A 57,210-nucleotide genomic window follows, 5' to 3' on the forward strand; every position below is an offset into this window, starting at 1 on the left:
GACCGGGACACGCCGGCAGCCTGATCAGTACGGCGGGGCGGCCCCATCAGGTGATCACACCTGATGGCGCCGCCCTTTTCGTACGGACCTGCTGGGAGATGTGTCGCCACGTCACATCGCCGCGTGAAGAGGCCCGTCGCCCGGCTGTGCGGCCGGGCGGCGTCAGCCGGCCGTACGCTCGAGCCAGTGCAGGATGCCCGCGACGTTGGACGGCGCGCCGCTCAGCAGCTCGAACTGCTCGGCGGTCGTCTCGTCACCCTGGAGGGCCACGTACCGCTCACGCGTCCGATCACGGACCATGGCGACCGCGTGGTCAAGATCGAGTCCCTCCGAGTGGGCCTGCCGGGTCAGGTCCACCCAGACGCGCAGCTCCTCGGCGGACCTTTCCAGGGTCTCCGTGACATTCGCGACCGGACCGTAGTGGCTGAACAGCAGCCGCTGCGGACCGAGCGCCTCGAACAGGGCGATCGAGTCGAGCGCCACACCGAGGTCGAAGTCCGGCGGCGGCGTGGCCGGGCGCAGGTCGCCGGTCTCAGGCAGGTAGACGCCGGCGGCGTCACCCACGTACAGGTCTCCGCTCAGCGAGTCGAGCAGCCCGACATGGTGCTTGGCGTGGCCGGGTGAATAGTGGCTCGACAGCGTCCTCCCGTTGCCCAGGTCGATGCTGCCGGTGTCGCCGAGCGCGCGGATCCGGGCGGCGTCGGTGGGGGCCAGCGCACCGAACAGGACGTCGAGCTTGTCACCCCACACCATCTTGGCGCTGGCCATGAGCCGGGACGGGTCGGCGAGGTGCCGGGCGCCCTTCTCGTGGACGACGATCTCGGCCGAGGGGTAGTAGCCCGCGATGTCGCCGACACCGCCGGCATGGTCGAGGTGAATGTGCGTCACGACCACGGTCGCCAGGTCGGCGGGTCCGACGCCGAGCGACGTCAGCGCATCCCTGACGATGGGCGCGGACGTGGACGTCCCGGTCTCGACCAGGCATGGCCGATCACCAAGGATCAGGTAGCCGGCCGTGATGCCGGAGTATCCGGCCATCCTCGTGTCGATCTCGTAGACGTCACCGCCGAGCGGTGTCACGTTGTCCACAGTCACCCCACTATCCCCAGAATCTCGTTCGGGCAAAGCTCCTTCAGCCTAGTGAACGACAGTGGTCTCTCGACGAGAGGGGAGAGACCACATGCATCTGAACTCCGTGGTGCTGCGGGGCCGGCTGTCGATGGAGGCCGAGGACCGGGCGTTGCCCAGCGGCGTCGTGCTCACTCGCTGGCGGCTCGCGGTCCGCAGGCCCGAGGAACGTCCCGGTCACCGGCGTGCCGACGGCATCGAGTGTGCCACGTTCGATGATGACGTTCGCGCGGTTGTGTCCGCCTGGCGGCTCGACGACGTGGTCGAGGTAGAGGGGGCCGTGCGCCGCCGCTGGTGGCGCGGGGGAAGCCGCTATGAGATCGAGGTCCGTACGGCTCGCCGGATCGAGGGCCGCCGATCTTCCCAGAGGTCACGCGCTCCGGCGGTCCGGTCAGCACAGGGCGAGGAGACCGCTGAGATAGATCATCCGTCTGCCGCGTCACCGACCGCCGTGCCTCCGCTCGTCACGACGGCCTCGGCTGTGTTGCCGTCATCCGATTCGACATCGCCGGCCGCGTTTCGGCCCGTGTTCACACCACCGGTGGTGGCCACGACCGCCATGGAGGGCGGTGGCGCTGAGGCCGAGCGGTGCGCCGGCCCATTGGATCAGCCGATCGGGTGAGCCGCGTCGTCGGTGGGATCACTCCGCGGCGAAGATCCGCATCACGAGACCGGTGCGTGGCTTAGGGCTGAACGAGGTCGACTTCCGGGGGACGCGCTCCCCCTGTGCGGCCACGGCCAGTGCGTCCTCGGTCGCCAGCGGGTTGAGCAGGACGGCGGTCCCCGAGAGCTGCCGCGCGAGCCGTACGGCGGCGTAGGGGTCGTGATGCACCACCAGCACCCGGCGCTCGTCGTCCGGGATGCCCCACACCTTCGGCAGCAGGAACTCGGTGAGGATCGAGGTGTCCATGGCCCGCCAGCGGGCGGAGCGATCGGGAGGCATGGCGTGCTCGACCTGGAGCGGATCAGGACTGGTGAGGAGATGCGACGGGCCGTCTCCGGCGAGCACGAACGCGGGTCCCGTGGCGGTGGCGAGCCCGGAGAGCGCGTCCTCGAGCGAGACGAACTCCTGCACCTGCCAGGCCCCCTTCGCTCGTGCCGCGGCCTCCGACAGGGGAAGGTCGGGGATGACCCGGTGAATCGCCTTCAGGTCCGGGGGATATGCCGTGGAGTCGACCAGCAGAGCGAGCCCGTAGTCCCATGGGCCGGACTCCTCACGATCCTCGCGCAGCTTCTGGTACGTGGCATAGCGGTGATGCCCGTCGGCGATGAGCGCCTGCCGGTTCCGCAGGTCCTCGCCGACGGCGGCGATCTCCACCGGGTCGGTGATCCCCCAGAGGCGATGGCGGAAGCCGTCGCCGGTCTGGACGTCGAGGAGCGGGACGCGCAGCGAGGCCACCTCGTCCACCAGCCGGGAGGCCGTTCCCCCGCCTTCGTACAGCAGGAAGATCGGTTCGAGATTGGCCTCCGTCGTCCGCATCAGCGCCAGGCGGTCGGCGACCGGGCCCGGCATGACGTCCTCGTGCGGCAGCACGGCGGGAGAACCGACCTCCACCGCGCCGATCAGGCCCCGCTGCAGGACGCCGGGCGCGCTCTGCTCGTACACGTAGAGCGCGGGCAGGGGGTCCACGGTGAGCACTCCGGACGTCATCCACGCGTTCAGCTCGGCGCGCGCGTCCGTGTAGTGGCTCGCCCCGGGAAGGATCAGGCGCACCACGTTGTTGGGGTGGGAGTCCAGCAGATCCTGGACGTCCTCGGGGGAGACGAGGTCGTACGGCGGCGAGGTCACCGCAGCGAGATCGTCCACCGTGAACCGCACGCCGCGGAACGGACGCAGCACCAGTGCCGGCCGTTCAGAAGTCTCCATACCGGGCATGTTGCCATAAATGCCCGGTCTTCCCGAGGCTGCGGTGGCCGGTTGGTCAGGAAATCGCATTGCAGGAGGCCCCACAGAATGATCCAGGGACGACATGGACCATCGGATTACCAGCAGGACGGCCCAGCCGGGGGTGTTTACGAATGGTTCCAGCGTGGCGTCAAGTTGTTGGAAGAGGGTAGCCCCGCCGCCGCGGCGGCGCTCCTGGAACGGGCGGCTCAGGCGGAACCGGAGTCGCGCAGCATCCGAGAGGCGCTGGCCCGGGCACAGTTCAACTCCCGCAGGTACGCCGACGCGGCGGGTAGCTTCCGCTGGATCGTGGACGCCAACCCCGCCGAGGACTACGCCTACTACGGACTCGGCATGGCGCTGTGGCGCACCGGCGACATCGAGGCCGCCCAGGAGCCGCTGGCCGTGGCCGTGGCCATGCGCCCGGATCTCCGGCACTACGTCTCCGCGCTGACCCAGGTGCGCGCCACCCTCCGGGCGAGGCAGGTATGAGCCCCCACGCGAACGCCGCGGCCCTGATCGAGGGCTATGACACTCTCCTGCTCGACCTGGACGGCGTGGTCTACCTGGGTAGGCACGCCGTCCCTGGTGCTCCCGAAGCCCTGGCCGCGGCGCAGGACCGCGGGGTACGACTCGCCTTCGTCACCAACAACGCCTCTCGAACGCCGGGCGCGATCGCCGCCCATCTGAGCGGCCTGGGCATTCCGGCGGCCCCCGAGGACGTCGTGACCTCCGCCCAGGCGGCCGCCCGGCTGGTGGCCGAGCGGTTCCCACCCGGGTCCCCCGTGCTCGTCGTCGGCGGCATGGGCCTGCGCACGGCGGTGCGGGCGTGCGGCCTGCGTCCCGTGACCACCGCGCTCGACGGTCCCGTCGCCGTCGTGCAGGGCATCTGGGACGCCATGTCGTACGGCCTGCTCTGCGAGGGCACGCTGGCCGTACGCGCTGGAGCCTGGTTCGTCGCGGCCAACGCGGACACCACCATGCCCACGAACCGCGGCGAACTGCCGGGCAACGGCTCGATGAGCAGGGTGATCGCCACCGCCACCGGGGTGGAACCGGTCGTCGCGGGCAAGCCCGAGCCGCCGCTGCACCGCGAGTCGATGATCCGTACGCGGGCGGAGCGGCCGCTGATCGTCGGCGACCGGCTCGACACCGACATCGAGGGCGCGACCCGGGCGGGCGTGGACAGCCTGCTCGTCCTCACCGGGGTGGCCGGGCCGCTGGACCTGCTCACCGCGACGCCGCGGCACCGGCCCACGCACCTGGCGACGGACCTGTCCGGCCTGCTCGAACCCCCCGCGCGCGTACGGCGTGGGCCGGACGGCTGGGAGTGCGGCGGGTGGACGGCCCGCTGGGAGGGCGGCCGGCTCGGCCTGTCCGGCGCCGGGGACCCGATGAGCGGGCTGCGTGCGGCATGCGCGGCGGCATGGGAGGCCGCCGGTGACGGCCGGGCGGACGAGGACGCGGTGAAGCCCGTTCTCGCGGCTCTCGATCTCTAGGGACGCACGCCGTCCGTCACCGCTGCGGATCCGGATGGCGCACCGGGGAAATCAAGGAGGGAGACTCGCGGGGAGATGTCAGAGGAGCTTGCGGAGCCGCAGCAGGTCCCCGAGGCTGGCGTCGATCTTGACCCGGCCGCCGAAGAGAGCACGGCCCATGTCGAGCTCGCCGTTGACCATGGAGATCAGATCCGCGCTGGCGATCGTGATCTTCACTTCGGTGGGCCGGCCGTCCTGAGGAGGAGCGTCCGTGAACGGGTCGAGCCCGGCGCGGTGGATCCGGCCGTAGAAGGTCATGCCGAGGTCGGAGATGTGGCAGGCGAGCCTGCGTTCGACCACATGCCTGGCACGGTCCTCCGCGCTGATCTCGTCGAAATGCTCGACGAGCTTCTCGAGCGCCGCCCGGCATTCCTCGACGGTCGCCATGCGTATGCCTCTCTTCCCGCGGCCGGTCAGATGCCTCTGTACCTACGGACGGTAGCGTTCCTCATGAGTACTGCGCGAAATCTGACACGTACCGGCGTATCAGCGACAAGGGGGGCCGCATGGTGTTCGAGGCCCTGCCAGGGTACGTCCCACGGGAGAATGCCCTGACCACGGCCACCCCGCCGGCACGGCTCGCCGGACGCCGGGTGGAGCCGGTGGCGCCCTCTCCCGGACCACGCTCGACGGCCGGCGCGGTCCGCGCTCCGGAACCGCGCGGTGCGGAACGCCCAACGCGAAGCCGTCCCGTTCCGATTCCGCTACCGTCGAGACGGCGAGCGTCACGTGTGGCCGCCGGCGCGGCGTCGACCCGTGCGGCCGCGATGACGGACGGGGAACCATCCAGCACGACGAGGACCACGGATGCCGGGTCCACCGGAGGGGACGAATGACCGAGAGCGGCGCCGAGCCGGCGGCGGGGCTGCGGTTCCTGCGGGGCGTCTCCGCAGCGCACGAGTCCCGGCAGGAACCTCGGCAGGACGCGCGGCAGGCGGATCGGGACGCGGTGGACGCGGTGGAGTACGTGCCCGGGCCGGACACCCTGCGGGGGATCCGGCAGGAGCCCCGGCCCGTACCGCAGGCGCCACGCGGAGGCGAGGAGGCCGTCCAGGGGGCGCTGTCCGCGCTCCGCAGGCTCGGCGACCTGCCCGTCGCCGCGCACGTCGGCGTGTTCGAGGAGGCGCTGACCTGCCTGGAGAGCGCGCTCGCGTCCGTGGACGAGCCCGCGGGAGAGCCGCGCAGGTGAACCGCCGACCAGAGGGCGCGCTGTCCGCGCCACATGCCATGTCCCGTCCGGCGGCGGACCGCGGGTGGGGCCGATGAAGCGGATACGGCTGGACAGCGAACTCGTCCGCCGCGGGCTGGCCCGGTCCCGGGAGCAGGCGGCGCAGCTCATCGAGGCGGGCCGCGTCACGGTGGGTGGGCGCACCGCGGCCAAGGCGGCGACCCAGGTGGACACCGCCGCCGCGATCGTGGTGGCCGAGGACGCCACGGGGCCCGACTACGTCTCACGCGGCGCGCACAAGCTGCTCGGTGCCCTGAGCGCCTTCGAGGGGCTCAAGGTCGAAGGCCGCCGCTGCCTGGACGCGGGCGCGTCCACCGGCGGATTCACCGACGTGCTGCTCCGGCACGGCGCCGCGCACGTCCTGGCGGTCGACGTCGGGTACGGCCAGCTCGCCTGGTCGCTGCGCACCGATGAACGCGTCACCGTGATGGAACGCGTCAACGTCCGCGATCTGACGCCCGACATGGTGGGAGAGCCGCCGACCCTGATCGTGGGCGACCTGTCGTTCATCTCGCTCCGCCTGGTACTGCCGGCGCTGGCCGCCTGCGCGGCGGAGGTGGCCGAGTTCGCGATGCTGGTCAAGCCGCAGTTCGAGGTGGGGAAGGACCGGGTGGGAGCGGGCGGCGTGGTCCGCGACCCCGCGCTGCGCGCCGGAGCCGTACGCGACGTCGCGACGGCCGCCGGAGGGCTGGGCCTGGTCGTGAAGGGCGTGACCGCGAGCCCCCTGCCGGGCCCGTCGGGCAACGTCGAGTACGTCCTCTGGCTCGGGAAGGGGCCGGGGCACGAGCCGGTCGCCGACCTGGACGAGGCCATCGAGCGGGCAGTGGCGGAAGGGCCGCGGTGACGACACAGAAGCAACCTCCGCGGACCGTCATGGTCACCGCCCACACGGGCAGGGAGGCGGCGGTGGACAGTGCCAGGCTGGTGATCCACCGGCTGCTGAGCGCCGGGCTGCGCGTACGCGTGTTCGACGTCGAGGCCGAGGAGATCGCCTGCCCGGGCGCGGACGTCGCGCCCACGAATCCCGGCTCCCTCCACGAGGCCGAGCTGATGATCGTGCTCGGCGGTGACGGGACGCTGCTTCGCGCGGCCGAGATGGCCCGTCCGGCCGGGGTTCCGCTGCTCGGGGTCAACCTCGGCCACGTGGGTTTCCTCGCCGAGGCGGAGGTGGCGGACCTCGCCGCCGCGGTGGACCGCGTGGTCGACGGCCACTACGAGGTCGAGGAGCGGATGACGGTCGAGGTGGCGATCCGGCTGAACGGCTCGACGCTCGCCGAGACGTGGGCACTCAACGAGGCCACCGTCGAGAAGGTGGACCGCATGCTCGAACTCGTCGCGGAGATCGACGGCCGGCCGTTGTCGCGGTGGGGATGCGACGGGGTGATCTGCGCCACGCCCACGGGATCGACGGCCTACGCGTTCTCCGCCGGAGGGCCGGTCGTCTGGCCGGAGGTGGAGGCGCTGCTGATGGTGCCGATCAGCGCCCACGCCCTGTTCGCCCGGCCGATGGTGGTCTCACCGCGCTCCACGCTCGCCATGGAGATCGTGCCCGAGACCAGCGCGGGCGTGCTGTGGTGCGACGGCAGGCGCCGGTTCGACGTCCCGCCCGGCGCCCGGGTCGAGGTGCGCAGGGGGAGAGTGCCCGTACGGCTGGCCCGGTTGCTGGGTGTGGAGACCACGGGAGCGCCGTTCACCGACCGCCTGGTCGCCAAGTTCGGGCTCCCGGTGGAGGGCTGGCGCGGGCGCGTACGGTCCCCCTGACACCCCCCGTCCTCGAAAATCTTGGCGATTTGTGCGTAGGATCTCTGGCGGGATCTGTCGGCGAAACGGGAGGGGACCAGTGCGGCCACGGGTCGAGGAGGTCCGGATCCAGGGGCTCGGCGTGATCGACGAGGCCGTTCTGGAGCTGTCACCGGGATTCACCGTGGTGACCGGTGAGACCGGCGCGGGCAAGACGATGGTCGTCACCGGACTCGGCCTGCTGTTCGGCGGCCGGGCCGACCCGGCGAGGGTCCGCCCGGGCACGGACAAGGCGACGGTCGAGGGCACCCTGGTCGTCGACCCCGGCGGCAAGGTGGCCCAGCAGGTGTCCGACCTCGGGGGCGAGGTCGAGGACGGCACGCTGATCATCTCGCGGACCGTCTCCTCCGAGGGGCGCTCACGTGCCTGGCTCGGCGGTCGCACCGTCCCGGTCGGGACGCTCACCTACATCGCCGACGATCTCGTCGCCGTGCACGGCCAGATGGACCAGCAGCGCCTCCTTCAGTCGGGCCGCCAGCGCGCCGCGCTCGACCGCTACGCGGGAGACGACCTGGTCAAGCCGCTCCGGGCGTACGAGCAGGCGTACAAGCGCCACCGGCAGATCACCGAGCAGCTCCAGGAGCTGACCACCCGGGCCAGGGAGCGCGCGCAGGAGGCCGACGTGCTGCGCTTCGGCCTGGACGAGATCGAGAAGGCCGACCCCAAGGTGGGAGAGGACGCCGAGCTCAAGGAGGAGGCCGAGCGGCTGGCGCACGCCGACGCGCTCCGCACGGCCGCCACCACGGCGCACACCGCGCTGCTCGGCGACCCCATGTCCGGCCCGCAGCTCGCGCAGGACGCGGTGTCCCTGGTCGGGCAGGCGCGGTCGGCGGTGGAGGCGGTGCGCGACTTCGACCCGACGCTCGGCGGGCTCGCCGATCGGCTGGCCGAGGCCGGATACCTCATCTCCGACGTGGCGACCGAGCTGGCCGCCTACGCCGAGTCGGTGGAGGCCGACCCGGCCCGCCTCGCCGCCGTCCAGGAGCGCAGGTCGCTGTTGACCGGGCTGACCCGCAAGTACGGCGCGGACGCCGCCGCGGTGCTCGACTGGGCGAGGAACGCCGCAGGGCGGCTGGGCGAGCTCGACAGCGACGACGAGCGCATCGACGAGCTCACCCGGGAGCACGCCGAGCTCACCGCCCGACTGGGGGAGCTCGCCGCCGAGTTGACCGGCATACGGGAGGCCGCGGCGGAGCGCTTCGGCGCGGCGGTCACCGCCGAGCTGTCGGCGCTCGCCATGCCGCACGCGCGGGTCGGCGTCGCCCTGACCCGCGGCGACGACTTCGGCCCGCACGGCGTCGACGAGGTGGAGCTGCGGATGGCCTCCCATCCGGGGGCTCCGCCGCTCCCGCTGAACAAGGGCGCGTCCGGCGGCGAGTTGAGCCGCGTCATGCTGGCCATCGAGGTCGTGTTCGCGGGGGCGGACCCCGTGCCCACGTTCGTCTTCGATGAGGTCGACGCGGGAGTCGGCGGCAAGGCCGCGGTCGAGATCGGCAGGCGGCTCGCGCGGCTGGCCAGGAGTGCCCAGGTCATCGTCGTCACCCACCTGCCCCAGGTGGCCGCGTTCGCCGACCAGCATCTGGTCGTGGAGAAGGCGAGCGACGGCAGTGTGGTGCGCAGCGGTGTGGTCGCCCTCACCCAGGAGGGCAGAGCCCGGGAACTCTCCCGGATGCTGGCGGGACTGGAGGACTCGGAGCTGGGTAGAGCGCACGCCGAAGAGCTCCTCACGATCGCATTGGCGGATAAGACCACACCCTGACTGGGTGTGACAAAACCGACACGCTCTGAGCTGCGGGACCATCTAGGTCGCCCACTCTGGCAGGATGGTCACGATGAAGGTCCCGAGCTTGAACGTTCCGGGCCTCCGCCGCAGGAAGGCAGACGACCTTCCCGGGGTGACGGCAGTGGCGAGAATCGACAGGCGGACCAAGAGGCTGACCAAGCGCCTCAAGGCCGGGGAAATCGCGATTATCGATCACGTTGACGTCGACCGAGTGAGCGCGGAGGCCCTTGTCGCGTGTGGCGCGGCCGCGGTGGTCAACGTGGCGGCGGGCATCAGCGGGCGCTACCCCAACCTCGGGCCGCAGATCCTTGTCGACGCGGGCGTCACGGTCGTCGACAACGCCACCCCCGAGCTGTTCGAGCGGATCAAGGACGGCGACGTCGTCCGCGTGCACGAGGGGCTCGTCCACCTCGGCGACGAGCTGGTCGGCAAGGGCGAGGTGCAGACCGTCGAGACGGTCGAGGCGGCCATGACCGAGGCGAGGGCCGGGCTGTCGGTCCAGATCGAGGCGTTCGCCGCCAACACGATGGAGTACGTCCGGCGCGAGCGGGATCTGCTCATCGACGGCATCGGCGTGCCCGACGTCCGCACCTCCATGGAGGGCAGGCACGTCCTCATCGTCGTCAGGGGATACCACTACAAGGAAGACCTGGCGACGCTGCGGCCGTACATCCGGGAGTACCGCCCGGTGCTCATCGGAGTGGACGGCGGGGCGGACGCCCTGGTCGAGGCCGGATACCTGCCCGACATGATCGTCGGTGACTTCGACTCGGTGTCCGAGAAGGCGCTGTGCTGCGGCGCCGAACTCGTGGTGCACGCCTACCGTGACGGCCGCGCGCCGGGGCTGGAGCGCGTGCACCAGCTCGGCCAGCAGGCCGTCCTCTTCCCCGCCACGGGCACCAGCGAGGACATCGCCATGCTGCTCGCCGACGACAAGGGCGCGTCGCTGATCGTCGCCGTCGGCACGCACTGGACGCTCGTCGAGTTCCTCGACAAGGGGCGCTCCGGCATGGCCAGCACGTTCCTCACCCGGCTCCGGGTGGGCAGCAAGCTCGTCGACGCCAAGGGCGTCAGCAGGCTCTATCGCAGTCGTATCTCCACGCCGTCCCTGCTGCTTCTCGTCGCCACCACGCTGATCACGATCGGCGTGGTGCTCTCGGTCTCGCCGGTCGGCCGGGTCTGGCTGAACGGGCTGAGCGACGCCTGGAACGGCTTCACCTTCTGGCTGGTCGGACTCTTCTCGTGATCGATTTCCGCTATCACCTCGTCTCCATCGTGGCGATCTTCCTCGCGCTCACCGTGGGCATCGTGCTCGGCAGCACCGTGCTGGAGACCGCGTTCTACAAGTCGGCTGAGGAGACCACCGCCCAGCTGCGCCAGTGGAACTCGGAGAACCGTGACAAGATCACCGCGCTGCAGGCCAGGGAGGACGGCAACGCCTCCTTCGTGACCGCGCACACGGCCGATCTGGTCCGCGGCCAGCTCCCGGGCGAGCGGTTCGTGCTCATCGAGGCGCCCGGCGCCCCCGCCGGCCGCCGCGACGACATCGTGAAGGTCCTCGGCGACTCCGGCGCGGTGTACACCGGCCGGGTCAGCCTGACGGAGAAGTTCCTCGCCGCGGACCAGACGAACGTCGTCGACCAGCTCGCGAGCACCGTCGCCCCCGCCGGTACGCGGTTCGCCGACGGCGCCTCGCCGTACGAGAAGGCGGCGGCGGTGCTGGCCGGGGCCGTCGTGACCGGCGACCGCGGCCAGGCGGGCCGGGAGGATCCGGCCGCGGTGAGCGTGCTCGAGGCGTTCCAGACCGGCGGCTTCCTGGCCATGGGCGGCTCCCCGGCGCAGCGCGCCACCGTCGCGATCGTGGTGTCCCCCGACCAGGCGTACGAAGGGGAGGACGCCGAGGCGCAGACCGCCGCCATGGTCTCCCTCGCGGCGGGTCTCGACTCGGCCGGCCTCGGCACCGTCATGGTCGGCACCACAGCCGCGTCCGGCACGGGCGGCGTGATCTCGGCGCTGCACGACGCGGGCGAGGCCGCCTCGAACGTCTCGACCGTGGACACCGTCGATATGCCCGCGGGCCGGGTCACCGTCGTCTACGCTCTGCGGGAGCAACTGGCCGGTCGTTCCGGCGCGTACGGTGTAGGAAGCGACATCACGGCGTTCGCCCCGCCCGCCGCGCCGGGCATCAGCCCCAGCCCCAAGCCGATGGCGTCGGGCGGCTGACCGGTCGCATCCCGAGGAAGATCCGAGGAAGAGGAGCCTGCTGTGGCCAGTCGTCCCTGGACCGGTCTGGCGGCGAGCACCCTGCTGCGCCCGTCGTGGGGGAGGCCGTCGCCGGGTGCCGCGCCCGGATCGGTGCTCGGCGTCCTCGCCGCCGTCGCCGGTGCGGCCGCGGGCGCCGTCGCGGCCCGCGCGGCCTACGCCGCCTTCCGGCGCCGTCCCCCGATCGGCGACGAGAAGACGTGGACCAGGACCAACCACAGGGGCGAGCCGATCACGCTGCTGGAGGGCCCGGCCTTCGTCGCCGGAGCCGGTGCGGCGGCGGCGCTCACGCCCGGGCTGTCCCCGCGGCTCCGCTCCGCCGCGCTGCTCGCCGGACTCGGCGGCGGCATCCTCGGCGCGTACGACGACGTCCTCGGCAACGCCTCGTCCAAGGGGTTCAAGGGGCATCTGTCCGCGCTGGCCCGCGGTGAGGTCACCAGCGGGGCCGTGAAGATCCTCGGGATCGGGGCGACCGGCCTCGCCGCCGCGGTGATCGCCCGCGACCCGGCGGCCACCCGCCCGCACGGCGGAGCGGCCGCCGGGGTGCTCGACACGCTCGTGAACGGTGCCGTCATCGCCGGGAGCGCCAACCTGGCGAACCTGTTCGACCTCAGGCCGGGACGAGCGATCAAGGTCGCGCTGCTGGCCGGGACGCCGCTGCTGGCGACGTCCCTTGCGGCCTCGGCGGCCTCTTCGGGGGCGTCGCGTGACGGTTCCCCCGGTACCGCCGTGCTGGCCGCGATCCCGCTCGGCGCCGCCGCGGCGCTGCTGCCGGAGGACCTGGGGGAGCGTGCCATGCTCGGCGACGCCGGCGCGAACGCCCTCGGGGCGCTTCTCGGGCTCGCCGCCACCGTGCGGCTGGGCCGTACCGGCCGGCTGGTCCTGCTCGGCACGGTCGCCGCGCTGACCGCCGCGTCGGAGAAGATCAGCTTCACCAAGGTGATCGCCGCCAACCCCGTGCTCAACCGCATCGACATGCTGGGCCGCCGTCCGGTGCCGCCGCCGCCCGTCGTCGTCTCCCCGACCCCGTGAGATGCGGCTCCGCATGACCGGTCGCCTGAGCGGGCGGATGACCAGGCGCGTCGGCGCCGGCGTCGCCGGAGCGGCCGTGCTCATCGGGGCCATCAGCATCCTCGCCCGTGCCACCGGTTTCGCCAAGCAACTGGTCTTCGCCCGCGCGGTCGGGACGAACTGCCTGTCCACCGCGTACGTCACCGCGAACAACGTGCCGAACATCGTGTTCGAACTCGTCGTCGGCGGAGCGCTCGCCGGGATGGTCGTCCCGGTCCTCGCCGGGGCTGCGGGACGGTACACCGCGGTTCCCGCGCGCTCGGGCGCGACCGTACCCGCGACCGGGCCCGATGGATCCGACCTTGAGGCCCACGAGGGCCGTGTGGCTGACGACGCCGACGAGGCGGGCGCGCGCGAGGAGGTCGGGTGGATCTCCTCGGCGCTGCTCACGTGGGTGATCGTGCTGCTGGTCCCGCTCGGCATTCTGACGGCGCTCCTGGCCCGGCCGCTCGTCGGCCTGGTCGCCTCGACCGTGCCTGGCTGCGACGCGAGCGAGGTGGTGGCGGTCGCGAGCCGCATGCTGGTCGTCTTCGCGCCGCAGATCCCGCTGTACGGCGTGGCCGTCGTGCTCTACGGCGTGCTCCAGGCGCACCGCCGGTTCTCCGCCCCCGCCGTCGCGCCGCTGGTCTCCAGCGTGGTGGTCATCGTCGCGTACCTGGTGTTCGTCCCGCTCGGCGGGACCGCCGACCCGGCCACGCTGCCGCGCCCGGCCGAGCTCGCCCTCTCCGTCGGGACGACGCTGGGTGTTCTCGCGCTGGTCGTCACCGTGCTCGGGCCCGTCTCCCGGCTGGGACTGCGGCTGCGGCCGACCCTGCGCTTCCCTCCCGGTGTCGCGGTCCAGGTACGGCGCCTCGCCCTGGCCGGGCTGAGCGCGCTGGTGGCGCAGCAGGCGGCCATGGCGATCGTCATCCCCGTGGCCAACCGGATCGGCGGGGGCACGCTCGCGGCGTACGGCTACGCGTGGGCGATCTACCAGGTGCCGTACGCCGTGCTCGCGGTGCCGATCGCCACGAGCGCGTTCCCCGTGCTCTCGACCCGGGCGGCGGGAGGTGACCTGGCGGGCTTCGCCGCGCTGTCGGCCCGGACGACGCGTGCCGTGGTGCTGGTCTCCGGCCTCGCCGCCGGGGCGCTCGCCGCCGTCGCCGTGCCCGCCGCGCAGGTCTTCCTGGCGCGGGCGGACACCAGCGTGGATCCGGCCGAGTTCGCCCGGGCGATCGCGCTGTTCGCCCCCGGACTGGTCGGATACGGACTGACGGCCCATCTGAGCCGGGTGCTCTACGCGGACGGCCGGGGAAGGGAGGCCGCACGCGGCATGGTCGCCGGCTGGCTGGTCGTGATCGTCGCTCAGGTGGCCTTCGCGGCCGCCCTCCCCGCCGGGTGGAAGCTCGGCGGGCTGGCACTCGGCCAGGCGGTCGGTATGACGGCCGGTGGGGCGCTCCTGCTCGTCTCCGTGCTCAGGGCCCGTGGCGGCGAGGCGCTCCACGGGATCTTCCGGGCGACGACCGCCGGGCTGCTCGGCGGGGTCGCGGGCTGGCTCGCCGGCACGGGCGTGGTACGGCTCGTGGGCGGGACAGGGCCGTGGGCGAGTGCGGGCGTGGCGGTCCTCGCCGGGCTCGCCGCCGTCGCCGCCGGTGCCCTGATCGCGGCCGCCGTCGATCGAGAGGACCTGCGGGCCGCCAGGCGCCGCGGGAAAGAGGGGGAAGGTGTCTGATCAGGAGGCGCGGCGGGTCGCGCTCGTGCTGGGAACCAGCGCGGGAGGCGTGGGCCGGCACGTGCGGATGCTCGCGGAACGGCTGGCCGGGGACGGCCGCCAGGTGGTGGTCGCGGGACCGCCCGCCACCGAGGAGGCCTTCGACTTCACCGGGGCCGGAGCACGCTTCGCCGCGGTGCCGATCGCGGAGCGGCCGCGCCCCCTCGCCGACCTCGGGGCCGTTCTCCGGCTGCGGACCGCTCTCAGGGGCGCCCAGGCCGTACACGCCCACGGGTTGCGGGCCGGCGCCTTCGCGGTGCTCGCCTTGGCGGGAACACGGCGGCGAGGCCGGAGGACGGGACGACGGAGCGGACGGCACGGCGCGCGGCTTGTGGTCACTCTGCACAACGCCGTCACGGCCGGGGGGATGACGGGCGCGATCTACGGAGTGCTGGAGCGGATCGTCGCGCGCGGGGCCGATCGCGTCCTGGTCGTGTCTCCCGATCTCGGCGACAGGATGCGGGCCAGGGGCGCCCGGCGGATCGACGCCGCCGTCGTGCCCGCGCCGCCCCTGACGCCGCCCGCCCGTTCCCCCGAGGACGTACGGCGGGAGCTCGCCGAGCGGGTCGCCGGGTTCACCGGGGACCGGCCCGTCGTGCTCACGATCGCCCGGCTGGCTCAGCAGAAGGGACTGGAGACGCTGCTGGACGCGGCGGCGGGGCCGTACGCGGCGGCACCGCTCTTCGTCGTCGCCGGAGAGGGTCCGTTGCGCGGGGAGATCCAGCAGCGCGTCGACGCCGAGCGGCTGCCCGTGCTCCTGTACGGCTGGGCCGCCACGGCGGAGTTGCTCCAGGTCGCGGACGTCCTGCTGGTCCCGAGCAGGTGGGAGGGGCAGCCGCTGAACGTCCAGGAGGCGCTCAAGGCGGGCACGCCGATCATCTCCACGCGGGTGGGCGGGATTCCCGACCTCGTCGGCGACGCCGCCGTCCTGGTCCCGGAGGGGAACGCCGCCGCGATGCGGGGAGAGCTTGACCGGCTGCTCGGCGATCAGGGCCTGCGTAAGGCGCTCGCGGAGGCCTCGGCCGTCCGGGGGCGGGAGCTGCCGGGCGAGGCGGAGGCGCTGCGATCGGTGCTGCGGGCGTACGCCGGCACCGACGTCGACGGCTGACGGGCGGACGCTCGCATTCGGTTGCTGACCCGCGGATACACGCGTCTTGAACTTTCGATTAGGCGCGGTGGACCCTGATCCCTATACTGAGCGCGTTGGGGGGGAGTATCCCTTCGCGGCAGTTCCGTCATCACGGTGTCAGCACCCGGGACTGTCGGTCCGGCGTGTCCGGGCGGGAGAGACCTCCGGCAGTGTGTTTCGCGCGCGTGCCGGAGGTTAGTGATCTTGAGCGTTTCCATTTGGGTGTGGGCGGCGGTCGTCGTCGGGCTCCTCCTCGTCCTGGCCTTCGACCTGTGGATCGTGGACCGCGGTGAACCCCGTGAGTTCTCGATGCGCCAGGCGACCTTCTGGGTCGGGTTCTACGTGGCGTTGGCGGTCCTCTTCGGCGTCGGTCTGCTCGTCTTCCGGAGTCCTGAGGCGTCGGGCGAGTTCTTCGCCGGCTATATCACCGAATACAGCCTCAGTGTCGACAACCTGTTCGTCTTCTTCATCATCATGTCGCGGTTCTCGGTGCCGCGGTTCCATCAGCACAAGGTCCTGCTGGTCGGGATCCTGCTCGCCCTGGTCATGCGAGGGGCGTTCATCGCCGTCGGCGCCGCGGCGCTCGCACGGTTCAGCTGGCTCTTCTACGCCTTCGGCCTCTTCCTCATCTACACGGCGTACACGCTGGTCCGCGACCACAACAGGCAGGAGGAGGAGTTCAGCGAGAACCTCCTGCTGCGCACCGCCCGCCGTGTCTTCCGTACCACCCCGGACTACGTCGGCTCCCGGGTGACCGTGAAGGTGAACGGGAAGCGGCTGGTCACCCCGATGCTCATCGTGATGATCGCGATCGGCACCACCGACCTGCTCTTCGCGCTCGACTCGATTCCCGCGATCTTCGGGCTCACCAAGGACCCCTTCATCGTCTTCACCGCCAACGCGTTCGCCCTGATGGGACTGCGCCAGCTGTACTTCCTGCTGGGCGGACTGCTCCAGCGCCTGGTGTACCTGAGCTACGGTCTCGCGTTCGTCCTGGGGTTCATCGGGGTTAAACTCGTTCTCGAGGCGCTGCATGAGAGTGATGTCTCCTGGGCGCCGCAGATCCCGATCTGGGTGTCTCTGGTGGTCATCGGCGTCACCATGACCGTGACGACCGTCGCGAGCCTGATGAAGGCTCGTCGGGATGAGGTCGTCGCCTCCGGCTGAGGCCCTACAGGGCTAGCGCAACGGGAAATGACACTGTTTGCTTGTCTCGTTGTGCCGTACAAATGACCACGGGATCGGTAATATCGAGCGTTCAGGCGCATATCGGTCCCCAGTCGCATAAAGAGTACAAAGGTTCCCTGTGTCCAACGATTCTGAAAATCCCCGCGGTCGGGTTCGGCTCGCGCGTGGGGTGTCCCCGTGGTTGGCTCCGACCGCCGCGGCGGCGGCTGTCACCACGGCACTCGTTCGCAAGTCGCCGAAATGGGCCGTGGCGGCCGTGCCGCTCACGGCGCTCACCGGCGCCATGCTCTGGTTCTTCCGCGACCCCGAGCGCGTCCCCGGCGAGGGACGGATCGTCTCCCCGGCCGACGGCGTCGTGCAGAGCATCGACCCGTGGGCCGACGGCCGCACCCGGGTGGCCATCTTCATGAGCCCTCTGAACGTGCACGTCAACCGCGCCCCCGCGGCCGGTACGGTGACCTCGGTCGAGCACGTGCCCGGCGGGTTCGTGCCCGCCTTCAACAAGGACAGCGACAAGAACGAGCGCGTCGTCTGGCACTTCGACACCGCGCACGGCGATATCGAGATGGTGCAGATCGCGGGAGCGGTGGCACGGCGCATCGTGCCGTACCTCTCCGCGGGCGCCAAGGTGGCGCAGACCGACCGGATCGGCCTGATCCGGTTCGGATCACGGGTGGACGTCTACCTGCCCGAGGGCATCGCCCCGGCGGTGAGCGTCGGCCAGAAGACCGTGGCGGGGGTGACTCGCATTGACAACGCCTGAGCTCGGCGCCGAGAGCTGGCCGGTGGGCGAGCTGGAGGAGGAGCCTCGCGGTCCCGTGGGAAAGGCGTTCCGCCTGTCCGCCGCGGACTCCCTCTCGCTCGGCAACGCGCTCAGCGGCTTCCTCGCCGTGTGCGTCCTGGCCTGGTCGGCGATCTCCGACCTCCAGTCCCATGGCAAGTTCGAGCCCGACCCCCGGTTCTTCGGGACCGCGGTGGTCCTCCTTCTCATCGGCGCGACCTGTGACCTCTTCGACGGTCTGGTGGCCCGCAGGTTCCGCGCGTCCGCGATGGGCGCGGAGCTGGACAACCTGGCGGACGTGATCAGCTTCGGGTTCGCGCCCGCGTTCATGGTCGTGATCTGGGCCGGCTTCTCCGGACGGCTCCCACTGTGGCTGGTGCTGTGCGCGGCGGCCTCCGTCCTGCTCGCCGGTGTCGTACGGCTGGCGCGTTTCGCCTGCGTCAAGACCAAGAGCGGCGACTTCATGGGCCTGCCCATCCCCATGGGCGCCATGACCGTGGTCTCGATCGTGCTGCTCTTCCAGCCGAACTACATCACGATCGCCGGCATCTTCGCGGTCGCCTGGCTCATGGTGAGCCGCATCGAGTACCCCAAGCCCAAGGGCAACGTCGCGGCGGTGGTCCTCGCCTGGATGATGATCAACGTCGCCTGCCTGAGCATCTGGGCGTCCGGCCTGGCCGGGGGCGACCAGCTCATCACCGTGGGCGCGGTCATGCAGATCGCCATCGTCGCCGCGATCCCACTTCGCGTGCTGGTGTTCAAGTGGGAGCGCCGCAGAGCGGGCCGCTCCGAGCACGTCGGCTGACGGCGCGCCTCGACGCGCGCGTCCGAGAGCGCACGACGCGAAGGGCCCGGATGTGCGTCCGGGCCCTTCCGCTTTCGTCTCCGGCTTCCGTGCGTGATTCCCCTGCCGGTAATCCGGCAGCCGGTCGGCCGGCTGGACATAATGAGGCATGACAGCTACGCCGCCTCGTGAGCACACCCGGACGTACTTCCTCGGCAAGCTGGCCGAGGTGCTGGAGATCAGGGGACTCGAGGTCGCGCTCCGGTCCAATCCTCCCTCGCTGAAGGCGACAGATCCGGACGCCGCGATGCTCAGCGAGACCGTCGACTGCGTGGCCACGGCGGACGGCTGGTACTACCGCTGGTCCTGGGGAGAGATCGTTGAGAGCACGAACGACCCGGAGGCGGCTGCCGACCGCATCCTGAAGGTCTTCGCCGGCCGGTCACCGAGCGGGCCCGCGTGACGCGGGCGGCGGCCTGAGAACCGAGTCCCGCACCGATCGACGTCTGACGTTCACCAGCCGCGGGCGCGCCACTCCGGCAGCGAGGGGCGCTCCGCGCCGAGGGTCGTGTCCTTGCCGTGCCCCGGATAGACCCAGGTCTCGTCCGGCAGGCGGTCGAAGATCCGCTCGACGACGTCCGTGTAGAGCTGGTCGAACCTCTTCGCGTCCTTCTGGGTGTTGCCGACCCCGCCGGGGAACAGGGAGTCGCCGGTGAACAGGTGACCGCCGCCGCCCTCGTAGAAGAGGGCGATCGACCCGGGGGTGTGCCCGCGCAGGTGGATGACCTCCAGCGGGACCCGTCCCACGGTGATCCGGTCGCCGTGCTCGACCGTACGCCCGACGGCGACCGGCAGCTCGGGGGCGTCGAGGGGGTGGGCGATCACCCGCGCGCCGGTCGTCCCGGCCACCTCCTCCAGGGCCATCCAGTGGTCCGCGTGCCGGTGCGTGGTGACGATCGTGCCGACGGGCCGGTCCCCGATCAGCCCGAGCAGGCGGCGCGGCTCCGCGGCGGCGTCGATGAGCAGGCCCTCACCCGTCTCCGCGCAGCGGAGCAGATAGGCGTTGTTGCCGAAGTCGCCGACCTCGATCTTGGAGATCGTCAGCTCCGGCAGCTCACGCACGTCCGCGGGACCGCCCTTGGTCACGTCACCGGTGTAGCTCATGCCGCTCCTTCATCTCTGGTCCCGGGCGTGGCCGGGGCGTACACCATCATCTCCGACTCCGGGGACGTACGGTCGATGGAGCCCATACCCTGGACAGACAGGGGCCGCGCCCCCGGAGCGTGCACGCGGACCCGGCGGCGATTCCGGCCCCCACGAAATTGTCAGTGCCTCTGGATAGCCTGCCCGTGCACCTCCTGTTGACTCCAACGACCTATCGGGACCGCTGTGGCTGACCGCCTGATCGTGCGTGGCGCACGTGAGCACAATTTGAAGGACGTCTCGCTCGACCTCCCGCGAGACGCTCTGATCGTCTTCACCGGGCTTTCTGGCTCGGGCAAGTCCAGCCTGGCCTTCGACACCATCTTCGCCGAGGGCCAGCGTCGCTATGTCGAGTCGTTGTCCTCCTACGCCCGGCAGTTCCTCGGCCAGATGGACAAGCCCGACGTCGACTTCATCGAGGGCCTGTCCCCGGCCGTCTCGATCGACCAGAAGTCGACCAGCCGCAACCCGCGCTCCACCGTGGGCACCATCACGGAGGTCTACGACTACCTCCGGTTGCTCTGGGCGCGCATCGGCAAGCCGCACTGCCCCACATGCGGGCGGCCCATCGCCAGGCAGACCCCGCAGCAGATCGTGGACCGCGTCCTCGAGCTGGAGGAGGGCACCAGGTTCCAGGTGCTGGCGCCCGTCGTCCGAGGCCGCAAGGGTGAGTACGCGGAGCTGTTCCGCGAGCTCCAGACCAAGGGTTTCGCCAGGGCCAGGGTGGACGGCACGATCGTCCGGCTCGAGGAGCCGCCCACTCTCAAGAAATACGAGAAGCACGACATCGAGGTGATCGTCGACCGTCTCTCGGTGAAGGACGGCGCGCGCCGCCGGCTGACCGACTCGATCGAGACGGCCCTCCAGCTGTCGGGCGGCACGATCACGCTGGACTTCGTCGACCTGCCCGAGGGCGACCCGAACCGCGAGCGCTTCTACTCCGAGCACCTGTACTGCCCCTACGACGACCTGTCGTTCGAGGAGCTGGAGCCCAGGTCGTTCTCGTTCAACTCGCCCTTCGGCGCCTGCCCGGACTGCACCGGTCTCGGCACCCGGATGGAGGTCGACCCCGATCTCGTGGTGCCAGACCCGGAGCGGACGCTCGGTGACGGGGCGATCAGCCCGTGGTCCGGCGGCCACACCAGCGACTACTTCATCCGGCTGATCGAGGCGCTCGGCCACGCGCTCGGGTTCGACCTCGACACGCCGTGGGAGCGGCTGTCCAAGAAGGCGCAGAAGGCACTGCTGCACGGCTACGACGAGCAGGTGCACATCCGGTACAGCAACAGGTTCGGCCGGGAGCGCTCCTACTACACCTCCTTCGAGGGCGTCATCCCGTGGGTTCAGCGCAGGCACGCCGAGGCGGAGAGCGACGCCATGCGCGAGCGCTTCGAGGGGTTCATGCGGGAGATCCCGTGCCCCTCCTGCAAGGGCTTCCGGCTCAAGCCGGTGTCCCTGGCGGTCACGGTGGGCGACGCCTCGATCGCCAAGGTCTCGGCCATGTCGATCGCCGACTGCGCCGCCTTCCTGTCCTCTTTCGAGCTCTCCGAGCGCGACATGCACATCGCCGAGCGGGTGGTCAAGGAGATCAACGCGAGGCTGGGCTTCCTCCTCGACGTCGGCCTCGACTACCTCACCCTCGACCGTGCCGCGGGCACTCTCGCGGGCGGTGAGGCGCAACGCATCCGCCTGGCCACCCAGATCGGCTCCGGACTCGTCGGCGTGCTGTACGTCCTGGACGAGCCGTCGATCGGCCTGCACCAGCGGGACAACCACCGGCTGCTCGAGACACTGATCAGGCTCCGTGACATGGGCAACACGCTCATCGTCGTCGAGCACGACGAGGACACCATCGCGGCGGCCGACTGGGTCGTGGACATCGGCCCCGGCGCGGGCGAGCACGGCGGCCAGGTCGTCGTGTCGGGCACCGTCCAGGAGCTGCTCGCCAGCGAGCAGTCGCTCACCGGGGCCTACCTGTCCGGCCGCAAGGCGATCGAGGTCCCCGCCAAGCGCCGCAAGCGTGACAGGAAGCGCCAGCTCGTCGTCAAGGGGGCTCGGGAGCACAACCTGGCCGGCGTCGACGTGGAGTTCCCGCTCGCCGTCTTCACCGCGGTCACGGGCGTATCGGGTTCCGGCAAGTCCACGCTGGTGAACGACATCCTCTACAGCGCTCTCGCCAAGGAGTTGAACGGCGCCCGCACGGTACCCGGCCGCCACGCTCGCGTGACCGGCACCGACCTGGTGGACAAGGTCGTGCACGTGGACCAGTCGCCGATCGGCCGCACGCCGCGGTCCAACCCCGCCACCTACACCGGCGTCTTCGACCACGTACGCAAGCTGTTCGCGGCGACCACCGAGGCGAAGATCCGGGGCTACCTGCCGGGCCGCTTCAGCTTCAACGTCAAGGGCGGCCGGTGCGAGGCCTGCGCGGGCGACGGCACCATCAAGATCGAGATGAACTTCCTGCCGGACGTCTACGTCCCGTGCGAGGTCTGCCACGGCGCCCGGTACAACCGGGAGACCCTGGAGGTCCACTACAAGGGCAAGACGATCTCCGAGGTCCTCGACATGCCGATCGAGGAGGCGCTGGAGTTCTTCGACGCCATCCCGGCGATCCGGCGTCACCTGCAGACGCTCCACGACGTCGGTCTCGGTTACGTACGGCTCGGCCAGCCGGCGACCACGCTCTCCGGCGGCGAGGCCCAGCGCGTGAAGCTCGCCTCGGAGCTCCAGCGCCGGTCCACCGGCCGGACGATCTACGTGCTCGACGAGCCGACCACCGGCCTGCACTTCGAGGACATCCGCAGGCTGCTCGGTGTGCTCAACCGGCTCGTCGACAACGGCAACACGGTCATCGTCATCGAGCACAACCTCGATGTGATCAAGACCGCTGACTGGATCATCGACATGGGGCCCGAGGGCGGTTCCCGGGGCGGCAGGGTCGTCGCCACGGGCACCCCGGAAGAGGTCGCGGGAGTCGAGGCGAGCCACACCGGCCTGTTCCTGCGCAAGATCCTCGACGTCTGACCGGCGATTGCGCCGGGCGTGAACGCGGCCGGGCCGGTTTCGGAGGCGGGTGGCTCCGTCCATAGGCTGGAGCCACACCCCGATCCCCGAGAAGGACTCCACGATGACCAGCAGTTCCTCAGGTATGCCCACGCGCCGCCAGGTGCTCGGGACGGCCGGCGCCGCCGCCTGCGGCGTCGCACTGGCCGGATGCGGCGCGGGCGTGCCACCTGAGCCCGTGGTGCCCCCCGGGATCAAGGGGAAGGTCATCGCCAAGGTGGCGGAGGTCCCGGTGGGCGGCGGCACCGTCATCAAGGACTGGAAGATCATCCTCACCCAGCCGTCGGAGGGCGTGTTCAAGGCGTTCACGGCGAACTGCCCGCACAAGGGCTGCCTGGTCGGGCGATTCGAGGGCAAGGCGGTGGAATGCCCGTGTCACGGGAGCACGTTCGCCATCGACACCGGCGCGTGCCTCAGCGGTCCGGCCGGCGCGCCGCTCAAGGAGTTCCCGCTCAAAGTGGAGGGCGACGGCATCGTGATCGTCTGACCGCGCCGCCGGGAGCGGTGGGCGTCAGATCGAGATCGTGGATTGTCGGTAGCTGACAGTAGGCTGGTTTTTGTGGCGGATCCGGCAACTTATCGACCAGCGCCCGGCGCGATTCCCGAGTCACCGGGCGTCTACCGCTTCCGCGACCCCGGCGGCCGGGTGATCTACGTCGGCAAGGCCAAGAGCCTGCGCCAGCGGCTCAACTCCTACTTCGCGGATTTCGCCGGGCTCCATCCGCGGACGCAGACGATGCTGACCAGCGCGGCCGGCGTCGACTGGACGGTGGTCGGCACGGAGGTCGAGGCGCTCCAGCTCGAATACTCCTGGATCAAGGAGTTCGACCCCCGGTTCAACGTCAAGTACCGGGACGACAAGTCCTATCCGTACCTCGCGGTCACGATGGGGGAGGAGTTCCCCCGGGTGCAGGTGCTGCGCGGCGCCAAGCGCAAGGGCACACGCTATTTCGGGCCCTACTCGCACGCGTGGGCCATCAGGGAGACCGTCGACCTGCTGCTGCGGGTCTTCCCCGTACGGACCTGCTCGGCCGGGGTGTTCCGGCGGGCCGGCCAGATCGGGCGGCCCTGCCTGCTCGGATACATCGACAAGTGCTCCGCGCCCTGCGTGGGCCGGGTCACCCCCGAGGAGCACCGCGCGCTGGCCGAGGACTTCTGCGACTTCATGGCCGGGAACACCGGCCGGTTCATCAAGCGGCTGGAGCGCGCCATGCGCGACGCCGCCGCGGTGGAGGAGTACGAGCGGGCGGCCAGGCTGCGCGATGACATCCAGGCGTTGCAGCGGGCGCTGGAGAAGCAGACCGTGGTGCTCGGGGACGACACCGACTGCGACGTGATCGCCCTGGCGGAGGACGCGCTGGAGGCCGCAGTCCAGGTCTTCTACGTGCGCGGGGGCCGCATCCGGGGCCAGCGTGGCTGGGTGGTCGACAAGGTCGAGGACTCCACTCCCGGCGACCTGGTGGAACACTTCCTGCTCCAGATGTACGGCGAGGGCGCGATCCCCCGGGAGATCCTGGTGGCCGCGGAGCCGCCGGACGCGGACGCCCTGGCCGAGCTGCTGACCGAGCAGCGGGGCGCCAGGGTCGACCTGCGCGTGCCGCGGCGCGGCGACAAGAAGAGCCTGATGGAGACCGTCGAGCGCAACGCCAAGGAGTCCCTGGCGCAGCACAAGCTCCGGCGCGCGAGCGACCTCACCACCCGCAGCCGCGCGCTGCAGGAGATCGCCGACGCGCTCGGTCTGGACCAGGCCCCGCTGCGAGTCGAGTGCTACGACGTCTCCCACATCCAGGGCACCGACGTGGTGGCGTCCATGGTCGTGTTCGAGGACGGCCTGGCCCGTAAGAGCGAGTACCGCCGGTTCTCGATCAAAAGCGCCGAGGGCGACGTCGCGTCCATCCACGAGGTGATCTCGCGGAGGTTCAAGCGCTACCTGGAGGAGCGGTCGGCGACCGGCGAGCTGGGCGCCGAGCCCGCCCCCGACGCCACCGACGCCACCGCCTCGGCCGCCGACGGCGCGGAGGGCGAGGGCGCGGATCCGCGCACGGGCATGCCGATCGACCCCGACACCGGCCGCCCGCGCAAGTTCGCCTATCCGCCCAACCTGGTCGTGGTCGACGGCGGGCCCGCGCAGGCGGCGGCCGCGCAGCGCGCGCTCGATGAGCTCGGCGTGGACGACGTCGCGGTCTGCGGCCTCGCCAAGCGGCTGGAGGAGGTGTGGCTGCCGGGCGACGACCAGCCGGTGATCCTTCCGCGCTCCAGCGAGGGCCTTTACCTCCTGCAACGCGTCCGTGACGAGGCGCACCGGTTCGCCATCACCTACCATCGTTCGAAGCGGTCCAGAGCCGTGAAAGAGAGCGCGCTGGACGAGGTTCCCGGCCTCGGGCCGGCCCGCAGGCAGGCGCTTCTGCGGCATTTCGGGTCGCTGAAGCGGTTGCGCGAAGCCGGTGTGGCCGAGATCTGTGAGGTTCCCGGCATCGGGCCCGCGACGGCCGAGGCCATCGTGGCGGCGCTGAGCGGTGCGCGGGACGCCGACCGAGAGAAAGCGGTGAGCGACTGATGTGCGCTGCGAGAGAACCGGCGTTCGTGATCGTCACGGGCATGTCGGGGGCGGGACGCAGCACCGCCGCCAAGGCCCTTGAGGACCTGGGCTGGTTCGTCATCGACAACCTGCCGCCCGGTCTGCTGTTCTCGCTGGCCGAGGAGGCAGGCCGGGTCAAACTGGCCGCGGACAAGGTCGCGGCGGTGGTCGACGTGCGCAGCCTCGCCTTCACCTCCGACCTCAACGCGGCGATCGGCGAGCTGGACGGCCGCGGTATCGGCTTCCGGGTGGTCTTCCTGGAGGCCAGCGACGAGGAGCTGGTGCGCCGGTTCGAGAACGTGCGGCGCCCGCACCCGCTGCAGGGTGACGGGCGGCTGGTCGACGGGATCGCGCGCGAGCGCGGCATCCTCCGCGAGGTCAGGGCCAACGCCGATCTGATCATCGACACCTCGTCGCTGAACGTGCACGAGCTGCGCAACAAGATCGTTTCGTTCTTCGGCGGGGAGGACCGGCCGGGGCTGAAGGTCAACGTGGTCTCCTTCGGCTATAAGTACGGCCTGCCCGTCGACGCGGACCTCGTGGTCGACTGCCGGTTCCTGCCCAATCCGCACTGGGTTCCCGAGCTCCGCCCGATGAGCGGTCTCGACGCCTCCGTCCGCGAGTACGTCCTCGGCCAGATCGGGGCCAAGGAGTTCCTCGACGCGTACGAGGAGGTCTTCGGCGTGGTGGCCGCCGGATACGCCCGTGAGGGCAAGAGCTACGCCACGCTCGCCGTCGGCTGCACCGGAGGCAAGCACCGCAGCGTGGCCATGGCCGAGCAGATCGGCACGCGGCTGCGCGACAGGGGCATGGAGGTGCAGGTCAGCCATCGCGATGTGGGGCGCGAGTGACGACGGTCGGCGAGCGTGACCGTGTCACAGGGCGGGTTCGGCCCGTCAGGCGAGGAGGGACGGCATGAGCGGGCCGGCCGCTGAGGACGAGGGGGCGGAGGACGCCGGTCCGGCCGGCCCGAGAGTGGTCGCCCTCGGCGGAGGGCACGGCCTGTACGCCTCCCTGTCCGCGCTGAGGACGGTGACGCGCGACCTCACGGCCATTGTCACCGTCGCGGACGACGGGGGCTCCAGCGGCCGTCTCAGGCGCGAGCTGGGCGTCATCCCGCCCGGTGACCTGCGGATGGCGCTCGCCGCGCTGTGCGGCGACGACGAGTGGGGCCAGACCTGGAGCCGGGTCGTCCAGCATCGCTTCCTCAGCCAGGGCGAGCTGCACGGGCACGCCGTGGGCAACCTGCTGATCGTGGCGCTGTGGGAGCTGCTCGACGACCCCGTCATGGGCCTCGACTGGGTGGGCCGGCTGCTCGGCGCGCACGGGCGGGTGCTGCCCATGGCGTCGGTCCCGCTGGACATCCAGGCGGAGGTCGAGCTGGACGGCGAGGTCACGACCGTACGCGGGCAGGTGGCCTGCGCGCTGACGCCGGGCCGGGTCCGGGCCATCTCGCTGCTGCCGCCGGATCCTCCCGCGTGCCCGCAGGCGGTGGAGGCCATCCGCGAGGCCGACTGGGTGGTCTTCGGGCCGGGCTCCTGGTTCACCAGCGTCCTGCCGCATCTCAAGGTCCCCGAGTTGGCCCGCGCGCTCCACACGACGAGCGCACGGCGGCTGGTGATCCTCAACCTGGCTCCCCAGCTCGGTGAGACGGACGGCTTCTCGCCGGAGAAGCATCTGGAGGTGCTCAGGGAGCACGCCCCCTCGCTGCCGGTGGACGCGGTGCTCGCCGACCACGGGGTGGTCGACGATCCACGCGAGCTGGAGAAGGCCGCGGTGTCCATGGGGGCACGTCTCGTATTGGCCGATGTGGGTGCCTCTGACGGTTCTCCACGGCACGATGGACCACGTCTTGCCAGGGTCCTGGACGAGATTTTCCGTGAGAAGCGGTGAGACCGGCCCTCTGTGGTGCGAGAGACTGGCTGTCAAAGTCTGTTTGGGGGAGGACACGCGCAGATGGCCATGACGGGTGTGGTGAAAGACGAGCTGAGCCGCCTTGCGGTGCTGAAGCCTTGTTGCCGTAAGGCCGAGGTCTCGACGCTGTTGCGGTTCGCGAGCGGCCTGCACCTGGTCGGCGGGCGGATCGTGATCGAGGCCGAACTCGACACCAACGTCACCGCGCGCCGGCTGATCAGGGACATCGGCGAGGTGTTCGGCCACAAGGCGGAGGTGCTGGTGCTGGCGCCCGCCGGGCTGCGCAAGGGCTCCCGCTACGTCGTACGGGTCTACCGGGACGGCGAGGCGCTGGCCCGCCAGACCGGTCTGATCGACAACCACGGCCGTCCCGTCCGCGGGCTGCCCCGCCAGGTGGTCGCGGGCGCGACCTGCGACGCGGAGGCGGCCTGGCGCGGCGCGTTCCTGGCCCATGGGTCGCTGACCGAGCCCGGCCGCTCCATGTCGCTGGAGGTGACCTGCCCTGGCCCCGAGGCGGCCCTGGCCCTGGTCGGCTCCGCCCGTCGGCTGAAGATCCACGCCAAGGCGCGCGAGGTGCGCGGCGTGGACCGGGTCGTGGTCCGCGACGGCGACGCGATCAGCGCCCTGCTCACCCGGCTCGGCGCGCACGACAGCGTGCTCGCCTGGGAGGAGCGGCGGATGCGCCGGGAGGTCCGGGCCACGGCGAACCGGCTGGCCAACTTCGACGACGCCAACCTGCGCAGGTCGGCGCGGGCCGCCGTCGCCGCCGGCGCCCGGGTGCAGCGCGCCCTGGAGATCCTGGGAGAGGAGGCGCCCGAGCACCTGGTGGTTGCCGGGCGGCTCCGCGTCGAGCACAAGCAGGCGTCGCTGGAGGAGCTCGGCCAGATCGCCGACCCGCCGCTGACCAAGGACGCCATCGCGGGGCGGATCCGCCGGCTGCTCGCCATGGCGGACAAGCGCGCCCAGGACCTCGGGATCGCCAACACCGAGGCCAATCTCACGGCGGACATGCTGGCCACCTGACCTGGTCGTTTTCCCGCGCCGTCTCCGGCGTGCGACATGGCGGCCGGTTTGCGCGGACAAGCCGGCCGCTTTGCCGTGCGCCGCGTCCTGTGACGCCTGCTTTGCCGCTGTCGATCATCGGTGGGGCGCGTTGGTCTAAACCAATTTGAGTCGGATAGGGTCTGTGACTGAGGTTTCAAAGCCAGCCCTGTCGCCGGAGAGACAGCCGGCGCACGACGTACGAGGAGACCGATTCCGTGAGCATCCGCGTAGGCGTCAACGGCTTCGGCCGTATCGGCCGCAATTTCTGGCGCGCTGTGGCAGCCAGCGGTAAGGACATCGAGATCGTCGCGGTCAACGACCTGACCGACAATGCCACTCTTGCCCACCTGCTGAAGTACGACAGCATCCTTGGCCGCCTGCCGTACGAGGTGAAGGCCTCGGCGGACGAGATCACCGTGGACGGCAAGGCCATCAAGGCGTTCGCCGAGCGTGACCCCGCCAAGCTGCCCTGGGGCGACCTGGGCGTCGACGTGGTCGTCGAGTCGACGGGTCTTTTCACCGACGCCACCAAGGCCAAGGTGCACGCCGAGAACGGCGCCAAGAAGGTCATCATCTCCGCTCCGGCGAAGAACGAGGACGTGACGATCGTCATGGGTGTCAACCACGACACCTATGACCCGGCCGCGCACACGATCATCTCCAACGCGTCGTGCACGACCAACTGCCTGGCCCCGATGGCCAAGGTCATCAACGACACCTTCGGTATCGAGAAGGGTCTGATGACCACGATCCACGCGTACACGCAGGACCAGAACCTGCAGGACGGCCCGCACAAGGACCTGCGACGGGCCCGTGCCGCCGCGCTGAACATCGTCCCGACCTCCACCGGTGCCGCCAAGGCGATCGGCCTGGTCCTGCCCGAGCTCAAGGGCAAGCTGGACGGCTTCGCGCTGCGCGTGCCGATCCCCACGGGTTCGGCCACCGACCTGACCGTCGAGGTCCGGCGCGAGGCTTCGGTCGAGGAGGTCAACGCCGCGCTGAAGGCCGCCGCCGAGGGCCCGCTGAAGGGCATCCTCAGCTACACCGAGGACGAGATCGTCTCCTCGGACATCGTGACCGACCCGGCCTCCTGCATCTTCGACGCCGGCCTCACCAAGGTGATCGGCAACCAGGTCAAGGTCATCGGCTGGTACGACAACGAGTGGGGCTACTCCAACCGCCTCGCGGACCTGATCGAGTACGTGGGCGCCTCTCTCTGATGCGAACCATCGACTCGCTCGACGTGAAGGGCCGGCGCGTCCTCGTGCGCGCCGACCTCAACGTCCCTCTCGACGGGGAGACGATCACCGACGACGGGCGGATCCGGGCCTCGGTGCCGACGATCAGGACGCTGCTGGACAGCGGCGCCAAGGTGATCGTCTGCGCCCACCTCGGCCGCCCCAAGGGTTCGCCCACCCCGAAGTACTCGCTGGCCCCCGTCGCCCGGCGGCTCTCCGAGCTGCTCGGCGAGCAGGTCGCCTTCGCCACCGACGTGGTGGGCGAGTCGGCCCGTGCCACCGTGGCCGCCCTGCAGGACGGCCAGGTCGCGCTCCTGGAGAATCTGCGCTTCGAGCCGGGTGAGGAGTCCAAGGACGACGCGGTCCGCGGGGCGTTCGCCGACAAACTGGCCGCCCTCGCCGAACTGTACGTCGGCGACGGCTTCGGCGCGGTGCACCGCAAGCACGCCAGCGTCTACGACGTGCCCAAGCGGCTTCCGCACGCGGCCGGCGGCCTGATCGTGGCCGAGGTCGAGGTGCTCAGGAAGCTCACCGAGGACCCGGCCCGGCCCTACGTCGTCGTGCTGGGCGGCGCGAAGGTCTCCGACAAGCTCGGCGTCATCGCCAACCTGCTGTCGAAGGTCGACCGGCTGCTGATCGGCGGCGGCATGGCCTACACCTTCCTGGCGGCCCAGGGCCACGAGGTCGGCCAGTCCCTGTTGCAGGAGGACCAGCTCGACCAGGTGCGCGGCTTCCTGGAGGAGGCCAAGACCCGCGGCGTCGACCTGGTGCTGCCGGTCGACGTGCTCGCCGCGACCGAGTTCGGGCCGGACGCGCCGCACGAGGTGGTCGACGCCACCGCGATCCCGGCCGACCGGCAGGGGCTCGACATCGGCCCGCGTACGCGTGAGCTGTTCGCGTCCAAGCTGGCCGACGCGCGAACCGTGTTCTGGAACGGCCCGATGGGCGTGTTCGAGTTCGACGCGTTCGCGGGCGGGACCCGCGCCGTGGCCGAGGCGCTGATCGCCTCCGAGGCGTTCACCGTCGTGGGCGGCGGCGACTCCGCCGCGGCCGTGCGCCGGCTGGGCCTGCCGGAGGACGGCTTCTCGCACATTTCCACCGGTGGCGGGGCCAGCCTCGAATACCTCGAGGGCAAGACCCTGCCCGGACTCGCAGCTCTGGAGGACTCGTGAGCCGCACGCCGCTGATCGCCGGCAACTGGAAGATGAACCTCAACCATCTCGAGGCCATCAACCTGGTCCAGAAGCTGGCGTTCTCGCTCACCGCCAAGGACTTCGACGCCGTCGAGGTCGCCGTCCTGCCGCCGTTCACCGATCTGCGCAGCGTGCAGACCCTGGTCGACGGGGACAAGCTCCAGATCGCGTACGGCGCGCAGGACCTGTCCCGCCACGACGCGGGCGCGTACACCGGGGAGATCTCCGGCACGATGCTCGCCAAGCTCGGCTGCACCTATGTGCTGGTCGGCCACTCGGAGCGGCGGCAGTACCACGGCGAGGACGAGGTCGTGTGCAACGCCAAGGTTAAGGCGGCCTACCGGCACTCGATCACGCCGATCCTGTGCGTCGGGGAGGGCCTTCCCGTCCGCCAGGCCGGTGAGCAGGTGGCCCACACCCTGGCCCAGCTCGACGGCGCGCTCGAGGGGATCACCGCCGAGCAGGCGAAGTCCCTCGTGGTCGCGTACGAGCCGGTCTGGGCGATCGGGACCGGCGAGGTCGCCACTCCGGCGGACGCGCAGGAGGTCTGCGGGGCGATCAGGACGCGACTCGCCGAGCTCTACGACGGCGAGGTGGCCGCGGCCGTCCGTATCCTTTACGGAGGATCGGTGAAGTCCGACAACATCGCCGGGATCATGGCGCAGCCCGACGTCGACGGCGCCCTCGTCGGAGGGGCCAGCCTCGACCCGGGTGAGTTCGTGAAGATCTCCCGTTTCGGCGAGATGTCGGCGGGCTGAGCCGTTTGGAGGGTGCGACTTGACAACAGGTCGTACCCTCATAGGGCAAGATTGAATCGTCACACCGCTGGTGCCGCGCGGACGCGCGGGTTATAGGAACAGGTCAACGGTGATTATCGGAATCTCCATCGCCCTCATTCTGTCGAGCGCTCTGATGGTGCTGCTCGTCCTGCTGCACAAGGGCAAGGGTGGTGGTCTCACGGACATGTTCGGCGGCGGGTTCTCGTCGTCGTTCGGCGGGTCGGCGGTGGTCGAGCGCAACCTCGACCGTCTCACGATCATCACGGGCGTGGTGTGGTTCGTCTGCATCATCGCGCTGGGCCTGCTGCTCAAGCCGTAACAACCGGCACACCGAAACCGGTCAGGCTGTAAAAAATCGGGCAGAAATGGCTTATCTGCGGCGACACGTGACATAGATTCATCTTTCCCCCGTGTCCCGCGGGGCGTGAGTGCGAGGAGTTCATTCGTGGGTAGTGGCAACGCGATCCGTGGCAGCCGAGTCGGCGCGGGCCCCATGGGGGAAGCCGAACGCGGCGAGGCGGCCCCCCGAGTGCGGGTCTCGTTCTGGTGCGCGAACATGCACGAGACGCGTCCCAGCTTCGCCAGCGACGCGGCCATCCCTGAGCACTGGGACTGCCCCCGGTGCGGGCTTCCGGCCGGTCAGGACGAGGCTAACCCGCCCGCTCCGCCGCGAAACGAGCCGTACAAGACGCACCTCGCGTACGTGAAGGAGCGTCGCAGCGACAAGGACGGTGCGCAGATCCTGGCCGAGGCCCTGGAGCGGCTGCGGTCCTCGTCGCGCCCGATCTACTAGGCCCGTCTCACGGCATACGGCGAAGGCCCCCGTTCCCCTGCGGAGCGGGGGCTTTGCCGTGCACCCGGACTCCGGTCCCGCATGGATCATCCGTAGGAGCGGCTCCTCCAGATCCGGATCGTGACCGTGATCCGGCCCGCGTTGTCGCCCAGGCAGCGGTCGTCGTCGTTGATCCGCAGCCGGAGCGTTCCCGACCCTTTGGCCCGCAGCTTGCGATAGCTGCCCATGGCGGTGAGCGAGCGGCCCCTCTTGGCGAGGAGGGTGCCGTACGTCTCGTCGTCGTCGATCTTGCAGCCCTGGTAGATGCGGGCGTCCGTGTCCCAGTCGTAGCCGTCGGCGTCCACCCAGCCGAACTTGGCGCGGTCGACGGTCCACTCGCCGCGCACGTACTCGACGCTGTAACGGTCGCCGCGCCGCACGTAGATGCCGGTGCTCTGCCATCCCGAGGTGGCGCTGACCACGTACCGGTAGGAGCGGTAGCTCTGGGAGCCGGCCGTCGCCGCCTCGGCCGCGCCCGCGGGTAAGAGCGCCAGGGTCGTGGTCGCCGCGGCCGCCGCGGCCGCCGAGCGCGCCAACAATCTGCGCATGAGGGGGTTCTCCTGTCGTGGGAGATGATGGCTTTTCTCGAATGTAAGCGCGAACCACCGCGTGATCCAGAGACCCGGATCGAGCACCCGCTCCGGGGTACGGTCAACCGGACCGAAGGGTGACGAGACGGTGGTTGACCAGAGCGAGCCGGCGTTCGATCTCGGGGAGGAACGCGGGATCGAGCAGGTCCCGGTCCGCGGCCAGGCGCTCCGACGCCTCGCGGCCCGCGTCCTCGACCAGGCGCAGGACGTCCGCCCGACCGGCCAGGAAGCCCGCGGCGGCCGCCGCGTCGTGGGCGTCGGCGACGGAGTTCGCGAAGGCGCCGGTGTCGCGATCGAGCAGGTCCCGGAGCCCTGAGGCGCCGACCGTGAAGGCGAGCGGCCACACCAGGGTGGACAGGTCGGCGACGGAGACGGAGTGGGGCAGCAGCCAGGCGCAGCCGCCCAGGACGAGGAGGAGGAAGGCGAGCGCGGCGACGCGCCGGCGCATGGTGAGGTCGCGGAGATACATGGCCGTCAGCGGTCCGGTCCAGAGCAGGAAGTGCAGGAACGGCAGCCGGGTGAGGCCACCGGCGGTGACGTTGCCGAGCAGCGCGGTGGACACCGTCGCGTCGAGCCCGCCGTACGCGAGGGCCGCCGCCAGCACGGGGGCGTGCGCGGCGGCCCCGCGCCGGACGATCAGGGCATGCGCCCGGTACGCGAGGCGGAACGCGAGCAGCGCCAGGGGGATCGTGGCGGCGAGAGGCACCCTGTCCATATCGGGCCAGGAGTGCGCCAGCGAGCCGACGCCTCCGATGGCGATCACAGGCGGGCCGAGGTCCAGCGGCGGTACGGCCGCCCTCCCGTCGGCGGGCAGGACCACGCGCCGGCCCGCCACCCGCAGGACCTGTTCCCCGCCCAGCGGCGCGGCGCGCACGACCGCCACCTCCGCCGTTCCTGAGAGGTCCATGGCGTCCAGAGAGGCGCCGAGCTCCGCCACCTGGGCGGGGGACAGCAGGAGGCCGCCGTCCGGCGTCGCCGGGAACTCGACGTCGCGGGAGAGGTCGGGTCCGGCGGCGTTGTGCCGCTGCTCCCAGCGCAGCTCCCTGGGCGAGGCCGAACGCGGGCCAGAGGAAGGGAGCGAGGGACTCGGGACGGCCCCCGAGGCGCAGGACGAGGGTCGTCACGCCGCCCACGACCAGTGGCACGAGCACGGCGGCCGCTCCGCGGTCGATCACCGCCTCGGCGGCGAGGGGCGCGGCGAGGAGCGCGGGGGCGTCCACGGGATGGCCGAGTGCGACGGCCCAGGCGGAGACGTCGGCGGCGTCCAGTGCCAGCCGGTACCCGAGCCGGATCCGCCCGCCGCGCCGGAAGTACAGGAAGGCCGCCACGTCGTAGGCGCAGCAGGCGGCCCCCGCGGCGCAGGCGACGGCGGGAGGCAGAGTGCCCATGACGACGGCCATGACCACGCAGGCGACCCGGGAAGCCAGCCGTACGTTGAGGTAGACGCGCCGCAGGGTGTACGAGGCCGAGCCGGCCGCCACCTGGGTGATAGGGGGCAGGTCAGCCATCGCCTGGCGGCCGCCGGGTCTTCACCCGGGTGGCCCAGGCCAGGAACCGTGAGATCTGCGGCAACGACGGCGTGGCCTGCTCGCGGTGCTCTGTCCCGTTCACGTCACCCCCTGGGGGACGGATGCACGCAATCTTCACCCGGTGAAGATCGGGATGGTCAAGTGTGCCCGGACATCCCCAGGTCCGGGGGTACGCGATGTGACGTGAGCGTGTCCTCGCGGCCGGGCGGGCCGCCCGGGTCAGCTCTTGTGCCAGGCCGACACGCGGCGCGGCCGGAGCGGGCGAGCCGGGTGCGTGATCTCGGGGATCGGATCACGCATCGTAGGCTCCTACTTTCTTCCGTGAAGGTTCGGCGAGGCTGTCACGGGAGGAAAGATGCGCGGACGCGCGGGAATTGTCACGGCGGCTCTGCTGACGGGGCTGGTGGCGTCGCTGCCGCAGGGCGCGGGCGCCCAGACCGGGGCGTCCGCCGACTGGCGGCAGGGAAAGGTCTTCGGCGGTAGCGAGGCCGCCGTCGCCGTACGCGATCGGCCGTACGGGAGCGTGGTCGGCTTCGCCACCGCCGAGTCGACCATCCGTGCCCTCTGCTACGTCGACGGAGGCAGGCCGGTCACGGGCTGGTGGCATCCGGCCAATCCCTACTGGGACCGTGTCGAGGTCGCTGCGAGCGGCGGCCGGGGGTACACCGGATACGGGTACGTCGCCGACGTGTGGCTCGACACCGGCGGCGACATCACCGCGCAGCTCAAGCCCTGCTCGTCCAGGAAGGCCGGATAGGGAACGGATAGGGGACAGGGGCTGGGTGGTCAGCCGGTCGTGTCGTCCGCGACGCATTCGCCGTCGACGAAGGTCATCCGTACGCGGGTGGTCCAGATGTCCTGCGGATCGAGGGTGAAGGGATCCCGGTCGAGCACGACGAGGTCGGCCGGTCGGCCCTCCTCGATCACCCCGGCGGGCGAGCGGTTCAACCAGGCCGATCCGGCCGTGTACGCGGTCAGGACGGTCCGCAGGTCGATGCTCTGGCCGGGGAGGAACGGCGTCTGCGCGGTCGGGTACGACGCGTGGACCGAACTTCCCGGCTCGGTCCGGTTGACGGCCACGTGCACGGCCTGCAGCGGGTCGGCGGAGGAGACCGGCCAGTCCGACCCGGCGGCCAGCCGCGTGCCGTGCCGTACGAGATCGGCGAAGGGGTACTGCCACGACGAGCGCTCCTCGCCGAGGTAGGGAATGCACAGCTCGTCCATCTGCGCGTGGTGGGTGGCCCACAGCGGCTGGAGGTTGGCGGTCACCCCGAGCGCGGCGAAGCGCGGCACGTCCTCGGGGGTGACGATCTGCAGGTGGGCGATGTGGTGCCGGTTCTTTGGCGCGGTGCCCGCGAGCGCGTCCAGGGCCTCCCGCACGGCGCGCTCGCCGATGGCGTGGAAGTGCACCTGGAACCCGTGGGCGTCGAGCTCCCTGACGTACCCCTTGAGGAGACCGGGGTCCACGTACGACAGCCCGGTTCCGCCGCAGCGGCAGTAGGGCTCGATGACGGCGGCGGTGAAGTTCTCCGCGATGCCGTCCTGCATGATCTTCACGGAGGTGGCGCGGAAGCGGTCCAGGCCCTCCGCGGCGGCCCGCCGCTCGACCAGCTCGGGGATCTGCTCGGCCCCCCGCGTACGGTCCCACCACAGGGCGCCCACCACGCGGGCCTTGAGGCGGCCGCTCGACGCGGCGGACAGGTAGGCGGGCAGCTGGTCGTCGGAGCCCGCGTACGAGCCGACGATGGCGTCCTGCCAGCCGGTGATGCCCAGGGAGAACAGGTACTGCTGGGCCTCCAGCAGGGCCGCCTCGGCGTCGGCGGCGGTCGGGCGCGGCGTGAGCAGGCCGACGAGGTCCATCGCCCCCTCGTGCAGCACGCCGCTGGGGGTGCCGTCGGGTTCGCGCTCGATCCGGCCGTCGGCGGGGTCGGGCGTGTCCTTGGTGATCCCCGCCAGTTCGAGCGCGCGCGTGTTGACCCACGCGGCGTGGTGGTCGCGCTGGATCAGGTACGCCGGGCGGTCGAGGAAGTCGAGCTGGGTGCGATGGGGGAGCCCGCCGGGGAAGGCCGCCATGTCCCAGCCGCCACCGCTGATCCACGTCTTCTCCGGATGCGCCGCGGCGAACGACGCGATATGCGCCAGATACTCATCGAGTCCGTAAATTTCCGCCAGGTCGCACGCGGCCCGCTCCAGCCCGGCCTGGACCGGATGGATGTGGGCGTCGACGAACCCCGGGGTCAGCAGCCCGCCGCGCAGGTCCACGGGTTCCGCGGCGGGCGAGAGCCGTACGAGATCGGACTCGGCGCCGACGGCGGCGATGACGCCGTCGCGGACGAGCACCGCCTCGGCGAAGCCCCCGGGGGTGAGGACCCGGCCGCCGCGAAACAGGATGTGGGAGCTCACGAAGCCGCCCTTTCTTCATCGGTTGTTCCACGTCACCCGCGCCGACGTGGTGGCGAACACGGTATCCGCGCGCCCGGCACGCGCCGGAACGCGCGGCGCGTCAGTGGCCGGTGATCCGGTCGGCGACGCGGGCGAGCACGGAGGTCCGCGTCATGCCCTTGGCCTCACGGGCGTCGGCGATGCGGTACAGGCGGTACATGGAGTGGACGCCGAGCCAGCGCAGCGGCTCCGGCTCCCAGGCGCGGACGCGGCGGTCCACCCAGGGCAGGCCGGTGAGCGGCGTCTCCCGCCCGAGCACCAGGTCGCGGAGGGTACGCCCGGCCAGGTTGGTCGTCGTCACGCCGTGCCCGGTGTACCCGCCCGCCCATCCGATGCCGCTCGCGCGGTCCAGGCCCACCGTGGCGCACCAGTCGCGCGGCACGCCGAGCACGCCCGACCACGCGTGCGCCACCCGGGAGGAGGCGACGGCGGGGAAGAACGACGTCAGCAGGTTCCACAGCGCGTCCACGGTCCAGTCGTGCGTGTGCCCGCGGTCGTCCACGCGGGAGCCGTACAGGTAGGGCCGGCCACGCCCGCCGAAGGCGATGCGGTCGTCGGCGGTGCGCTGCGCGTACATGTAGTAGTGCGCCATGTCGCCGAGCAGTTCGCGCCGCTCCCAGCCGATCGTCTCCCACACCTCGGCGCCCAGCGGCTCGGTGACGATCAGCGAGCTGTTCATCGGGAGCCAGTCGCGGTGGTGGCCGGGCACCGTCGCGGTGAACCCCTCGGTGCAGCGCAGGACATGTGCCGCCCGCACCGTGCCGTACGGCGTGACCGCCCGGCCGGGAGCGATCGCGGTCACCGGGGTCCCCTCGTAGAGCTCGACGCCGAGGCCGCGTACGGTCTCCGCCAGCCCGCGAGCGAGCTTGGCGGGCTGGATCCTGGCACAGTGCGGGCTCCAGGTGGCGCCGGCCGCCCCGGAGACGCGCAGCCGCTCGTCCATCTCGGCGGGGGAGAGCAGCCGGACGTCCTCCTCGGTCCAGCCCCACTCGCGCTGCGCGGCCAGCTCCTCGCGCAGCCGGGCCTCCTGCGCGGGGCCGCGCGCGACGTTGAACAGCCCGCCCTTGACGATGTCGGCGTCGATGCCCTCGTCCGCGCAGACCGCGATGACCTCGTCGATCGCGGCGAACATCTCCCGCTGCAGCCGCTGGGTGGCGTCCCGCCCGTGGGTCCTGGCGTAACGTTCCGGCGAGCCCGCGAGCGCGCCGGTCAGCCAGCCGCCGTTGCGCCCGGACGCGCCGAACCCGGCGAACTCCTTCTCCAGGACGGCCACCCGCAGCGACGGGTCGGCCTTCTTCAGGTAGTAGGCGGTCCAGAGTCCCGTGTAACCGCCCCCGACGATCGCGACGTCCGCCTCCCGGTCCCCGTCAAGAGGGGCGCCCGGCGCGGGAATCCCGAGGGATCGGAACCAGAAGGACACATCACCGTTGACGAAATCTGAGGACAGCGGAGCGTTCATGAGATATATCCTGCTATATCCGTACTACCTGGTGAACCTCGCCACGGAAGTCGTGGCGAAAAGGCTCTTTACATGCCGATAACGTCGGTCATGACAGGATTCGCCAGGATGAAACGGTCGGCACACCTCCGTGTAGCAATCACGTAACAGATCTACGACAGGATTGCCTCAATGACGGAGGGAGCGGTATCGATGGGGTTCTTGCGGATTCGTACGACGGTGGACGAGCGGCCCGGGCGGCTGGCCTCGCTGGCCACGGCGCTGGCCGAGAAGGGCGGCAACATCCTCGGCCTGTCCGTCCAGCCGGACACGGACGGCACGGTCGACGAGTTCGTCGCCGAGATCCCCGCCTCCGCCGAGAGCGTACGCGAGGCCCTGGAGGCCGTCGGCGGACGCAGAGTCCAGGTCGTGACCGCGACCGCCCATGACCTCACCGACGAGCCCACCCGCGTGCTGCTGCTCGCCGCCCGCCTGCGCTCCATGCCGTGGCGGCTGCCGGAGATCCTCCGCGAGCTGCTGCGGGCCGACGACGCCCGCTGGGTCTACGGCGCGGACCTCTCCGACCTGCCCGACCCGACCCTGCTCACCGTGCCCGTGGCCCCCCGGCGCGCGATCCGGCTGCGCCGCGTGGAGCTGCCGTTCACGCTCACCGAGGCGGCCCGCGCCGCCGCGCTCGTACGGCTCGCGCAGCCTCCGGTCGAGGCGCAGGGGGCCGAGCGGCCGGTACGGCTCGGCGACGGGTCCGAGGCCGTCATCAGGCCGCTCACGTCGCTCTACCGGGAAGCCGTCCGCGACCTGCACGAGCGCTGCTCGCCTGAGTCCCGCAGGTTCCGCTACTTCACCGCCATGCCGTCGCTGCCGCCGCGGGTGTTCGAGCGCCTCTGCGACCGCAACCACGGCCACTCCATCGTCGCCGGGCACGACGGCCAGGTGGTCGCCCTGGCCAACCTGGTGTTCACCCCCGACCCCGGGATCGCCGAGATGGCCTTCCTCGTGGAGGACCGCTGGCAGGGACGGGGCCTTGGCCGCGTGCTCGGCCGGATGCTCCTGGAGGAGGCGCGCGACCTCGGTTTCGCGGAGGTCAGGGCGTCCTTCCTCTCCGACAACGCCCGCATGCGCAGGCTGCTGCTCTCCCTCGGCGCCACGCTCGCCTACACCGAGGACCCCGGTGTGATCGAGGCGCGGATCGCCGTGGGCGTGATGGCGACGGCATCCCCGAGCTGATCCCATCACGGTGAATCATCCCGGCTCGCGGCAGCTCAGGGGGCCGCGGGCCGGGATGGTCGCCTCCGCCGGCCGGTGACCCGCTCCGCGGGATGACCGGCCGCCGCCAGTCTCAGCCGTGCCGCCGCCCGCCTCAGTCGCGCCGTCGGCGCCCGAAGGCGTAGGCCATGTTGACGGCCACGATGCCGGCCCACGCGACCATCATGCCGGGCATCCCGCTGGTGGCCCCGGCCGCCGCCGTCAGCGGGACGGCGATGCCGAGCGAGCCCAGGGCCAGCCCGAGCCCCCGCTTGCGCTCCTGCTGCTCCTCCCACGCCGTGTGCCGCGCGTCCGGAAGCCTGCTGTCGGCCTCCGCCTTCACCCGCTGCGCGATGGCGGTCTCGATCCGGTCGAGGAAGGCGTCCGTCAGGGCGGGCTCATATTCGGGACCCAGATCGCGGCGCGCCTCGATGGTCGCGCGCAGCTCGTCACGGGGCAGGGGGGCATCCGGCATAGGACCAATGTGCCAGATTTCTCCGGGCTTCGCGTCTTCCGGCGACGCGGATCGCGGGTAGGGACCGGACGTGGACCTCAACGCGGCCGCCGACCGGCTGTACGGACTGCCTCCCGACGAGTTCACCGCCGCGCGCGACGCCCTGGCGAAGGAGATCAAAGCCGCGGGAGACGGCCGCCTGGCCCGCGACATCGGGAAGCTGCGCCGCCCCACGGTCGTGGCCTGGGCGGTCAACCAGGCGTCCCGGCGCCATCCAGAGGAGCTCGGCGAGCTGCTCGACCTCGGGGAGCGGCTGCGCGCGGCCTGGTACGCGCAGGACGCGGTGGCGCTCTCGGAGCTGACCGGCAGGCGCTCCGAGCTGACGGGCCGGCTGTCCCGGCTCATCGCCGGCGACGCCGAGAGGGAGGGGCGGCGGCTCACGGCGCTCCCGGAGGTCGAGCAGACGCTCGACGCCGCGATCGTCGACGCCGACGCCGCCGAGCGGGTACGGAGCGGCCACCTCGTCACCGCACTGAGCTACAGCGGCTTCGCCCCCGCCCCCACGCCTCGGCCGTCCCGTACGGGGACCGGGGAGCGCCCCGGGGCCCGGCGCGGAGGACGGGCCCGCGAGCGCGACCGGGAACCGGAACGGCGAGCCGTGGGCGGCCGCGCGGAGGACCGGCGGGACACGGAGCGGGAGCGGGAACGGGAGCGGAGAGACAGGGAACGGCGGGAGCGGGAACGCCGGGCCGAGCGGCTGCGACGCGCGGCCGAGGACGCCGGACGCGCCGCCGCCGAGGCGGAGCGGAGCCACGCCGAGTGGGCCGCCGAGCTGGAGGCGGCCGTGCGGGAACGCGACCGGCTGGCGGCCGAGGTCGCCACCCTGCGGGACAGGCTCGATGCGGCCGCGGAGCGGCTGGGCGCGGCCGAGCAGCGCCTGCGGGTGACGGAGCGGGACGAGGCGGCCGCCGCGAAAGCCGCCGCCGGCGCCCGCGACGAGGCCACCCGCGCCCGCGCCGCCCTTGAAGACTGAGAGCGAGCCGACCGCCCGCGTACGCCACCGCCCCGGGGGCCTCACGGTCTGTCGGCAGGTCCGCCGCCCGCGTACGGCACCGCCGCCCCCGTCAAGGGGAGGCGATGCGCCCGAGGCCGGGCGGGATCTTGCCTGCGGCGGCTCGGTCGAGCAGGAACAGCGTGCGCTGGCGGCCACGGGCACCGGCCGCCGGAACCTGGATCGGGCCCGCGCCGGACAGGGCCAGATGGACGGCCTGCGCCTTCTCCGCCCCAGCGGCGACGATCCAGACCTCGCGCGCGGCCCGGATCGCGGGGAACGTGAGCGTCAGGCGGGTCGGCGGCGGCTTCGGAGAGCCGTGCACCGCGACCACCGTGCGGTCCTCCTCGTAGAGGGCGGGCTGCCCGGGGAACAGCGACGCGACGTGGCTGTCCGGGCCCATGCCGAGCAGCAGCACGTCGAACGACGGCACCGGGCCGTGGTCCTCGGGCCTGGCGGCCTTCTCCAGCTCGGCGGCGTAGACCTCGGCCGCCTCCTCCGCGGTCAGGCCGGAGTCCGGGGACGGCATGGCGTGCACGCGTGCCGGATCCACGTCCACGTGGTCGAGCAGGGCCGTACGCGCGCCGGTCTCGTTGCGCTCGGGATCGCCGGTGGGAAGGAAACGCTCGTCCCCCCACCACACGTCCAGGGCGCGCCAGTCGATGGCGTCGCGCGCGGCCGTTCCGGCGACCGCCGCGAGCGTCGCGATGCCGACGCTTCCGCCGGTCAGCACGACGTGGGCCGACCCGCGGGCCGCCTGGGTGTCGGCCAGGCGGGTGATCAGGCGGGCCGCCACGGCCTGGGCGAGCACGTTGGCGTCGCGGTGGACGATGACGTTCGGGACAGTCACGGCGTCTTCTTCTCCATCAGGACGTCGGGGACTTCGCCAGCCACTGGATCGCCGCCCCGTAGGTGTCGTCCGGGTCGAGGCGGCGCAGTTCCTCGGCGAGCAATTCGGCGGTCGGCCTGCGGGCGAGGGCGACCCGCCGGTCCGGCTGACCCGGCCGGGACAGCGTCGCCAGCCGGGCGTCCGTCCTGGCGATCTTCAGGTCGCCGGCGGCGAGCGTGAGCCGTACCTCGGTGAGGCCCGGCCCGTCGCTCTCGGCGAGCTCCATCGGGATGCCGAGCCGCTCGGACAGCCACGCCGCCAGCAGCGGCGCGCTCGGATTGCCCGCGGCGCCCGACACGACGCCGGACCGCACCGGCCCGGTCGGCCGGTCGAACGCGGCGGCCAGCAGGCTGCGCCACGACGTCAACCGCGTCCACGCGAGATCGGTGTCGCCGGGCAGATAGCCCGTGTGGCGGCCGCCGATCGCCGCCACGGCGTCGCGTGCCGCCCGGGCGTCGGTGATCCGGCGGGTGGCGAGCTGGCCGACGGCGTCCCGCGCCGGTACGGCGGGCGAGTCGCCCGGCCACCACGCCACGACGGGCGTGTCGGTCAGCAGCAGCGGGCTGATGACCGAGTCGGCGTGCTCGGTGAGCCGGCCGTACAGGCGGAGCAGGACGACCTCGCCCGGGGACGACTCGCCCATCCGCACCTCGGCGTCGAGCCGGTCGGGTTCGTAGGGGTCGCGCTTGATGACCGTCAGGACGCGGGACGGATGCTCACGCGCGGCCTCGGTGGCCGCCCGGACGGCGTCGTACTGGCCGGCCTCGTCGCACACCACGACCAGGGTGAGGACCATGCCCACCGCGGGAGCGCCCATCTGGTGGCGCAGCTGGGTGAGCGTCGCGGAGATCTTCGAGGCCGTCGTGTCGGTCAGGTTGAAGGTGGTCACGGCGCTTTCCGTTCACTCACAGCCGACGCCAGACGCGCCCGTCACGGGCCATCATGGCGTCGGCGGACGGCGGGCCCCAGGTGCCCGCGGGATAGCCCTCCGGACGGCCCGAGGCCGCCCAGTGCTCCTCGATGGGATCGAGGATCATCCAGGACAGCTCGACCTCCGCCTGGTGCGGGAACAGGGGCGGGTCCCCGATGAGGACGTCGAGCAGCAGCCGCTCGTACGCCTCGGGGGAGGACTCCATGAACGACTCCCCGTAGGCGAAGTCCATGCTGACGTCTCTGACCTCCATGGCCGTGCCCGGCACCTTCGAGCCGAAACGCACGGTGATCCCCTCGTCCGGCTGGACGCGGATGACCAGGGCGTTCTGCCCGAGGATCTCGGTGTCGGTCGAGCTGAACGGCAGGTGCGGCGCCCGCTGGAAGACGACCGCCACCTCCGTGACCCGGCGGCCGAGACGCTTGCCCGCCCGCAGGTAGAAGGGGACGCCCGCCCAGCGGCGGTTGGCCACCTCCAGCCTGATGGCGGCGTACGTGTCGGTGATCGAGTCCGGCGGGATGCCGTCCTCCTCCAGGTAGCCGACGACCGGCTCGCCGCCCTGCCAGCCCGCGGTGTACTGGCCGCGGGCGGTGCCGAGCGACAGGTCCGACGGCAGCCGGACCGACCGGAGCACCTTCTCCTTCTCGCGGCGCAGCGAGTCGGCGTCGAAGGACGTCGGATCCTCCATCGCGACCAGGGCGAGGAGCTGCAGCAGGTGGTTCTGGATCACGTCCCGGGCCGCGCCGATGCCGTCGTAGTATCCGGCCCGGCCGCCGATGCCGATGTCCTCGGCCATCGTGATCTGGACGTGGTCCACGTAGCCGCGGTTCCAGATCGGCTCGTACAGCGTGTTGGCGAACCGCAGGGCCAGGATGTTCTGGACGGTCTCCTTGCCGAGGTAGTGGTCGATGCGGAAGACCGACTTCTCGGGGAACACGCCGCTGGTGATCGCGTTGAGCTCGCGCGCGCTCTTCAGGTCGTGGCCGAACGGCTTCTCGATGACCACCCGGCGCCAGACCCCCTCGGGCGCGTTGGCGAGGTTGGTCCGCTTGAGCTGCTCCACCACGACGGGGAAGAACTTCGGCGGCACCGAGAGGTAGAACGCGTAGTTGCCGCCGGTGCCGCGCGTCTCGTCGATCTCCTTGAGCATCATCGCGAGCACGTCGAAGGCGCCGTCGTCGTGGAACTCGCCGGGGCAGAAGTGGATGCCCTCGGCGATCTGCCGCCATACCTCCTCGCGGAACGGCGTACGCGCGTGCTCCTTCACCGCCTCGTACGTGACCTGGGCGAAGTCCTCGTGCGCCCAGTCGCGGCGGGCGAAGCCGACCAGGGAGAAGCCCGGGGGCAGCAGGCCCCGGTTGCCCAGGTCGTAGATCGCGGGAAGCAGCTTCTTCTTCGCCAGGTCGCCGGTGACGCCGAAGAGGACGAGCACGCACGGGCCGGCCACGCGGGGCAGCCGTTTGTCGCGCGGGTCCCGCAGCGGGTTCTCCGCGCTCATGTCCTCCACCGACAGGCCGAGCGCGGCCTCCAGGTCGCGCTGCTCCGGCGTCACCTCCGGGCCGGCCCCCGCCGGGACGTCACGCGTCCCGGCGGGGGTCTCCGCCGTCTCGGTGGGGTGGTTGTCCCGCTCACCCATCGGACCTCCTCGCCTCCCGGCTCGTCGCCAGCGGCGTGTTCATGGTCAGAGTTCCTCGGCCACGGACAGCAGGTGCTTGACGCCCGCCACGCGGTCGGTGAGGTGCAGGCGCACGGCGGGCCGGCCCCGCGACGCCAGCGCGCCGAAGTCGCCCAGCGCCTGGGCGAGCTGCAGCCTGCCCAGGGTGTACGGCTTGCCCGGCACCTCGACGTCCTCGGTGACCGCGCCGGTGATCTGCAGGAACACGCCCGACTGCGGACCGCCCTTGTGGAACTGGCCGGTCGAGTGGAGGAAGCGTGGTCCCCAGCCGAAGGTCACCGCGTGGTCGGTGCGGTAGTCGAGCAGCGCCCGGAGCGTCGCCGGGTCGGCGGCCGCCCACGCCTCGGTCAGCTCCTCGAACGAGGCGTCACCGACCCGGGCGGCGTCGAACGCGGCCTCCCGGTCCAGGTACGCCATGATCGCGAGGTAGCCGCGCTCCGGGATCGCCCGCAGCAGCGCGGTCAGCACGTCCGCCAGGTTCTTCGGGTCGCCGGGCACGTCGCCGTAGATCTCGACCGGGCCGTCCGTCAGGAACGGCGTGCCGGTCGGCAGCGGCCCGTCGCCCGCCTCCTGGAGGATCCGGGTGGTGTTCTCCTTGGACTCGGCCACGTTCGGCTGGTTGAACGGGTCGATCCCGAGCACCCGGCCGGCGATCGCCGTGGCGTACTCCCAGACCAGGAACTGCGCGCCCAGCGGGCCGTCGACCGACGTGCCGCCGTCCGGGCCGATGTGCACCAGGAACTGGTCGTCGGCCTCGGCCGCCTCGGCGCCGACGACGGGCAGGATGCCCTTGCCCGACTTGCCGGTCGACTCGGCGATGAGCTGCTCGATCCAGTCGGGCAGCCCGTTGATGTCGGTCATGCTGTCACGCAGGACCAGCTTGTCGCGTCCGGCGAGGGCCTCGGCGCCGAGCAGCACGCCCAGGTCGAGACCCGGGTTGCCGTCGTTCTCCGCGAGCCGGCGGACCACCGCCGCCGCGTCGTCGAGCAACCGCCCGACATCGGCGCCCGCCAGCGCGCTGGGCACCAGCCCGAAGGCGCTGAGCGCGCTGTAGCGGCCCCCGACATTCGGGTCGGCCAGGACGACCTGGTACCCCGAGTCGATGGCCGTCTGCTCCAGCGGGGAGCCCGGGTCGGTGACCACGACGATGCGGTCGGCCGGGTCGATCCCGGCGTCACGGAACGCCTTCTCGTAGATCCGTCGGTGGCTGTCGGTCTCGATCGTGCCGCCGCTCTTGCTGGCGACGACCACGAGCGTGCGGTCCAGCCGGTCGTTCAGCGCCCGCCGCACCTGCCCGGGGTCGGTGGTGTCGAGCACGGTCAGCGGCACGTCCTCGGTCGCGCAGATCACCTCGGGGGCCAGCGACGAGCCGCCCATCCCGGCCAGCACGATGTGATCGAGGCCCTCCGCGCGCGCCATCTCGACGAGCTTGGTGATCTCGGGCAGCAGTTCCCTGCTGGTCAGGGGGAGGTTCAGCCAGCCGAGCCGGGTGGCCGCCTCGGCCCTGGCCTCCGGCCCCCACAGGCCGGGGTCACCGGCGGCGAGCGCCGCCGGCACCCCCTCGGCGACCAGCTTCTCGCGGAGGGCGCGTACGGCCTCCGGCTCCTGGCCGAGCGTTACCTCGATGGTCATCTCAGGCCTTCCCGAGCTCGGCGGCCACGGTCTCCAGGAGCTCCTTCCAGGAGACCTCGAACTTCTCCACGCCTTCGTCCTCGAGCGCCCGCACGACGTCGTCGTAGTCGACGCCGACCTCCTTGAGCGCCGCCATCGTGTTCCACGCCTGCTCGTAGAACGGCCGTACGGTGTCGCCCGAGATCTTCCCGTGGTCGGTGACCGCGTCCAGCGTCTTCTCCGGCATCGTGTTGACCGTGCCCGCGGTGACGAGCTGGTCGACGTACAGAGTGTCCGGGTAGTCGGGGTTCTTGACGCCGGTCGAGGCCCACAGCGGGCGCTGCGGCCGGGCACCCGCCGCGCGCAGTGCCTGCCAGCGCGGGCTCGCCATGACCTCCTCGAACGCGGCGAACGCGAGCCGCGCGTTGGCCACGGCGGCCCGGCCCTTCAGCGCGATCGCCTCGGGCGTGCCGATCCCGTCCAGGCGGGCGTCGATCTCGGTGTCGACGCGGCTGACGAAGAACGACGCCACCGACTCGATGGTGGCGAGGTTGACGCCGTTCGCCCTGGCCTTCTCCAGGCCCTCAAGCCAGGCGTCCATGACCGCGCGGTACCGCTCGAGGGAGAAGATCAGCGTGACGTTGACGCTGATGCCCTCCGCGACGCACTGGGTGATCGCGGGCAGGCCCTCGACGGTCGCGGGGATCTTGATGAACAGGTTGGGCCGGTCGACCAGCCACCACAGCGCGCGCGCCTCGGCGATGGTCTTCTCCGTCTCCCTGGCCAGCCGCGGGTCGACCTCGATGGAGACCCGGCCGTCCACGCCGCCCGTGGCGTTGAAGACCGGCCGCAGCACGTCGGCGGCCCAGCGGATGTCGAAGGTCGTGATCGCCCGGACCGCCTCCTCGACCGTGACGCCACGCACCTTGAGGTCGTGCAGCTGCGCGGCGTACGCGTCACCCTTGCTCAGGGCGCCCGCGAAGATCGTGGGGTTGGACGTGACGCCCACGACCTGCTTGTCGCGGATCAGGGCGGCCAGATTGCCGGTGCGCAGCCGGTCACGGCTGATGTCGTCCAGCCAGATCGACACACCGGCTGCGGTGAGGCGCTTCAGGTTCTCGCTCATGATCTCCTCAGTTTCCGGTCGTCTCGCCCTTGTCGGCCCCCGTCTTGGCGAGGCTCGCCCTGGCGGCGGCCACCACCCGGTCCGCGGTCAGGCCGAACTGCTCGAAGATGGTCCTGTACGGCGCGGAGGCGCCGAAGTGCTCAAGGCTCAGCACTTCCCCTTCATCACCGACGAACTCGCGCCAGCCGAGGGAGATTCCCGCCTCGACGGCGACCCGGGCGCGGACCGCCGGGGGCAGCACGGACTGCTGGTAGGCGGCGTCCTGGGCGCGGAACCACTCCACGCACGGCATCGACACGACCCGGGTCGGGACGCCCTGCTCCTCAAGGATCCTGCGGGCGCCGACGGCCAGTTCGACCTCGCTGCCCGTACCGATGATCACGACGGAGGGCTGGCCGGTGGAGGCATCCTCCAGGATGTAGCCGCCGCGCGCGACGCGGGCGGCGTCGCCCGTGCCCTCGTACACCGGCAGGTTCTGCCGGGTCAGCGCGAGAGCCGCGGGACGGTCGTTGTGCTCCAGGATCGCCTTCCAGGCCGCCGCCGTCTCGTTCGCGTCGGCCGGCCGTACGACGTCGAGGCCCGGGATGGCGCGTAGCGACCACAGGTGCTCGATCGGCTGGTGGGTGGGGCCGTCCTCGCCGAGGCCGATGGAGTCGTGCGTCCACACGTACGTCACCGGCAGCTTCATCAGCGCGGCGAGCCGTACGGCCGGGCGCATGTAGTCGCTGAAGACCAGGAACGTGCCGCCGTACGGGCGGGTGCCGTTGTGCAGGGCGATGCCGTTGAGGATGGCGCCCATGCCGTGCTCGCGGATGCCGAAGTGCAGCGTGCGGCCGTAGCGGTTGCCCGGGAACTCGCGGGTCTGGTACTCGTCCGGGATGAAGGACGGCTCGCCCTTCATGGTGGTGTTGTTGGACTCGGCGAGGTCGGCGGAACCGCCCCACAGCTCGGGCAGCACCGGCGCGAGGGCGCTCAGCACCTCACCGGACGCCTTGCGGGTCGCGATCGACGCGCCGGTCTCGAACGTGGGCAGCGCGTTGTACCAGCCGTTCGGCAGCCGGCGGGCCGAGATCCGGTCGAACAGCTCGGCGCGCTCGGGGTTGTCCACCCGCCAGGTGTGGTAGGTCTTGTCCCACTCGGCGCGGGCCTCGCGGCCGCGCTTCACGACCTCCCTGGAGTGGTTCAGGACGTCGGCCGGTACCTGGAAGGTCTGCTCCGGGTCCAGGCCGAGCACCCGCTTGGTGGCGGCCACCTCGTCCTCGCCCAGGGCCGCGCCGTGGATCTTCCCGGTGTTCTGCTTGCCCGGCGACGGCCAGCCGATGATCGTGCGCAGCTTGATGAACGTCGGCCGCTCGGTGTCCGCGCGCGCCTCCTCCAGCGCGTCGTACAGCGCCTGGACGTCCTCCTTGTACTCGCCGGTGGCGGTCCAGTCGACCTCGAGGACCTGCCAGCCGTACGCCTCGTAGCGCTTGGAGATGTCCTCGGAGAGGGCGATCTGCGTGTCGTCCTCGATGGAGATGTGGTTGGAGTCGAAGACGACGACGAGGTTGCCCAGCTTCTGGTGGCCGGCGAGCGCGCTGACCTCGTGGCTGATGCCCTCCTCGATGTCGCCCTCGGAGGCGAAGCACCAGATCATGTGGTCGAACGGGGACGTGCCGGGGGCGGCCTCGGGGTCGAACAGGCCGCGCTCGCGCCGGGCGGCCATGGCCATGCCGACGGCGTTGCCCAGGCCCTGGCCCAGCGGGCCGGTGGTCGTCTCCACACCCACGGTGTGGCCGTACTCCGGGTGGCCGGGGGTGAGGCTGCCCCACTGGCGGAGCGCCTTCAGGTCCTCCAGCCGCAGGCCGTAGCCCGACAGGTACAGCTGGATGTAGAGCGTCAGGCTGCTGTGGCCGCAGGAGAGGACGAACCGGTCCCGGCCCACCCACTTGGCGTCGGACGGGTCGTGCCGCATGACTCGCTGGAAGAGGAGGTAGGCCGCGGGGGCCAGACTCATCGCCGTTCCGGGGTGACCCGAGCCCGCCTTCTCGACCGCGTCCATCGCCAGTGCTCGCACCACGTCGACTGCTCGCCGGTCGAGGTCGGTCCACTCAAGGCTTGCGCTGCTCAACTGCTCGATCCCCTCTAGTTCATTGCGCCGGTTTTGGCATTTCCCGCCCACACCGGACCCTAACGGGTCGGGGGTCCTACCGTTCGGTAGACCACCACCGCACCGGCCGCCCGGCGCCCTGAGCGGCGGCGTTCTCATGGGTGTCCGGACGCGTCGCTTCCGGCCCCAGTTCAGGGACCACCGGTCCTCCCGACTACAGTGAGTCCACAAGTGCCTGGCTGCTGCCCGGAGATCCGCTCAATTCAGAGGTTACGCGTTGACCCCGCACGTGCTGGAAGCGCCTTGACGGTGCTGACGAAGATGGAATCGGTGCCCCCGCTCGGAACGGCGGTGGCGGCCGCGCCGCGCTCCCTGGGCGCGCTTGTCCGCGCGTACGTCGCGCTCACCAAGCCGCGGATCATCGAGCTGCTGCTGATCACGACCCTTCCCGTCATGTTCCTCGCCGCGCGCGGCCTGCCGCCGCTGTGGACGGCCATCGCGACGATGGTCTTCGGTACCCTGTCCGCGGGTAGCGCCAACGTGCTGAACTGCTACATCGACCGGGACATCGACAAGACCATGCGGCGCACCCGCCGCCGTCCGCTGGCCAAGTCCGAGGTCTCCCCGAGGGGTGCGCTGGTCTTCGGCGTGGCCCTGGGCGTGGCCTCCACGGTGGGTCTCGGCCTCACGGTGAACTGGCTCGCCGCCGCGCTGTCGCTGGGCGCGATCCTGTTCTACGTCCTCGTCTACTCGATGGTGCTCAAGCGGCGCACCGTGCAGAACATCGTCTGGGGCGGCATCGCGGGCTGCATGCCCGTGCTGATCGGCTGGGCCGGCATCACCGGCAGCCTCTCCTGGGCTCCCGTCGTCCTGTTCGGTGTGGTGTTCTTCTGGACCCCGCCGCACACGTGGACGCTGGCCATGCGCTACCGCGAGGACTACGCCTCGGTCGACGTGCCCATGCTGCCCGTCGTCGCGACCGAGCGCCGGGTGGTCCGCGAGGTGATCGCCTACACCTGGGCCACCGTGCTCTGCTCGATGCTGCTGTGGCCCGTCGCCGGGACCTCGCTGCTCTACCCGATCGTCGCCGCCGTCCTCGGCGCGGCCTGCCTGTGGGAGGTCTACCGCCTGCTCGGCCGGCTCAACGCGGGCAAGACCGGCGTGGACCTGCGCCCGATGCGCTTCTTCCACTGGTCGAACATCTATCTCGCGCTGCTGTTCCTCGCCGTCGCGGTCGACTCGCTGCTGATCTGAGCCGCGCCCGGGCGCGCGCCCGGGCGCTTCCTCTACGAGATCCTCTCCGCGCGGTTCCTCTACGCGCAGGCTCTCTACGCGGTTTCTCTACGCGTAGAACGCGTGGACGTTGTCACGCGGGGCCGCACGGTGCTCCCCGGCCGGCCCCCTGGCGAAGGCGCGCAGCAGGTTGGCCGTCGTCTTCGTCACGAACTTGCGGGTCCTCGCGTTCATGTCGTGCGCGCGCGGGCCTCCGGGGCGGCCCGCCATGAGCGCCTCCACCCACCGCATCGTCCCCGTCGCGAAGACCCCCGCGCCGCTGGGCGTGGTGTAGTACGCCGAGTCGGCGAAGCTGGGCCGGTTCCCGCACATCAGCGGGGAATGGGCGAGGATCTCGATCGGCCGGGGCGTCGGCACGCTGGGCGTCACCCTGTCGTACTCGACGCCGACCAGGTGCGGGAACGCGTCGCCGCGCCGTACCCCGGTCCCCTCGAACAGCCAGTGGTGCGGGTTCGTGACGACGTACGGCGCGTCGGCCGGGTATCCGTCGTAGTAGACCCCCGTGAGTGAGGACTCCGGGTCGGGCGCGGGAGAGGACCGGAAGTCCGCCGTCACCTCCGCGGGGCGCTGGCCGTACATGGGGTCGCTGGCGTACTGGTCCTTGTAGCAGATGACCAGGCGGCCCTCGTTCGCCACGCGGATCCGGCGGTAGCAGGTGTTGGCCCCGAGGAAGGCGATGTTGGATCCGGCGTCCCTGGCTCGGGTGACCTGCCTGCGCGCCTGCGGCGTCCAGTACTCGTCGTGGCCGAGGAAGACGATGGAGGCCGCGCCCCGCATCGCCTCGGGGGTCAGGTCCAGGTTCGTCGTGTACGCCAGAGGGATGCCGAGACGCTCGGCGAGCACGACCATCGCGCGCTCGTGGACGAGGAACTTCTCCGCGCCGTTCTTGTCGTAGGGGCGGTCGAAGCTGACCGCGAGGGAGCGGGCGCCGTAGCTGCCGTCCCGCCCGTAGTAGAGGCTGTAGCCGCCCCACTGGTTGTACGCCTGCCAGGTGGCGGCGGCGTGCACCAGCAGCGTCCTGCCCGTGGCGTCCGCGGACCGCACGACCAGCGGCACGTACCGCTGGTGCCCCTTCGCGGAGTCGAGTCGCAGCAGGTAGGCGCCCTCCGGCCAGCCCGCCGTCGGGACGGTGAGGGACCGTCTCCAGTTCGCGTGCACGGTACGGGTGGCCCCGTCGAGGTCGCCCCGGCCCTGCCTGCGGCCCGGCAGCCACTCCGACCGCCACACCCGGCGCGCCTCCGCTCCGCCGTACCAGCCCATGCGGTAGGCGGTGACACGGAAGCGGTCGGCGGTGGTCGAGACGCGCAGCTCCACCGGATGTCCCGGAAGCACGCTCGCCTGGTCGCAGTATCCCTCGATCGCCTCGGCCGGGCCGTACGAGCGGGCCCGCCAGCCGGGGTCGCCGGGCCTGAGCCGTTCGAAGCGTACGGGCTCCGCGGTGGCCGACGGGCTAGCGGCCGGGAGCGGCGGCGCGGACGCCGAGGAGGTCCCCGGGCCCGGTTCGGCCGTGACCGGTTCCGCCGCCGTGTTCGCGCAGGCGGAGGCGCCGGCGGTGGCGGCGGCCACCACACCGAGGAAGCTTCGGCGGCTCAGCCGGCCGTCGTCGGTCTCGTTCATCCGCTCCGCCCCCCTGTGACGAACGACCCATGGGAAGATCAGTTCGGCAGCACCGTACTGCGGCCCGGGGAAGGGCCGGTCCAGCTGACGGTCAGACGGGTGTCCGCATTCGGGAAAGGCGGGGAGCGCGCGCGGCCTTGAGGATCTTCGGGGGCGGGGCGGACAGCGGGTCTCCGGTCGGTTACATTCGCGGAATGGCGAGCCTGGATCCGCGAAACGTGCTGAAGGAACGTCCGTCGGTCGGCCTGATCATCGGCCTGGTCCTCGCAGGCATCTGCACCCTCGTGACCTTGTCGTTCGACATATTCAACGGCGGTGCCGTCCAGTTCTTCATCGCCCTCGTGCTCGCGGTCGCCCCCGTCCCGCTGCTGCTGGCCGGAGTGCTCGCCCTCGACCGCATGGAACCGGAGCCGCGCGCCAACCTCGCCTTCGCGTTCGCGTGGGGAGCCGGGGTCGCCGTGCTCTTCGCCGGCCTGCTGAACTCGCTCAACCTGATCTACGTCGAGCACCAGATCGGCAACGCGGCCAACGCGCGCAACATCGTCGCGACGTTCGTCGCCCCGCTGGTCGAGGAGACGATGAAGGGCCTGGTCCTGCTGGGCCTGCTCCGGTTCCGCCGCCAGGAGCTCGACGGGCCCACCGACGGCATCATCTACGCCAGCATGGTCGGCCTCGGGTTCGCCATGTCGGAGAACGTCAGCTACTACCTGGCCGCGCTGTCCGAACACGGCGCCGAGGGGCTCGCGGCCACGGTCGTGCTCAGGGGCGTGCTGTCCCCGTTCGCGCATCCGCTGTTCACATCCCTGATCGGCATCTCCGTGGCGTACGCGGCGCAGCGGCAGGGGAAGTCGGGCATCGGGGTCGTCGTCGCGGGCTGGATCGGCGCCATGGTCCTGCACGGCCTCTGGAACGGGCTCGCCTCCTTCGGGGGCTTCGCCGGGCTCGCCGTCGCCTACCTGGCGCTGATGATCCTGCTCTTCATCGAGATCGGCGTCATCTTCAGGGACCGCAAGCGCATCGTCGGGCTGATCAACCGCTTCCTGCCGCCGTACGAGGTCAACGGCCTGATCAACCAGGCGGACATCTTCATGTTGTCGTCGCTCAAGGGCAGGCGCCAGGCCCGTCAGTGGGCCAAGGCGCACGGGGGCAAGGCGGGCTCGCGGGCGATGAGCGACTACCAGCTCGCCGCCACCGAGCTGGGACTGCTCCACGAGCGGGCGTACCGCGGCGGGATCGACGAGAAATCCTTCCGCGAGCGGCAGTGGGCCCTCGCGGACCTCATGGCGCACGCGCGCATGTCGTTCCCGCTGCCGGGACGGCACCAGTCGGCGGCCGCGAGGGGAATGCCGCCGCCCGGATACGCGCCGGGAGCCCCGCCGGCCGGCCATCCGCAGAACGGCAGGGAGGGGACGCCGCCGCAGTATCCGCCTCCTCCGTTCCCGGGGCCCGGCCAGCATCCTCGCGGGGACCAGCCGCCGAGGACGTAGCCGTTAGTTCTCCGGCGAAGGTGCTCTTTTCCGGCGACGTTCCCGCGTGCTTGAATCGGGGTGCGCGATGGCCCTGATGGGTGGGCTCAGGAGGGGCGTACGGCGTGCCGTACGCGGTTCTCGTACCGACCACGCCGTTCAGGCGTGCCCGGCGCGCTCCACCGCAGGGAGGGGCGCGCGTCTGCGGCGCGCCCGCCCATCACGAGGAGAACCCCTGTGAGATCCAGGCGCAAACTCACCGTCCTCACCACGATCACGGTGGCGGTCGCCGGAGTCGCCATCGCCCTGTTCCAGGGCGCCGCCGAAGCGCACGGCGCGCTTCAGGCCCCCGCCAGCCGGACCTACGCCTGCTACGTCGACGGCCTGACCGGGGGCGAGATCAAGCCCAACAATCCCGCCTGCAAACAGGCCGTCGCGACCGGCGGCACCCAGCCGCTCTACGACTGGTACGGCGTGCTCCGCTCCGACGGAGCCGGCCGTACGCGGGGCTTCATCCCGGACGGCCAGCTGTGCAGCGGCGGGTCCAGCAAGTACGCCGCCTACGACGTGCCCCGGGCGGACTGGCCGACCACCACCGTGCGGGCCCGTGACGTCTACAACTTCGTCTATGGCGCCTGGGTGCCGCACCCGGGCGGGTTCAAGCTCTACGTCACCAAGGACGGCTACGACCCCGCCAAGCCGCTCACCTGGGCGGACATGGAGGATCAGCCGTTCCTGACGGCCGACCCGGAACCCGCGGTGAGCAACGGCGCCTACCGCTTCTCCGGCACGATGCCGGCCAAGCACGGACGGCACATCATCTACGCGGTGTGGTATCGCTCCGACAGTCAGGAGACCTTCTACGGCTGCTCGGACGTCGACTTCATCGGCGACATGGCGTCCCCGTCCCCCTCGGCGTCGCCGTCTCCGAGCGTCTCGCCCAGCCCGTCTCCGAGCCCGTCGCCCGGCGGGCCGCTCGGGGCGTCCTGCACGGCCACGGTGACGCTGACCAACTCCTGGTCCGGCGGCTTCCAGGGTGAGGTCACCATCAAGAACACCGGCACCTCGGTGCTGAACGGCTGGTACGTCCAGTGGACGCTGCCGACCGGCGCCAAGGTCACCCAGGCGTGGAACGGCACGTCCATGCAGAGCGGGCCGACGGCCATGATCCATGCGGAGACGTGGAACTCGGCCCTGGCGCCCGGGGCGGGCGCGACCGCCGGGTTCCTCGGCACGTCCACCTCGACGCCCACGTTCACGGACGTGAGCTGCGGCTGATCCGAGCCGGGAAACGGAACCGGGGAGGGCGGCGTCCCGCTCTCCCCGGTTCCTGCGATGGGTGGGCGGAGGAGGGTCCGCCCTCATACACGCGATGCGATGGCCTCGGTCGTACGGCCTCACCTCCCGAATGGGCTCTGGGAGCGCTCCCATGGACACGGTGATCGGACCCTACGTCCGGGCTGGGAGAGAAGGCCAGGCAAGCGGCCACAGGCGGCCGGATCGCCACAGGTCAGAGGGGGCGCCGGGATGAAAGTTTCGTTCTCCGGCGCGTCGCGGACGTGGCTCGGGACGCGAGCGCCCGGTCGAGCGTGACCTCGCGCGGGCCGAGGAAGTGAGGGTCCGCATGGAGGACCTTCGCCTCCAGCAGCGCCTTCGCCGAGGCGAAGAACTCCCGTGTGGCGTAGACATACGTGTCGACCGGCCAGTCCTTCGAGGAGTCGTCGCCGACCCCGAACGAGTCCAGCCCCGCCGTACGGCACAGCGTCACGGCACGGGGGAGATGGAAGTCCTGGGTCACCACGATGGCGCGGGACGCTCCGAAGATCTTCTTGGCGCGGACGCAGGAGGCCCACGTGTCGAATCCGGCGTAGTCGAGGACGACCTTCTCCGCCGGGACCCCGTGCGCGGTCAGGTAGTCGCGCATCGCGGTCGGCTCGTCGTAGCCGACGCGGCTGTTGTCGCCCGACACCAGCAGCGCCCGGACCTTGCCCGCGCGGTAGAGCCGCACCCCGATGTCGAGCCGGGTGCGCAGCATCGGCGTGGGCCGGGCGCCCGCGGTGAGCCCGGCGCCCAGCACGAGCGCGACCGGCATCGAGGGAACCGAGGCCATCCACGCGTCCGACCGGCCGGCGCTGACGCGATGGCCGGAACTGTCCAGCCAGGCCCAGGTCATCGGGGCGAGGGCGAGGACGCTCAGCGCCACCAGGATCTGGAAGCCGCGCCGCAAACCGGTGCGGGACCAGGTCCAGGGGAGGAGACGGCTCAGAGAGTGGCTCATGGAGCGCCAAGTCTAGATCGAGTCTTCACGGATCTCTCCCGGTTCGCGGAACCGGGCGTCGGCGGCGGGCGCCTCTGCGGGTGGCCGCGCGGCGTGCCGCCGCCCCCGGGTCCGCTCCGAGAACGCGGGCCGCCCTTGGTGTCAGGACGCCCGTCCCGCCGCCTCGGCGTCATGGACGATCAGCGCGATCTGGACCCTGTTGTTCAGCCCCAGCTTGGTGAGGATCCGCGACACGTGCGCCTTGACCGTCGGCACGCTCATGTAGAGCTCGCCGCCGATCTGGGCGTTGGACCTGCCCTCGCCGACCGCGATCGCGACCTCCCGCTCACGCCCGCTCAGCCTGTCCAGCTGGGCGCGGGCCCGATCACGGCGGCCGCCCGCGCCGCCGTCGGAGACATGCGAGATGAGCTGGCGGGTGACCGCCGGCGACAGGATGGGCTCGCCCGCGGCGACCCTGCGCACCGCGGCGACCAGGTCGGCCGGGTGGATGTCCTTCAGCAGGAACCCCGCCGCTCCCGCACGCAGCGCCCGCAGCACCTGCGCGTCGGCGTGGAAGGTGGTCAGCACCACCACCTCGGGAGGGCCGGCCGTGGCGCGCAGCCTCTCGGTGGCGACCAGCCCGTCGACGCGGGGCATCCGGATGTCCATCAGCACGACGTCGGGCCGGCGCTCGGCGACCATGGAAGGCACCTGGTCGCCGTCCGACGCCTCACCGGTGATCTCGATGTCGCCCGCGCCCGCGAGGATCATCGACAGTCCCGCGCGTACGAGCGCGTCGTCGTCGACGACGAGCACCTTGATCGGAGCGTTCATGCCTTCCCTTCCCGCGGTGTCTCCCGGCGGCTTCCAGGTGTGTTCCAACGTCTTTCTCAGGGTGGTCCGGCGTCACGGCCACGGCAACCACGCGTGCAGCACGAACACGCCTCCGGGCGTGAGGCGATGGTCCAGGCGGCCGCCGGCCAGCTCCGCGCGCTCGGCCAGGCCGATGAGGCCGGTGCCCGTACCCGGGATCTCGGAGATCATCGAGCGGCGGTGCGCCGCCACGGGTGCCGGGTTGCTCACCTCCACCGTCACCCCCTCGCCCGGCGCGCCCGACACGCGTACGGTCACCGGCGCGCCGGGGGCGTGCTTGCGGGCGTTGGTGAGCGCCTCCTGGACGACGCGGTAGGCGTTGCGGCCCAGGACCTCGGGCGGGGCGGCCTCGTCGGACATCGGTACGGCGAGCTCCAGCGCCACCTCGGTACCGGCCTGGCGCGACTCCTCCACCAGCGGGGCCAGGTCGGCCAGCGTGGCC

At 71.5% G+C, this 57,210-nt stretch carries 52 protein-coding genes (1 of these 52 cut by a window edge); 33 read left to right on the top strand and 19 right to left on the bottom strand.

The window, feature by feature from the left end; all coding sequences use genetic code 11:
* Positions 1–162: 162 nt before the first annotated feature.
* A complete protein-coding gene (locus AB0I59_RS17530) occupies positions 163–1,089 on the bottom strand; it encodes an MBL fold metallo-hydrolase (RefSeq protein WP_082776856.1) in 927 nt (308 codons plus the stop codon).
* Between the two features lie 91 nt (positions 1,090–1,180).
* On the opposite strand from AB0I59_RS17530, the gene AB0I59_RS17535 reads away from it, so the two are divergent.
* Positions 1,181–1,750 (top strand): single-stranded DNA-binding protein, encoded by a 570-nt coding sequence (locus AB0I59_RS17535; RefSeq protein WP_061255530.1) that lies wholly within the window; start codon positions 1,181–1,183, stop codon positions 1,748–1,750.
* An 18-nt stretch (positions 1,751–1,768) separates the two neighbouring features.
* Here AB0I59_RS17535 and AB0I59_RS17540 read toward each other — a convergent pair whose 3' ends face one another.
* Positions 1,769–2,995 (bottom strand): DUF1015 family protein, encoded by a 1,227-nt coding sequence (locus tag AB0I59_RS17540; RefSeq protein ID WP_358133876.1) that lies wholly within the window; start codon positions 2,993–2,995, stop codon positions 1,769–1,771.
* Positions 2,996–3,172: 177 nt separating this feature from the next.
* Here AB0I59_RS17540 and AB0I59_RS17545 point away from each other — a divergent pair, with 177 nt between their 5' ends.
* Together AB0I59_RS17545 and AB0I59_RS17550 are read left to right on the top strand one after the other, a co-directional pair.
* The gene (locus AB0I59_RS17545) at positions 3,173–3,505 is read left to right on the top strand and encodes a tetratricopeptide repeat protein (RefSeq protein ID WP_255706253.1); all 333 of its coding nucleotides are present in this window, start codon (positions 3,173–3,175) and stop codon (positions 3,503–3,505) included.
* The gene (locus AB0I59_RS17550) at positions 3,502–4,512 is read left to right on the top strand and encodes an HAD-IIA family hydrolase (protein WP_358133880.1); all 1,011 of its coding nucleotides are present in this window, start codon (positions 3,502–3,504) and stop codon (positions 4,510–4,512) included. Before AB0I59_RS17545 ends, AB0I59_RS17550 begins: the two co-directional genes overlap by 4 nt.
* Before the next feature lie 78 nt (positions 4,513–4,590).
* Here the strand turns inward: AB0I59_RS17550 and AB0I59_RS17555 are convergent, their stop codons facing one another.
* The gene (locus AB0I59_RS17555) at positions 4,591–4,938 is read right to left on the bottom strand and encodes an SCP2 sterol-binding domain-containing protein (RefSeq protein WP_061255534.1); all 348 of its coding nucleotides are present in this window, start codon (positions 4,936–4,938) and stop codon (positions 4,591–4,593) included.
* A gap of 445 nt (positions 4,939–5,383) precedes the next feature.
* Here AB0I59_RS17555 and AB0I59_RS17560 point away from each other — a divergent pair, with 445 nt between their 5' ends.
* From AB0I59_RS17560 to AB0I59_RS17620, 13 genes are all read left to right on the top strand, one after another.
* Positions 5,384–5,740, top strand: a complete 357-nt coding sequence (locus tag AB0I59_RS17560) for a hypothetical protein (protein WP_061255535.1) — start codon at positions 5,384–5,386, stop codon at positions 5,738–5,740.
* 73 nt (positions 5,741–5,813) lie between these two features.
* Positions 5,814–6,623 (top strand): TlyA family RNA methyltransferase, encoded by an 810-nt coding sequence (locus AB0I59_RS17565; protein WP_061255536.1) that lies wholly within the window; start codon positions 5,814–5,816, stop codon positions 6,621–6,623.
* Between the two features lie 29 nt (positions 6,624–6,652).
* Positions 6,653–7,540 (top strand): NAD kinase, encoded by an 888-nt coding sequence (locus AB0I59_RS17570; RefSeq protein WP_061255745.1) that lies wholly within the window; start codon positions 6,653–6,655, stop codon positions 7,538–7,540.
* Positions 7,541–7,619: 79 nt separating this feature from the next.
* On the top strand, positions 7,620–9,338 hold the full coding sequence (gene recN / locus AB0I59_RS17575) for a DNA repair protein RecN (protein ID WP_061255537.1): 1,719 nt from the start codon (positions 7,620–7,622) through the stop codon (positions 9,336–9,338).
* 73 nt (positions 9,339–9,411) lie between these two features.
* Positions 9,412–10,608, top strand: a complete 1,197-nt coding sequence (gene steA / locus AB0I59_RS17580; protein ID WP_061255538.1) for a putative cytokinetic ring protein SteA — start codon at positions 9,412–9,414, stop codon at positions 10,606–10,608.
* Entirely contained in the window at positions 10,605–11,585 is a 981-nt protein-coding gene (locus tag AB0I59_RS17585; RefSeq protein ID WP_061255539.1) for a copper transporter, read from the top strand. The genes steA and AB0I59_RS17585 overlap by 4 nt, the downstream gene beginning before the upstream one ends.
* A gap of 132 nt (positions 11,586–11,717) precedes the next feature.
* Positions 11,718–12,656, top strand: a complete 939-nt coding sequence (locus AB0I59_RS17590; RefSeq protein WP_061255746.1) for a hypothetical protein — start codon at positions 11,718–11,720, stop codon at positions 12,654–12,656.
* A gap of 13 nt (positions 12,657–12,669) precedes the next feature.
* The gene (gene murJ, locus AB0I59_RS17595) at positions 12,670–14,406 is read left to right on the top strand and encodes a murein biosynthesis integral membrane protein MurJ (protein ID WP_358133887.1); all 1,737 of its coding nucleotides are present in this window, start codon (positions 12,670–12,672) and stop codon (positions 14,404–14,406) included.
* Positions 14,399–15,553, top strand: coding sequence for a glycosyltransferase family 4 protein (locus AB0I59_RS17600; protein ID WP_358133890.1), 1,155 nt, complete (start codon positions 14,399–14,401; stop codon positions 15,551–15,553). The genes murJ and AB0I59_RS17600 overlap by 8 nt, the downstream gene beginning before the upstream one ends.
* 225 nt (positions 15,554–15,778) lie before the next feature.
* Positions 15,779–16,741, top strand: a complete 963-nt coding sequence (locus AB0I59_RS17605; protein ID WP_061255748.1) for a TerC family protein — start codon at positions 15,779–15,781, stop codon at positions 16,739–16,741.
* A gap of 139 nt (positions 16,742–16,880) precedes the next feature.
* Positions 16,881–17,525 (top strand): phosphatidylserine decarboxylase, encoded by a 645-nt coding sequence (locus AB0I59_RS17610; protein ID WP_228639919.1) that lies wholly within the window; start codon positions 16,881–16,883, stop codon positions 17,523–17,525.
* The gene (gene pssA, locus AB0I59_RS17615; RefSeq protein WP_061255541.1) at positions 17,512–18,348 is read left to right on the top strand and encodes a CDP-diacylglycerol--serine O-phosphatidyltransferase; all 837 of its coding nucleotides are present in this window, start codon (positions 17,512–17,514) and stop codon (positions 18,346–18,348) included. The genes AB0I59_RS17610 and pssA overlap by 14 nt, the downstream gene beginning before the upstream one ends.
* Positions 18,349–18,496: 148 nt before the next feature.
* Positions 18,497–18,790, top strand: coding sequence for a hypothetical protein (locus AB0I59_RS17620; RefSeq protein ID WP_061255542.1), 294 nt, complete (start codon positions 18,497–18,499; stop codon positions 18,788–18,790).
* A 50-nt stretch (positions 18,791–18,840) separates the two neighbouring features.
* Here the strand turns inward: AB0I59_RS17620 and AB0I59_RS17625 are convergent, their stop codons facing one another.
* The gene (locus AB0I59_RS17625) at positions 18,841–19,491 is read right to left on the bottom strand and encodes an MBL fold metallo-hydrolase (protein WP_061255543.1); all 651 of its coding nucleotides are present in this window, start codon (positions 19,489–19,491) and stop codon (positions 18,841–18,843) included.
* A gap of 225 nt (positions 19,492–19,716) precedes the next feature.
* Between AB0I59_RS17625 and uvrA the strand changes: the two genes are divergently transcribed.
* The 11 genes from uvrA (at position 19,717) to AB0I59_RS17680 (ending at position 32,135) form a co-directional block, all read left to right on the top strand.
* Entirely contained in the window at positions 19,717–22,557 is a 2,841-nt protein-coding gene (gene uvrA / locus AB0I59_RS17630; protein ID WP_061255544.1) for an excinuclease ABC subunit UvrA, read from the top strand.
* A 103-nt stretch (positions 22,558–22,660) separates the two neighbouring features.
* Positions 22,661–23,083: a Rieske (2Fe-2S) protein gene (locus AB0I59_RS17635; RefSeq protein WP_228639928.1), complete on the top strand. Its 423-nt coding sequence runs from the start codon at positions 22,661–22,663 to the stop codon at positions 23,081–23,083.
* 72 nt (positions 23,084–23,155) lie between these two features.
* Positions 23,156–25,153, top strand: a complete 1,998-nt coding sequence (gene uvrC / locus AB0I59_RS17640) for an excinuclease ABC subunit UvrC (protein WP_358133897.1) — start codon at positions 23,156–23,158, stop codon at positions 25,151–25,153.
* Positions 25,153–26,025, top strand: coding sequence for an RNase adapter RapZ (gene rapZ / locus AB0I59_RS17645; protein ID WP_061255546.1), 873 nt, complete (start codon positions 25,153–25,155; stop codon positions 26,023–26,025). The genes uvrC and rapZ overlap by 1 nt, the downstream gene beginning before the upstream one ends.
* 64 nt (positions 26,026–26,089) lie before the next feature.
* Positions 26,090–27,067 carry a gluconeogenesis factor YvcK family protein gene (locus AB0I59_RS17650; RefSeq protein WP_358133900.1) on the top strand — a complete coding sequence of 326 codons (978 nt, stop codon included), beginning with the start codon at positions 26,090–26,092 and terminating at the stop codon, positions 27,065–27,067.
* Between the two features lie 63 nt (positions 27,068–27,130).
* Positions 27,131–28,111 carry a DNA-binding protein WhiA gene (gene whiA / locus AB0I59_RS17655; protein ID WP_061255547.1) on the top strand — a complete coding sequence of 327 codons (981 nt, stop codon included), beginning with the start codon at positions 27,131–27,133 and terminating at the stop codon, positions 28,109–28,111.
* A 236-nt stretch (positions 28,112–28,347) separates the two neighbouring features.
* Positions 28,348–29,352: a type I glyceraldehyde-3-phosphate dehydrogenase gene (gap, locus tag AB0I59_RS17660; protein ID WP_061255548.1), complete on the top strand. Its 1,005-nt coding sequence runs from the start codon at positions 28,348–28,350 to the stop codon at positions 29,350–29,352.
* Complete coding sequence (locus AB0I59_RS17665; RefSeq protein ID WP_061255549.1) at positions 29,352–30,542, top strand: phosphoglycerate kinase; 1,191 nt, start codon at positions 29,352–29,354, stop codon at positions 30,540–30,542. Before gap ends, AB0I59_RS17665 begins: the two co-directional genes overlap by 1 nt.
* Positions 30,539–31,321, top strand: a complete 783-nt coding sequence (gene tpiA / locus AB0I59_RS17670; RefSeq protein WP_082776861.1) for a triose-phosphate isomerase — start codon at positions 30,539–30,541, stop codon at positions 31,319–31,321. Before AB0I59_RS17665 ends, tpiA begins: the two co-directional genes overlap by 4 nt.
* Before the next feature lie 109 nt (positions 31,322–31,430).
* Positions 31,431–31,661, top strand: coding sequence for a preprotein translocase subunit SecG (secG, locus tag AB0I59_RS17675; RefSeq protein WP_061255550.1), 231 nt, complete (start codon positions 31,431–31,433; stop codon positions 31,659–31,661).
* Positions 31,662–31,787: 126 nt separating this feature from the next.
* Positions 31,788–32,135, top strand: coding sequence for an RNA polymerase-binding protein RbpA (locus tag AB0I59_RS17680; protein WP_082776862.1), 348 nt, complete (start codon positions 31,788–31,790; stop codon positions 32,133–32,135).
* Positions 32,136–32,221: 86 nt separating this feature from the next.
* On the opposite strand, the gene AB0I59_RS17685 is transcribed toward AB0I59_RS17680, so the two are convergent.
* On the bottom strand, positions 32,222–32,722 hold the full coding sequence (locus tag AB0I59_RS17685) for a hypothetical protein (protein ID WP_358133909.1): 501 nt from the start codon (positions 32,720–32,722) through the stop codon (positions 32,222–32,224).
* Between the two features lie 103 nt (positions 32,723–32,825).
* On the bottom strand, positions 32,826–33,701 hold the full coding sequence (locus AB0I59_RS17690; RefSeq protein ID WP_358133911.1) for a hypothetical protein: 876 nt from the start codon (positions 33,699–33,701) through the stop codon (positions 32,826–32,828).
* Positions 33,702–34,648: 947 nt separating this feature from the next.
* Here AB0I59_RS17690 and AB0I59_RS17695 point away from each other — a divergent pair.
* Positions 34,649–35,050 carry a hypothetical protein gene (locus tag AB0I59_RS17695; RefSeq protein WP_358133914.1) on the top strand — a complete coding sequence of 134 codons (402 nt, stop codon included), beginning with the start codon at positions 34,649–34,651 and terminating at the stop codon, positions 35,048–35,050.
* 29 nt (positions 35,051–35,079) lie between these two features.
* Here the strand turns inward: AB0I59_RS17695 and AB0I59_RS17700 are convergent, their stop codons facing one another.
* Together AB0I59_RS17700 and AB0I59_RS17705 are read right to left on the bottom strand one after the other, a co-directional pair.
* On the bottom strand, positions 35,080–36,696 hold the full coding sequence (locus AB0I59_RS17700) for an amidohydrolase (protein ID WP_061255556.1): 1,617 nt from the start codon (positions 36,694–36,696) through the stop codon (positions 35,080–35,082).
* 100 nt (positions 36,697–36,796) lie between these two features.
* Positions 36,797–38,194, bottom strand: coding sequence for an NAD(P)/FAD-dependent oxidoreductase (locus AB0I59_RS17705; RefSeq protein ID WP_061255557.1), 1,398 nt, complete (start codon positions 38,192–38,194; stop codon positions 36,797–36,799).
* A 192-nt stretch (positions 38,195–38,386) separates the two neighbouring features.
* Here AB0I59_RS17705 and AB0I59_RS17710 point away from each other — a divergent pair, with 192 nt between their 5' ends.
* Positions 38,387–39,418 carry a GNAT family N-acetyltransferase gene (locus AB0I59_RS17710; RefSeq protein ID WP_061255753.1) on the top strand — a complete coding sequence of 344 codons (1,032 nt, stop codon included), beginning with the start codon at positions 38,387–38,389 and terminating at the stop codon, positions 39,416–39,418.
* 133 nt (positions 39,419–39,551) lie between these two features.
* Here the strand turns inward: AB0I59_RS17710 and AB0I59_RS17715 are convergent, their stop codons facing one another.
* Positions 39,552–39,911 carry a hypothetical protein gene (locus tag AB0I59_RS17715; protein WP_061255558.1) on the bottom strand — a complete coding sequence of 120 codons (360 nt, stop codon included), beginning with the start codon at positions 39,909–39,911 and terminating at the stop codon, positions 39,552–39,554.
* A 70-nt stretch (positions 39,912–39,981) separates the two neighbouring features.
* On the opposite strand from AB0I59_RS17715, the gene AB0I59_RS17720 reads away from it, so the two are divergent.
* Complete coding sequence (locus AB0I59_RS17720; protein ID WP_358133919.1) at positions 39,982–40,923, top strand: hypothetical protein; 942 nt, start codon at positions 39,982–39,984, stop codon at positions 40,921–40,923.
* A gap of 91 nt (positions 40,924–41,014) precedes the next feature.
* Here AB0I59_RS17720 and pgl read toward each other — a convergent pair whose 3' ends face one another.
* The 6 genes from pgl to tkt form a co-directional block, all read right to left on the bottom strand.
* Positions 41,015–41,791 carry a 6-phosphogluconolactonase gene (gene pgl, locus AB0I59_RS17725; RefSeq protein WP_061255560.1) on the bottom strand — a complete coding sequence of 259 codons (777 nt, stop codon included), beginning with the start codon at positions 41,789–41,791 and terminating at the stop codon, positions 41,015–41,017.
* Between the two features lie 16 nt (positions 41,792–41,807).
* Positions 41,808–42,719, bottom strand: a complete 912-nt coding sequence (locus AB0I59_RS17730) for a glucose-6-phosphate dehydrogenase assembly protein OpcA (protein WP_358133922.1) — start codon at positions 42,717–42,719, stop codon at positions 41,808–41,810.
* Between the two features lie 16 nt (positions 42,720–42,735).
* A complete protein-coding gene (zwf, locus tag AB0I59_RS17735) occupies positions 42,736–44,259 on the bottom strand; it encodes a glucose-6-phosphate dehydrogenase (protein WP_061255754.1) in 1,524 nt (507 codons plus the stop codon).
* A 183-nt stretch (positions 44,260–44,442) separates the two neighbouring features.
* The gene (locus tag AB0I59_RS17740; protein ID WP_061255562.1) at positions 44,443–46,068 is read right to left on the bottom strand and encodes a phosphoglucose isomerase-related protein; all 1,626 of its coding nucleotides are present in this window, start codon (positions 46,066–46,068) and stop codon (positions 44,443–44,445) included.
* Between the two features lies 1 nt (position 46,069).
* Positions 46,070–47,173, bottom strand: a complete 1,104-nt coding sequence (gene tal, locus AB0I59_RS17745; RefSeq protein WP_061255563.1) for a transaldolase — start codon at positions 47,171–47,173, stop codon at positions 46,070–46,072.
* Between the two features lie 7 nt (positions 47,174–47,180).
* Positions 47,181–49,283 (bottom strand): transketolase, encoded by a 2,103-nt coding sequence (tkt, locus tag AB0I59_RS17750; RefSeq protein ID WP_435831001.1) that lies wholly within the window; start codon positions 49,281–49,283, stop codon positions 47,181–47,183.
* A 282-nt stretch (positions 49,284–49,565) separates the two neighbouring features.
* Here tkt and AB0I59_RS17755 point away from each other — a divergent pair, with 282 nt between their 5' ends.
* Positions 49,566–50,516, top strand: coding sequence for a heme o synthase (locus AB0I59_RS17755; RefSeq protein ID WP_061255565.1), 951 nt, complete (start codon positions 49,566–49,568; stop codon positions 50,514–50,516).
* Positions 50,517–50,603: 87 nt separating this feature from the next.
* Here the strand turns inward: AB0I59_RS17755 and AB0I59_RS17760 are convergent, their stop codons facing one another.
* A complete protein-coding gene (locus tag AB0I59_RS17760) occupies positions 50,604–52,172 on the bottom strand; it encodes a N,N-dimethylformamidase beta subunit family domain-containing protein (RefSeq protein ID WP_358133926.1) in 1,569 nt (522 codons plus the stop codon).
* 194 nt (positions 52,173–52,366) lie between these two features.
* Between AB0I59_RS17760 and AB0I59_RS17765 the strand changes: the two genes are divergently transcribed.
* Positions 52,367–53,659 (top strand): PrsW family intramembrane metalloprotease, encoded by a 1,293-nt coding sequence (locus AB0I59_RS17765; RefSeq protein WP_063818760.1) that lies wholly within the window; start codon positions 52,367–52,369, stop codon positions 53,657–53,659.
* A gap of 216 nt (positions 53,660–53,875) precedes the next feature.
* A complete protein-coding gene (locus tag AB0I59_RS17770) occupies positions 53,876–54,916 on the top strand; it encodes a lytic polysaccharide monooxygenase auxiliary activity family 9 protein (protein WP_358133930.1) in 1,041 nt (346 codons plus the stop codon).
* A 232-nt stretch (positions 54,917–55,148) separates the two neighbouring features.
* On the opposite strand, the gene AB0I59_RS17775 is transcribed toward AB0I59_RS17770, so the two are convergent.
* The 3 genes from AB0I59_RS17775 to AB0I59_RS17785 all read right to left on the bottom strand — a co-directional run.
* The gene (locus AB0I59_RS17775; RefSeq protein WP_061255567.1) at positions 55,149–55,916 is read right to left on the bottom strand and encodes a SanA/YdcF family protein; all 768 of its coding nucleotides are present in this window, start codon (positions 55,914–55,916) and stop codon (positions 55,149–55,151) included.
* A gap of 141 nt (positions 55,917–56,057) precedes the next feature.
* Positions 56,058–56,729 (bottom strand): response regulator, encoded by a 672-nt coding sequence (locus AB0I59_RS17780; RefSeq protein ID WP_061255568.1) that lies wholly within the window; start codon positions 56,727–56,729, stop codon positions 56,058–56,060.
* 72 nt (positions 56,730–56,801) lie between these two features.
* A protein-coding gene (locus tag AB0I59_RS17785; protein WP_358133934.1) for a sensor histidine kinase crosses the window boundary here: on the bottom strand, positions 56,802–57,210 show its 3' end. 794 nt of this gene lie beyond the right edge of the window; 409 of the gene's 1,203 nt are visible here — the last part of the coding sequence; its start codon lies off the right edge, out of view; the stop codon is at positions 56,802–56,804.

Source organism: Microtetraspora glauca (assembly GCF_040656155.1).
Lineage (GTDB): Bacteria > Actinomycetota > Actinomycetes > Streptosporangiales > Streptosporangiaceae > Microtetraspora > Microtetraspora glauca.

What these genes read in the sequence shown, in the direction of transcription:
- tal (WP_061255563.1), bottom strand. Translation starts at nt 47,173, where the DNA reads ATGAGCGAGAACCTGAAGCGCCTCACCGCAGCCGGTGTGTCGATCTGG.
- murJ (WP_358133887.1), top strand. Translation starts at nt 12,670, where the DNA reads ATGACCGGTCGCCTGAGCGGGCGGATGACCAGGCGCGTCGGCGCCGGC.
- AB0I59_RS17695 (WP_358133914.1), top strand. Translation starts at nt 34,649, where the DNA reads ATGCGCGGACGCGCGGGAATTGTCACGGCGGCTCTGCTGACGGGGCTG.
- zwf (WP_061255754.1), bottom strand. Translation starts at nt 44,259, where the DNA reads ATGAGCGCGGAGAACCCGCTGCGGGACCCGCGCGACAAACGGCTGCCC.
- AB0I59_RS17620 (WP_061255542.1), top strand. Translation starts at nt 18,497, where the DNA reads ATGACAGCTACGCCGCCTCGTGAGCACACCCGGACGTACTTCCTCGGC.
- steA (WP_061255538.1), top strand. Translation starts at nt 9,412, where the DNA reads ATGAAGGTCCCGAGCTTGAACGTTCCGGGCCTCCGCCGCAGGAAGGCA.
- AB0I59_RS17555 (WP_061255534.1), bottom strand. Translation starts at nt 4,938, where the DNA reads ATGGCGACCGTCGAGGAATGCCGGGCGGCGCTCGAGAAGCTCGTCGAG.
- AB0I59_RS17775 (WP_061255567.1), bottom strand. Translation starts at nt 55,916, where the DNA reads ATGAGCCACTCTCTGAGCCGTCTCCTCCCCTGGACCTGGTCCCGCACC.
- AB0I59_RS17650 (WP_358133900.1), top strand. Translation starts at nt 26,090, where the DNA reads ATGAGCGGGCCGGCCGCTGAGGACGAGGGGGCGGAGGACGCCGGTCCG.
- AB0I59_RS17570 (WP_061255745.1), top strand. Translation starts at nt 6,653, where the DNA reads ATGGTCACCGCCCACACGGGCAGGGAGGCGGCGGTGGACAGTGCCAGG.
- AB0I59_RS17635 (WP_228639928.1), top strand. Translation starts at nt 22,661, where the DNA reads ATGACCAGCAGTTCCTCAGGTATGCCCACGCGCCGCCAGGTGCTCGGG.
- AB0I59_RS17710 (WP_061255753.1), top strand. Translation starts at nt 38,387, where the DNA reads ATGGGGTTCTTGCGGATTCGTACGACGGTGGACGAGCGGCCCGGGCGG.
- AB0I59_RS17535 (WP_061255530.1), top strand. Translation starts at nt 1,181, where the DNA reads ATGCATCTGAACTCCGTGGTGCTGCGGGGCCGGCTGTCGATGGAGGCC.
- AB0I59_RS17740 (WP_061255562.1), bottom strand. Translation starts at nt 46,068, where the DNA reads ATGACCATCGAGGTAACGCTCGGCCAGGAGCCGGAGGCCGTACGCGCC.
- AB0I59_RS17665 (WP_061255549.1), top strand. Translation starts at nt 29,352, where the DNA reads ATGCGAACCATCGACTCGCTCGACGTGAAGGGCCGGCGCGTCCTCGTG.
- AB0I59_RS17565 (WP_061255536.1), top strand. Translation starts at nt 5,814, where the DNA reads ATGAAGCGGATACGGCTGGACAGCGAACTCGTCCGCCGCGGGCTGGCC.
- AB0I59_RS17540 (WP_358133876.1), bottom strand. Translation starts at nt 2,995, where the DNA reads ATGGAGACTTCTGAACGGCCGGCACTGGTGCTGCGTCCGTTCCGCGGC.
- AB0I59_RS17780 (WP_061255568.1), bottom strand. Translation starts at nt 56,729, where the DNA reads ATGAACGCTCCGATCAAGGTGCTCGTCGTCGACGACGACGCGCTCGTA.
- AB0I59_RS17560 (WP_061255535.1), top strand. Translation starts at nt 5,384, where the DNA reads ATGACCGAGAGCGGCGCCGAGCCGGCGGCGGGGCTGCGGTTCCTGCGG.
- AB0I59_RS17765 (WP_063818760.1), top strand. Translation starts at nt 52,367, where the DNA reads ATGGCGAGCCTGGATCCGCGAAACGTGCTGAAGGAACGTCCGTCGGTC.
- AB0I59_RS17685 (WP_358133909.1), bottom strand. Translation starts at nt 32,722, where the DNA reads ATGCGCAGATTGTTGGCGCGCTCGGCGGCCGCGGCGGCCGCGGCGACC.
- AB0I59_RS17625 (WP_061255543.1), bottom strand. Translation starts at nt 19,491, where the DNA reads ATGAGCTACACCGGTGACGTGACCAAGGGCGGTCCCGCGGACGTGCGT.
- AB0I59_RS17705 (WP_061255557.1), bottom strand. Translation starts at nt 38,194, where the DNA reads ATGAACGCTCCGCTGTCCTCAGATTTCGTCAACGGTGATGTGTCCTTC.
- AB0I59_RS17760 (WP_358133926.1), bottom strand. Translation starts at nt 52,172, where the DNA reads ATGAACGAGACCGACGACGGCCGGCTGAGCCGCCGAAGCTTCCTCGGT.
- rapZ (WP_061255546.1), top strand. Translation starts at nt 25,153, where the DNA reads ATGTGCGCTGCGAGAGAACCGGCGTTCGTGATCGTCACGGGCATGTCG.
- AB0I59_RS17550 (WP_358133880.1), top strand. Translation starts at nt 3,502, where the DNA reads ATGAGCCCCCACGCGAACGCCGCGGCCCTGATCGAGGGCTATGACACT.
- AB0I59_RS17715 (WP_061255558.1), bottom strand. Translation starts at nt 39,911, where the DNA reads ATGCCGGATGCCCCCCTGCCCCGTGACGAGCTGCGCGCGACCATCGAG.
- whiA (WP_061255547.1), top strand. Translation starts at nt 27,131, where the DNA reads ATGGCCATGACGGGTGTGGTGAAAGACGAGCTGAGCCGCCTTGCGGTG.